General features: G+C 59.7%; 53 protein-coding genes (2 of these 53 cut by a window edge). 31 read left to right on the forward strand and 22 right to left on the reverse strand.

What is annotated here, in order from left to right:
* Positions 1-1,132, forward strand: the 3' portion of a protein-coding gene (locus M0412_RS00235; protein WP_269703356.1) for an ATP-binding protein. 227 nt of this gene lie to the left of the window's left edge; the window shows 1,132 of its 1,359 coding nt (coding positions 228-1,359); its start codon lies off the left edge, out of view; the stop codon is at positions 1,130-1,132.
* 31 nt (positions 1,133-1,163) lie between these two features.
* Here the strand turns inward: M0412_RS00235 and M0412_RS00240 are convergent, their stop codons facing one another.
* Positions 1,164-3,200: an NADH:flavin oxidoreductase gene (locus M0412_RS00240; RefSeq protein ID WP_269703358.1), complete on the reverse strand. Its 2,037-nt coding sequence runs from the start codon at positions 3,198-3,200 to the stop codon at positions 1,164-1,166.
* A 143-nt stretch (positions 3,201-3,343) separates the two neighbouring features.
* Between M0412_RS00240 and M0412_RS00245 the strand changes: the two genes are divergently transcribed.
* From M0412_RS00245 to M0412_RS00260, 4 genes are all read left to right on the forward strand, one after another.
* On the forward strand, positions 3,344-3,982 hold the full coding sequence (locus M0412_RS00245) for a TetR/AcrR family transcriptional regulator (RefSeq protein ID WP_269703360.1): 639 nt from the start codon (positions 3,344-3,346) through the stop codon (positions 3,980-3,982).
* Between the two features lie 193 nt (positions 3,983-4,175).
* Positions 4,176-4,850: a response regulator transcription factor gene (locus M0412_RS00250; RefSeq protein WP_110756374.1), complete on the forward strand. Its 675-nt coding sequence runs from the start codon at positions 4,176-4,178 to the stop codon at positions 4,848-4,850.
* A gap of 35 nt (positions 4,851-4,885) precedes the next feature.
* The gene (locus M0412_RS00255; RefSeq protein WP_269703363.1) at positions 4,886-6,283 is read left to right on the forward strand and encodes a HAMP domain-containing sensor histidine kinase; all 1,398 of its coding nucleotides are present in this window, start codon (positions 4,886-4,888) and stop codon (positions 6,281-6,283) included.
* Positions 6,284-6,548: 265 nt separating this feature from the next.
* On the forward strand, positions 6,549-7,175 hold the full coding sequence (locus tag M0412_RS00260) for an outer membrane protein (protein WP_142840606.1): 627 nt from the start codon (positions 6,549-6,551) through the stop codon (positions 7,173-7,175).
* A 130-nt stretch (positions 7,176-7,305) separates the two neighbouring features.
* Here the strand turns inward: M0412_RS00260 and M0412_RS00265 are convergent, their stop codons facing one another.
* Positions 7,306-7,695 (reverse strand): hypothetical protein, encoded by a 390-nt coding sequence (locus tag M0412_RS00265; protein ID WP_142840605.1) that lies wholly within the window; start codon positions 7,693-7,695, stop codon positions 7,306-7,308.
* Between the two features lie 99 nt (positions 7,696-7,794).
* Positions 7,795-8,226, reverse strand: a complete 432-nt coding sequence (locus M0412_RS00270; protein WP_142840604.1) for a MarR family winged helix-turn-helix transcriptional regulator — start codon at positions 8,224-8,226, stop codon at positions 7,795-7,797.
* Between the two features lie 206 nt (positions 8,227-8,432).
* Between M0412_RS00270 and graD the strand changes: the two genes are divergently transcribed.
* From graD to M0412_RS00305, 7 genes are all read left to right on the forward strand, one after another.
* Positions 8,433-8,972: an FADH(2)-dependent resorcinol hydroxylase reductase component gene (gene graD / locus M0412_RS00275; protein WP_142840603.1), complete on the forward strand. Its 540-nt coding sequence runs from the start codon at positions 8,433-8,435 to the stop codon at positions 8,970-8,972.
* Between the two features lie 52 nt (positions 8,973-9,024).
* Positions 9,025-10,254, forward strand: coding sequence for an FADH(2)-dependent resorcinol hydroxylase oxygenase component (graA, locus tag M0412_RS00280; protein WP_269703367.1), 1,230 nt, complete (start codon positions 9,025-9,027; stop codon positions 10,252-10,254).
* A gap of 45 nt (positions 10,255-10,299) precedes the next feature.
* A complete protein-coding gene (tsdA, locus tag M0412_RS00285) occupies positions 10,300-11,283 on the forward strand; it encodes a gamma-resorcylate decarboxylase (protein ID WP_269703369.1) in 984 nt (327 codons plus the stop codon).
* Between the two features lie 3 nt (positions 11,284-11,286).
* Complete coding sequence (locus M0412_RS00290; protein WP_269703371.1) at positions 11,287-12,342, forward strand: maleylacetate reductase; 1,056 nt, start codon at positions 11,287-11,289, stop codon at positions 12,340-12,342.
* 12 nt (positions 12,343-12,354) lie between these two features.
* On the forward strand, positions 12,355-13,245 hold the full coding sequence (gene graB, locus M0412_RS00295; protein WP_269703373.1) for a hydroxyquinol 1,2-dioxygenase: 891 nt from the start codon (positions 12,355-12,357) through the stop codon (positions 13,243-13,245).
* A complete protein-coding gene (locus tag M0412_RS00300) occupies positions 13,242-13,577 on the forward strand; it encodes a YciI family protein (protein WP_269703375.1) in 336 nt (111 codons plus the stop codon). The genes graB and M0412_RS00300 overlap by 4 nt, the downstream gene beginning before the upstream one ends.
* A 220-nt stretch (positions 13,578-13,797) precedes the next feature.
* The gene (locus M0412_RS00305) at positions 13,798-15,084 is read left to right on the forward strand and encodes an aromatic acid/H+ symport family MFS transporter (protein WP_269703377.1); all 1,287 of its coding nucleotides are present in this window, start codon (positions 13,798-13,800) and stop codon (positions 15,082-15,084) included.
* 45 nt (positions 15,085-15,129) lie between these two features.
* On the opposite strand, the gene M0412_RS00310 is transcribed toward M0412_RS00305, so the two are convergent.
* The 3 genes from M0412_RS00310 to mprF form a co-directional block, all read right to left on the reverse strand.
* Positions 15,130-16,458 carry a telomere resolvase gene (locus M0412_RS00310; protein WP_269703379.1) on the reverse strand — a complete coding sequence of 443 codons (1,329 nt, stop codon included), beginning with the start codon at positions 16,456-16,458 and terminating at the stop codon, positions 15,130-15,132.
* A gap of 286 nt (positions 16,459-16,744) precedes the next feature.
* The gene (locus M0412_RS00315; protein ID WP_269703382.1) at positions 16,745-18,115 is read right to left on the reverse strand and encodes a virulence factor; all 1,371 of its coding nucleotides are present in this window, start codon (positions 18,113-18,115) and stop codon (positions 16,745-16,747) included.
* Positions 18,112-20,712 carry a bifunctional lysylphosphatidylglycerol flippase/synthetase MprF gene (mprF, locus tag M0412_RS00320; protein WP_269703384.1) on the reverse strand — a complete coding sequence of 867 codons (2,601 nt, stop codon included), beginning with the start codon at positions 20,710-20,712 and terminating at the stop codon, positions 18,112-18,114. Before mprF ends, M0412_RS00315 begins: the two co-directional genes overlap by 4 nt.
* Before the next feature lie 277 nt (positions 20,713-20,989).
* On the opposite strand from mprF, the gene M0412_RS00325 reads away from it, so the two are divergent.
* Complete coding sequence (locus tag M0412_RS00325; RefSeq protein ID WP_142840594.1) at positions 20,990-21,283, forward strand: hypothetical protein; 294 nt, start codon at positions 20,990-20,992, stop codon at positions 21,281-21,283.
* A 59-nt stretch (positions 21,284-21,342) separates the two neighbouring features.
* On the opposite strand, the gene M0412_RS00330 is transcribed toward M0412_RS00325, so the two are convergent.
* Positions 21,343-22,383, reverse strand: coding sequence for a dipeptidase (locus tag M0412_RS00330; protein ID WP_269703387.1), 1,041 nt, complete (start codon positions 22,381-22,383; stop codon positions 21,343-21,345).
* A 235-nt stretch (positions 22,384-22,618) separates the two neighbouring features.
* On the opposite strand from M0412_RS00330, the gene M0412_RS00335 reads away from it, so the two are divergent.
* The 7 genes from M0412_RS00335 (at position 22,619) to M0412_RS00365 (ending at position 30,565) form a co-directional block, all read left to right on the forward strand.
* Positions 22,619-24,214, forward strand: a complete 1,596-nt coding sequence (locus M0412_RS00335; protein WP_269703389.1) for an ABC transporter substrate-binding protein — start codon at positions 22,619-22,621, stop codon at positions 24,212-24,214.
* Positions 24,215-24,216: 2 nt separating this feature from the next.
* Positions 24,217-25,230: an ABC transporter permease gene (locus M0412_RS00340; RefSeq protein ID WP_065114132.1), complete on the forward strand. Its 1,014-nt coding sequence runs from the start codon at positions 24,217-24,219 to the stop codon at positions 25,228-25,230.
* Entirely contained in the window at positions 25,227-26,129 is a 903-nt protein-coding gene (gene nikC / locus M0412_RS00345; protein WP_004433196.1) for a nickel transporter permease, read from the forward strand. The genes M0412_RS00340 and nikC overlap by 4 nt, the downstream gene beginning before the upstream one ends.
* Before the next feature lie 3 nt (positions 26,130-26,132).
* Positions 26,133-26,963, forward strand: a complete 831-nt coding sequence (locus M0412_RS00350) for an ABC transporter ATP-binding protein (RefSeq protein WP_004433197.1) — start codon at positions 26,133-26,135, stop codon at positions 26,961-26,963.
* On the forward strand, positions 26,960-27,700 hold the full coding sequence (locus tag M0412_RS00355) for an ABC transporter ATP-binding protein (protein WP_269703395.1): 741 nt from the start codon (positions 26,960-26,962) through the stop codon (positions 27,698-27,700). Before M0412_RS00350 ends, M0412_RS00355 begins: the two co-directional genes overlap by 4 nt.
* Positions 27,701-27,913: 213 nt before the next feature.
* On the forward strand, positions 27,914-29,425 hold the full coding sequence (locus tag M0412_RS00360) for a serine hydrolase (RefSeq protein ID WP_269703397.1): 1,512 nt from the start codon (positions 27,914-27,916) through the stop codon (positions 29,423-29,425).
* 243 nt (positions 29,426-29,668) lie between these two features.
* Positions 29,669-30,565 carry a LysR substrate-binding domain-containing protein gene (locus M0412_RS00365; RefSeq protein ID WP_142840590.1) on the forward strand — a complete coding sequence of 299 codons (897 nt, stop codon included), beginning with the start codon at positions 29,669-29,671 and terminating at the stop codon, positions 30,563-30,565.
* Positions 30,566-30,630: 65 nt separating this feature from the next.
* Here the strand turns inward: M0412_RS00365 and M0412_RS00370 are convergent, their stop codons facing one another.
* The 9 genes from M0412_RS00370 to M0412_RS00410 form a co-directional block, all read right to left on the reverse strand.
* Entirely contained in the window at positions 30,631-31,497 is an 867-nt protein-coding gene (locus M0412_RS00370; protein ID WP_174030358.1) for a D-amino-acid transaminase, read from the reverse strand.
* Positions 31,498-31,517: 20 nt separating this feature from the next.
* A complete protein-coding gene (locus tag M0412_RS00375; RefSeq protein ID WP_269703401.1) occupies positions 31,518-32,576 on the reverse strand; it encodes a P1 family peptidase in 1,059 nt (352 codons plus the stop codon).
* 143 nt (positions 32,577-32,719) lie between these two features.
* Entirely contained in the window at positions 32,720-33,679 is a 960-nt protein-coding gene (locus M0412_RS00380) for a sugar kinase (RefSeq protein WP_269703403.1), read from the reverse strand.
* Positions 33,680-33,699: 20 nt separating this feature from the next.
* Positions 33,700-34,758 (reverse strand): ABC transporter ATP-binding protein, encoded by a 1,059-nt coding sequence (locus tag M0412_RS00385; RefSeq protein WP_269703405.1) that lies wholly within the window; start codon positions 34,756-34,758, stop codon positions 33,700-33,702.
* A 101-nt stretch (positions 34,759-34,859) separates the two neighbouring features.
* On the reverse strand, positions 34,860-35,681 hold the full coding sequence (locus tag M0412_RS00390; RefSeq protein ID WP_170985890.1) for a carbohydrate ABC transporter permease: 822 nt from the start codon (positions 35,679-35,681) through the stop codon (positions 34,860-34,862).
* Positions 35,682-35,695: 14 nt separating this feature from the next.
* Positions 35,696-36,634 carry a carbohydrate ABC transporter permease gene (locus M0412_RS00395; protein WP_269703407.1) on the reverse strand — a complete coding sequence of 313 codons (939 nt, stop codon included), beginning with the start codon at positions 36,632-36,634 and terminating at the stop codon, positions 35,696-35,698.
* Entirely contained in the window at positions 36,634-37,965 is a 1,332-nt protein-coding gene (locus tag M0412_RS00400) for an ABC transporter substrate-binding protein (protein WP_269703409.1), read from the reverse strand. Before M0412_RS00400 ends, M0412_RS00395 begins: the two co-directional genes overlap by 1 nt.
* A gap of 104 nt (positions 37,966-38,069) precedes the next feature.
* Entirely contained in the window at positions 38,070-38,726 is a 657-nt protein-coding gene (locus M0412_RS00405) for a GntR family transcriptional regulator (RefSeq protein WP_110756346.1), read from the reverse strand.
* A 21-nt stretch (positions 38,727-38,747) separates the two neighbouring features.
* Positions 38,748-39,632 carry a dihydrodipicolinate synthase family protein gene (locus tag M0412_RS00410; protein ID WP_269703410.1) on the reverse strand — a complete coding sequence of 295 codons (885 nt, stop codon included), beginning with the start codon at positions 39,630-39,632 and terminating at the stop codon, positions 38,748-38,750.
* Positions 39,633-39,945: 313 nt separating this feature from the next.
* Between M0412_RS00410 and M0412_RS00415 the strand changes: the two genes are divergently transcribed.
* The 7 genes from M0412_RS00415 to rutF all read left to right on the forward strand — a co-directional run bounded on the left by M0412_RS00415 (position 39,946) and on the right by rutF (position 45,239).
* Positions 39,946-40,557 (forward strand): biliverdin-producing heme oxygenase, encoded by a 612-nt coding sequence (locus M0412_RS00415; protein WP_269703412.1) that lies wholly within the window; start codon positions 39,946-39,948, stop codon positions 40,555-40,557.
* Between the two features lie 460 nt (positions 40,558-41,017).
* Positions 41,018-42,109, forward strand: a complete 1,092-nt coding sequence (rutA, locus tag M0412_RS00420) for a pyrimidine utilization protein A (protein WP_046801552.1) — start codon at positions 41,018-41,020, stop codon at positions 42,107-42,109.
* Positions 42,106-42,846: a pyrimidine utilization protein B gene (gene rutB / locus M0412_RS00425; RefSeq protein WP_006312121.1), complete on the forward strand. Its 741-nt coding sequence runs from the start codon at positions 42,106-42,108 to the stop codon at positions 42,844-42,846. Before rutA ends, rutB begins: the two co-directional genes overlap by 4 nt.
* Before the next feature lie 24 nt (positions 42,847-42,870).
* The gene (gene rutC / locus M0412_RS00430) at positions 42,871-43,257 is read left to right on the forward strand and encodes a pyrimidine utilization protein C (RefSeq protein ID WP_269703416.1); all 387 of its coding nucleotides are present in this window, start codon (positions 42,871-42,873) and stop codon (positions 43,255-43,257) included.
* Between the two features lie 13 nt (positions 43,258-43,270).
* The gene (gene rutD / locus M0412_RS00435; RefSeq protein ID WP_269703418.1) at positions 43,271-44,062 is read left to right on the forward strand and encodes a pyrimidine utilization protein D; all 792 of its coding nucleotides are present in this window, start codon (positions 43,271-43,273) and stop codon (positions 44,060-44,062) included.
* Positions 44,063-44,079: 17 nt separating this feature from the next.
* Positions 44,080-44,688 carry a malonic semialdehyde reductase gene (locus M0412_RS00440; RefSeq protein WP_269703420.1) on the forward strand — a complete coding sequence of 203 codons (609 nt, stop codon included), beginning with the start codon at positions 44,080-44,082 and terminating at the stop codon, positions 44,686-44,688.
* A gap of 26 nt (positions 44,689-44,714) precedes the next feature.
* Positions 44,715-45,239, forward strand: coding sequence for an NADH-dependent FMN reductase RutF (gene rutF, locus M0412_RS00445; protein WP_269703422.1), 525 nt, complete (start codon positions 44,715-44,717; stop codon positions 45,237-45,239).
* A gap of 180 nt (positions 45,240-45,419) precedes the next feature.
* On the opposite strand, the gene M0412_RS00450 is transcribed toward rutF, so the two are convergent.
* From M0412_RS00450 to M0412_RS00460, 3 genes are all read right to left on the reverse strand, one after another.
* A complete protein-coding gene (locus tag M0412_RS00450) occupies positions 45,420-46,853 on the reverse strand; it encodes an NAD(P)(+) transhydrogenase (Re/Si-specific) subunit beta (RefSeq protein ID WP_142840581.1) in 1,434 nt (477 codons plus the stop codon).
* A 20-nt stretch (positions 46,854-46,873) separates the two neighbouring features.
* Positions 46,874-48,448 (reverse strand): Re/Si-specific NAD(P)(+) transhydrogenase subunit alpha, encoded by a 1,575-nt coding sequence (locus M0412_RS00455; protein WP_142840580.1) that lies wholly within the window; start codon positions 48,446-48,448, stop codon positions 46,874-46,876.
* 197 nt (positions 48,449-48,645) lie between these two features.
* Entirely contained in the window at positions 48,646-50,529 is a 1,884-nt protein-coding gene (locus M0412_RS00460) for an MFS transporter (RefSeq protein ID WP_161991268.1), read from the reverse strand.
* A gap of 510 nt (positions 50,530-51,039) precedes the next feature.
* Here M0412_RS00460 and M0412_RS00465 point away from each other — a divergent pair.
* Together M0412_RS00465 and M0412_RS00470 are read left to right on the forward strand one after the other, a co-directional pair.
* On the forward strand, positions 51,040-52,074 hold the full coding sequence (locus M0412_RS00465; RefSeq protein ID WP_142840579.1) for an aspartate-semialdehyde dehydrogenase: 1,035 nt from the start codon (positions 51,040-51,042) through the stop codon (positions 52,072-52,074).
* Between the two features lie 214 nt (positions 52,075-52,288).
* Positions 52,289-53,104 carry a lytic transglycosylase domain-containing protein gene (locus tag M0412_RS00470; RefSeq protein ID WP_142840578.1) on the forward strand — a complete coding sequence of 272 codons (816 nt, stop codon included), beginning with the start codon at positions 52,289-52,291 and terminating at the stop codon, positions 53,102-53,104.
* A 179-nt stretch (positions 53,105-53,283) separates the two neighbouring features.
* On the opposite strand, the gene M0412_RS00475 is transcribed toward M0412_RS00470, so the two are convergent.
* A complete protein-coding gene (locus M0412_RS00475; protein WP_035224474.1) occupies positions 53,284-53,925 on the reverse strand; it encodes a carbonic anhydrase in 642 nt (213 codons plus the stop codon).
* Positions 53,926-54,099: 174 nt separating this feature from the next.
* Positions 54,100-54,975 carry a pyridoxal kinase PdxY gene (gene pdxY, locus M0412_RS00480; protein WP_142840577.1) on the reverse strand — a complete coding sequence of 292 codons (876 nt, stop codon included), beginning with the start codon at positions 54,973-54,975 and terminating at the stop codon, positions 54,100-54,102.
* Positions 54,976-55,241: 266 nt separating this feature from the next.
* Between pdxY and M0412_RS00485 the strand changes: the two genes are divergently transcribed.
* Positions 55,242-56,702 carry a phosphatidylserine/phosphatidylglycerophosphate/cardiolipin synthase family protein gene (locus M0412_RS00485; protein WP_269703431.1) on the forward strand — a complete coding sequence of 487 codons (1,461 nt, stop codon included), beginning with the start codon at positions 55,242-55,244 and terminating at the stop codon, positions 56,700-56,702.
* A 28-nt stretch (positions 56,703-56,730) separates the two neighbouring features.
* A complete protein-coding gene (locus M0412_RS00490) occupies positions 56,731-57,576 on the forward strand; it encodes an endonuclease/exonuclease/phosphatase family protein (RefSeq protein WP_046801539.1) in 846 nt (281 codons plus the stop codon).
* A 49-nt stretch (positions 57,577-57,625) separates the two neighbouring features.
* Here M0412_RS00490 and M0412_RS00495 read toward each other — a convergent pair whose 3' ends face one another.
* Positions 57,626-57,671, reverse strand: partial view of a hypothetical protein gene (locus M0412_RS00495; RefSeq protein ID WP_269703434.1) — the 3' portion only. The gene runs 158 nt beyond the window's last position; only the last 46 of its 204 coding nucleotides appear in the window; its start codon lies off the right edge, out of view — the gene reads right to left on this strand; it ends in the stop codon at positions 57,626-57,628.

Consider the following 57,671-nt stretch of genomic DNA (forward strand, 5'->3'; position numbering starts at 1 on the left):
TGATGCGGCGGCGATACCCTCCTATGAGCGCCAACTCGCCTGCCAGATTTGGTCCATCAGCGGCCGTCTGCTCAGCAAATCGGACAGTGCCCCGGATGCTTCCCTTTCGGATCATGCCTCGGGCTTCCAGAATACGGTCATCAACGGCATCGAATGGCGCGTCTATGCGGTCGTGAAACCCGACCTCGGTGTCAGGGTTCTGGTGGGCGACAGTGTTGAGGTTCGCGACCGGCTGGTTGACGATGTTATCAAGGGGCTTCTTTATCCGGCGCTTTTCATCATGCCGCTGATGGCTGGCCTTATCTGGCTGTGTGTTTCCCGGGGGCTTGCGCCGTTGCAAAAGCTCGCAAACGGCATGAAAGCACGCGACGCGACTGAACTCCACGGCTTTGCCGACAAGGGAACGCCATCGGAGCTTCGGCCGATGATCCATGCGCTGAACAGCCTTCTGGCGCGTGTTCAGGCGACGCGGGAAAGGGAACGCGAGTTTACGACCTATGCCGCACATGAATTGAAGACGCCGCTTGCCGGGCTGAAGACGCAGGCGCAGGTGGCCATGCGCTCCACCGATCCTGAGGTGCAGCAACAGGCGCTGCGGCGCATCGAGCAAAGCGTCGACCGGACAAGCCGGATGGCGAAACAGCTTATCGACCTGGCTGCCGTCGATGCCACCGAAGCGCAGGCGACGAAAGCCGGCGTCGACATTCCCCGTCTGATCCTTGATGTCATACAGGAGCTGGAGCCGCTCAGGCGAGCGCGCGAGGTTGAAATTACCTGCCGGCTTTCGCAAGAGGCGGATACGATCCTCATTGAGGCTGATCGCTCCCTGCTTCGTCTTGCGATCCGCAACGTGATGGAAAACGCCGTGCAGCACTCGCCGAAGGGATCGACGGTGGAGTGCCGGGCGGAACTGGCAAACGGCAAGGTGAACGTCGTGGTTATCGACGAAGGGGCGGGGATCGCGGTGGAGGAACAGGAACGGGTGCTGCAGCGCTTTTACCGTTCGCCGCGATCGGAACCGGGTGGAAGCGGCCTTGGGCTTGCCATCGTCAAGATGGCAATCGACCGGCTGGGCGGGCGATTGCAGTTTTCGCAATTCGGTCAGCGGTTCGCGGTATCGCTTGAGTTATGAAGGAGGCTGCCACCGGGCAGCTCTCTCTCTCTCAGAGGTCCTTTGCGAGGCGCAGCGCGTCATAGATTGCCGCATGGGTGTTGCGCGCTGCGACTGCATCACCAATCCGGAACAGCCGGTAAGCGCCGGCAGGACTGCGCTCGACGGTCTGGGCCGCGCCCGCAATCAGCGCGTCATAGGATATTTCGCCGAGGTTCTTTGAGCCGGGCTTGAGCTCGAAATAAAGCTCGTCCAGCGGGATTGTGCCGTGATTGACGACGATCTGGTCGACAACGCGCTGTTTCGAAACGCCGCCATAATCGCTGCCGACATGGGCGATGATCTGGTTGCCGCTTCTTTCCGCCGCCTCCAGCCGGTAGGTGACGGTGAATGTCGTGTCGTATTTCTGCAGCGAACGCATATAGGGCACGAGATTCATGGCCATGACTTCCGGGGCGAAAGAGCGATCCGGCGTCATGATCTCGACCTTGCCGCCCGCCTTGGCGATGAATTCGGCGGCCTGAAGCCCGGTGTGGTCGCCTGCATCGTCATAGACGAGAACATTGGTGCCCGGCTTGACGTCGCCGGAAATGATATCCCATGCGGAGACGACCAGCTCGTTGCCCTTCGAAAGCACCTCGGTATGCGGCAGTCCGCCGGTAGCGATAATCACCACGTCGGGTTTTTCGGCGACAACCGTATCCGCCTCCGCCCAGCTGTTGAAATGGAAGATGACGCCGAGCTTCTCGCACTGGCTCATGCGCCAGTCGATGATGCCGATCATTTCGCGGCGGCGTTCGCTCTGTGCGGTCAGGCGGATCTGGCCGCCGGGGTCGCTTGCGGCTTCGAAGACCACGACCGCGTGGCCGCGCTCGGCGCAGACCCTTGCGGCTTCAAGGCCTGCCGGGCCAGCGCCGACAATCACCACCTTCAGGCTTTTCTCAGCCCGGGTGATTTCATGCGGCATGGTTTCCTCGCGGCCGGTTGCCGCATTGTGAATGCAGAAGGCGAGGCCGCCCTGATAGATGCGATCAAGACAATAATTGGCGCCGACGCAGGGGCGGATGTCCTCCTCCCGCTTTTCCATAATCTTGCGGACGATATGCGGATCGGTCATGTGGGCGCGGGTCATGCCGACCATGTCGACCTTGCCGGCGGCAATCGCATGCCGGGCGGTGGCGACATCCTGGATCTTGGCGGCATGGAAGATGGGGAAGCTGGTCGCCGCGCGGATTTCGCCTGCAAAATCAAGATGCGGCGCGCTGGCCATGCCCTGAATGGGGATGACGTCGGTAAGGCCGGGATCGGTGTCGATATGCCCCCTGATGACGTTGAGATAGTCGATCAGGCCGCTCTCCTTTAGCCGTCTGGAGATTTCGATGCCTTCCGCCTTGCCGGTGCCGTTCTCAAGACATTCATCGGCGGTGTAACGAACCCCGAGGATGAAATCGTCGCCGACGCGTTGGCGTATCGCCCTGAAGACGTCGAGACAAAAGCGCATGCGGTTTTCAAGCGAGCCGCCATAGGGGCCGTCAAGCTCGTTGGTCAGGGGTGAGACGAACTGGTCGATGAGGTGGCCATAGGCTTCCAGTTCCACCCCATCCATGCCGCCCGCCTTCATCCGTTCGGCAGCGTCGGCAAAATCCTTGATGATACGCTCGATATCCCAGTCCTCGATCTTCTTCGGAAAGGCGCGGTGTGCCGCTTCCCGCTGATGCGATGGCGCGAGGACCGGCAGCCAGTCGCCCTTGTCCCAGCGGGTGCGGCGGCCAAGATGCGTCAGCTGGATCATGATCGCCGAACCCGCCTCATGCACGGCGTCGGTCATTTCCCGGATCCACGGAACGATTTCATCCTTGTAGGCCAAGAGATTGTTGAAAACGGGCGGGCTGTCTTTCGACACGGCGGCAGAGCCCGCCGTCATCGTCAGCGCCACGCCGCCCCTGGCCCGCTCGACGGTATAGGCGCGGTAGCGTCCTTTCGGCATGCCGTCTTCGGGGTAGGCGGGTTCGTGGGAGGTGACGATGATGCGGTTGCGCAGCGTCAGATGCTTGAGCTGATAGGGCTGAAGAAGGGGATCGTTCGACATGTGCCTGCTCCAAAAACGGTTGTGGAACAAGGCTAAGAGAAAATGTACATATGTGTCAATTAAGAAAACACTGGTGTTTGTGAGTTCGACAAGAGTGTACGCTTTGCCTTGTCGCGCAGGGACTGATTTGCTACGCAATTGTCATGGAAGCGACATTGAATGAAACCGGTTGGCGTGGATCGCAGGAGGGGTGGCTTGAAGCCGCCTACGAGGCGCTGCTGGAATCCGGGGTGGATTCCGTCAAGATCCTGCCTCTGGCGAAAAAGCTCAATCTCTCGCGCACCAGCTTCTACTGGTTCTTCAAGGACCGGGAGGAATTGCTGGCGGCGCTGTTATCCCGCTGGCGCGAGAAGAACACGGGAAGCATCCTCAGGCAATCGGAGGCCTATGCGGAAACCCTGGCCGAGGCGATGCTGAATGTTTTCGATTGCTGGCTGGATTCCTCGCTTTTTGACAGCAAATTCGAATTCGCGGTTCGCAGTTGGGCGCTGCAGTCCGATGATATTCTTGCCGAGCTTCGCAAAGCCGACCAGGTGAGAATGGAGGCGCTTTCGCGCATGTTCATGCGTTTCGGCCACCCCGAAAATACGGCAGACGTGCGCGCCCGCACCACTTATCTCGTGCAGATCGGTTATATTTCCATGCAGGTCGAGGAAGATGTGGCGGTGCGGATGAGAAGGATTGCGGACTATATCGCGATCTATACCGGCGAGGTGCCGCAGCAGCGCGAGCTTGACCGCTTTTATGCCAGACACGGATACAGGCCCGCCCCCGAGGTCTGACGCCCGATCGCTGATCACGGCATGTCTGGACGATACAAGGACAGCAATTTGGTGTCGCCAAACGCCTGCGATGCCAGTCGGATTATGTTGGTTGCGGTGCTACAAGAAGAAGGGCCGGCCCGCCTGCAATCTACCTGCAACCTTCACCGAACAGTGGTGAGGATGGCAAGAGTTCGTCTTTGGGGGAAAGTCATTGCGAATCCTGCTTCTTGAAGATGAACCCGAAATGGCGCGTGCGCTGCTCGAGGCCCTGCGCCGGCGTGATGTGCTTGCCGATCATGTCAGCACCATCAGCGATGCCGATGCGCTTGCGCGGGATGGCTCCTACGATGTGCTGGTTCTGGATCGTCGCTTGCCGGATGGCGAGGGACTGAGCCTCGTATCCTCGCTTCGCCGCCGGAAACATTCCGTACCGATATTGGTTCTGACGGCGCTTGGAAGCGTCGATCACCGGGTCGATGGGCTGGATGCGGGGGCGGATGATTATCTCGCCAAGCCTTTCGCAATCGAGGAATTGCTTGCCCGCCTAAGGGCCCTTCACAGGCGCGGCCCTTCGATTTCCGATAAATATACCAGCTTCGGAAATCTCAGTATCGATCCGAAAAGCAATGAAGTCAGTGTTGCGGGTTCCGTCCTCGAGTTGCGACGTCGGGAATATCTGGCGCTCGAAGCGCTGATGCGGCGTCCGAACCGCATCGTGACACGGTCGAGCCTGATCGAAGCGGTTTATACGCTCGACGATGAGATCGAGTCCAATGCGCTCGATGCGCATATCTCACGCATCCGGAAGAAGCTGGCGCAGGCCGAAGCGACGGTGGAAATAAGAGCCGTGCGCAATATCGGTTATCTCATTCGGGCAAAGACATGAGACCGGAGCGCAACCGATCCCTGCGATGGGGGCTGATGAAGCGCCTTTTCGCCTTGCAGGCATTTTTTCTCGTTCTTTTCGTTATCCTCCTCGTCGGCTGGATCTGGATCATCGATCCGCGGCTGGAAGGCGCCAATGAAGAGGCCGCGCGCATCATTGCGGAAAGCGTGACAAAGGATGGGCAGGGCCGGCCACAGGTGTCGGCGACGCCCGATCTGGAGGCGCTGAAGCAGCGCTACCCCAATCTCTGGTTTGTCGTGCGGGACGCCGACGAAATCGTCCTGCAATATGGGGATGTCCCGGCACCTGCTCTGGAAGCGGTGTTTCCCCGGGGCATCGAAAGGGCGCGTCTGGAGGCCGGGGAAACAGTCCGGGCCACCATGGAAAACCGCGATACGCCGGCCGGGCGGCTGCAGTTCATTGCCGGGACGGAAAAAGGCTTCCCGAATGACGGCATCAGTCTGTGGATCAATGTGCAACTGGATCTCGAAAAGGATGCCGATGGTGCCATCCGCTGGCTGACCGTGCTGCCCGGTGTCGGTTTCATCATCCTTGTCGCCGTCGTGCCCATGCTGCTCTTGACGGGTATTGCGACATTGCTGGTGACGCCCCGTGCGGTTGGCCGTTCGCTGAGCGGTCTCATGGAAACGGTAGCCGAGGCACAATCGATCAATTTCGAAAACCGCTCCGCGCGGATCGATCGTTCGAAGGTGCCGAATGAAATCATTCCGCTGGTGGATGCTTTCAATGTTGCGCTGTCGAAACTGGACGAAGGCTATAATCGCCGCAACCGCTTTTTGGCCGATGCCGCCCATGAACTGAGGACGCCGATTGCGATTGCGCGCGTCCGGGCCGATCTTCTCCCCGATGACGAGCTGAGTCGGCAGCTGCGGGCAGATATCGACCGCCTCACCCGCGTCGCGCACCAGCTTCTTGAAATGCAGGCGGTGGGCGCGGTGGAACTGCCTGCCGAAGAGCAGGATCTGAACGTTCTCGTCGAACGCATCGCGACCGATCTTGCGCCGATTGCGATGGATGCCGGTTATGAGTTCGATTTCGAACCCAGCGAAGGAAAGGCTCTCTTCACGGTCCAGACCTCGATCATCGAGATGGCGGTCGTCAACCTCATTCGCAATGCCATCGATCATGGTGGCGGCAAAGGCGCAATCGTCATCCGGATTGGCGCAGCGGGAACCATAGATGTCTTTGACGAGGGACCGGGCATACCCGTTGCGGAACGCGAGCAGGTATTTGAACCGTTCCATCGCATCAATACGAACTCTTCCGGTGCCGGTCTGGGTCTCAACCTGGTCCAGAAGGCGGCGGAGCTTCATCGCGGCCGGGTTAAGTTCCTCGACCTTGATCCCGGCTTCGGCGTTCGGCTGGAAATTCGATCGATAATTTTGCGAGATAAGGCTGTTACCGTCGTCTAAAAATATCAGGCATCAGGCTGCGCCGGCATGGGGAAATTTCTTACAATTTAGTTAAGGAATTTCATTTAACTATATTAAATTACTGGATTATTTTTCAATAAATTCGTTTCATGCAATCCAGACGTAATTCTCGTGGGGAAAATGACCGTATCTGCTGAGCCATCTGCACAGGAGATCAACGGGAGCCGGTTTCCGGTTCTTCAACGCGAACGGAAACCCTGCAGCCGTCAGAGCATGGCGCATCGGTTTCGTCTGGAGTCATTTAATGTCGTTCATCGCAAAATCGCTTGTCACCGTAACGGCTGCCGTCATGGTCGCAACCAGTGCCTATTCGGCTGATCTTACCAACTATAATGCGCAGCAATTCGACTATGCAAATCCGCCGGCCTTTTCCTGGGGCGGGGCTTATGTCGGTGCCCATGGCGGCATCGCCTCCCCAAAATTTAATCCGCTAGCCAGCGGCCGGGGTCTGACGGGTGGCGTACAGGCCGGCTATAACTTCCAGTTCGGCTCCGGCGTTGTCGGCGCGGAACTCGAAGGATCCTATCTTGGAAACGAAGCACGCGTGCCGAACGGTCGGTTGAGAGAGCGCTTCCGGGGTGCGGCCAAGCTGAAGGCCGGTGTTGCGCTTGACCGCACGCTCGTTTACGGCACCGCCGGCCTGACCACGACGAAATTCAAGGATACGAATGGCGTTAACGGTCCTGATGGCTGGAAACAGGGCTATCTGCTGGGAGCAGGTCTGGAACAGAGCTTTGGTGGCGGTCTGTCGGCCAAGTTTGAATATAATTATGTGAGCACCGGAAATGTCACCACGACGACCTCGAGCGGGCGGTCAAAAACCGATGTGACCGATCATGTCATCAAGGCCGGCCTGAACTATCGTTTCTGAGCGGCCGATCCGATGACAGATTCCAGGGAGAGTTCAAAAGAATATCGCCGCTTTCAACATGGAAGCGGCGGTAAAACAGCGCATGGCACGAAACGGGCGGGGCCGGGGGAGATCTGAAATCCCCAAACTATCATTCGCATTCAAGCGAAGGCTGCCGGAAGCTCGTCACATACCACTCGCTCCCCGAATTGCGGGTGTAGAATGTATAGAAACAATCGATGCGTTCGACATAACCCGGCGTCTCCGACACTTCGTAACGTTCGCCATGCCGGGTCGACCGCACTTCACCGCTGGATGATCCGGCAACCACCTGTGTCTTGTTCTTGCGCCACTGGTAAGCCTGCTGGCCGGGACCCATGCTGTAAATATTGTCCGGCGGTCCGTAGTCCAGCATCACGCTGGTAATAGGCGCGCCAATATAGCTTTTCATGACCGTCGAGGCGCAGGCGGTGAGCACGGCCGATACGGCGGCGATGAGAATGATCGCTGCCGGGACTGCAAGTGACGATCTGTCGGACATGGGAATTCCTTTCAGCTGCGGTGGATTTCCGCAGGGATAGGAACCGGTCATTGCAAGTACATTGCACGTAAAGATCGCAAGGCGGGCGGGGTGCCGGTGTCAGAGGCCGGCAATATTGCGGCCGATATGCCGCAGGATGCTTTTGAAAAGCTTTACCTCATTGGGATCGAGACCTTCGATCGCGGTTTTTTCGAACATCGCCGCGATGGGCATCAGTTCGTCGGCCAATTCCTTGCCTTTTGTCGTCAGCGTGATGCGCACGATGCGGGCATTGTCGGCCGGTCGTTCGCGGCTGACGAGGTTGCGCCGGACCATCAGCCCCACCAGCCGGGACAGTGTGGAAATCTCCACCGACACCATGTCCGAAAGCTCGGTCAGTGTCTTGCTCTCCTGCTGTCTCAGTGTCGCCAGCACGCGATACATCGGCAAAGTGATGTCATAGGAGGCCAGTCTCAGCGAAAAACGCTCGCCAAGCCGAACGCCCACCCAGTTGAGCAGGTAGGGTACCGAGTCGGTGAACTGATAAGACACGAAGCAAATCCCCGTTTGAGAACCATCTGCGCAGATGCTGATGTGCGCCTATCGGCTGTACCGGTACAATCCATCCGTTTCAATAGCTTCGCTCCAGAAGACCGGGGAATGCGCGACTGCATCGCTGCCTGAAATGACAAACAACATTTGCATTGACAAATGTTGCAAACGCAAATAAATAAGAATGCAGGATTTGGGAGGATCTCATGACATCAGCACTGTTCGGCCTGAGCAACCTTGCACCGGAAGGCGTCGGCCAGACTTTTCGCACGACGATGCGCCGTTTTCCGGCAACCGTGACGGTTATCACTGCCTGTGCTTCCGGCGATCAGCGTGATCATGGCATGACCGTGACGGCCGTCACATCAGTCTCGATGGAGCCGCCCTCTCTTCTTGTTTGTCTGAACAATCGCACCTTGCTGCATGAATTGCTGCTGTGCCGGCCGGATTTCATCGTCAACGTGCTGACCCAGGATCAGATCGCGCTTTCGGATGCGTTCAGCGGCAAGGTCTCGCCGGAGGAGCGCTTCGGCAATGGTGACTGGCAGCGCCACGAAAACGGCGTCCTCTATTTGCCAACCGCCCATGCGGCCATCGCCTGCCGTCGGGTGGCTGCTATGCCCTATGGAACGCATACCGTGTTCATAGGGCAGGTGGTTTCGGCCGATGTCAGCGAGACGACACGACCGCTGCTTTACGAAAACGCCCAATATTGCGCCGCAAGTCCGGCAAGTCTGCCAGCCTGATATTTCCCGGCCTGTCAGCCACCGGCCAAGTACCTTTCCGAAGGAGACAATCATGAACGATATGAGCCATGCGCCGCAGCCGGCGCAAACGACCCCGTATGTCCGCCTCACCGGCCGTGTTGCAGACATAGCCGATCTTTTCCGGGCGAGCGCCCGCCAGACGGAAGAGGCGCGACGCGTGCCCGCCAGCCATATCGAGGCACTGCGCGGCATCGGGTATTTCGATATCGTCAAGCCCCGCGCCTTTGGCGGAAAGGGCGGTGAATTCGCTGAACTGGTCGAGGCCAATATCGAGCTTTCGGCTGCCTGTGCGTCGACTGGCTGGGTGGCCGGCCTGCTTTCCGCCCATCAATGGCTGCTGGCGATGTTTCCGGAAGAGGCGCAGGCCGACGTCTGGGGTGAAAACCCTGACGCGCTGCTGTGTGGTTCCTACGCACCGGTGAAAATGGCTGACGTCGCCGAGGGCGGTTATCGCCTCAGCGGCAAATGGGCCTTCGCTTCGGGTTGCGAAAATGCGCAATGGTCGCTCTGCGCCGCCATTCTGCCGCCGGTGGGTGAGGGCAGGCCGGTTCCCGCCTTCCTGCTCGTTCCCGCCAGCCAATATGCCATTGAAGATACCTGGCATGTGGTGGGGCTGGCCGGCACGGGCTCCAAGACGCTGGTTCTCGATGATGTCTTCGTTCCCAAACATCGGGTTCTGACCTTCCCGGACGCCATCAGCGGCAAGACGCCCGGCGGGCAATATTATGCCGGGGAAGGCCTGTTCAACATGCCGCTTCTGACCGGCATTCCTTCCTGTCTCGCGGCCGCCGGTGTTGGTGCGGCCAAGGGGGCGCTTGTCGCTTATGTCGACCATGTCGGTGGCCGGGTGACGCGCGGTGCGGTGGCCGGTGGCAACAACCGCATGGCCGAATTTCCGACCATTCAGCTGCGTGTTGCCGAAGCGGCGGCAAGCGTGGATGCCGCCTGCGAAATCCTGCTGCGCGACGTGGCGCGCGCACAGGTGCTGGCGCAGGCCCGGATCGAAGGCCGGGCGGAATTCACCGTGGATGACCGTCTTTTGAGCCGTCGTGGCCAGGCTTTTGCGGTGTCGCTGGCGCTGCGCGCCGTGCAGGCGCTGAACGATTCCACCGGCGGCGTCGGGCTCGATCTTGCCAACCCCGTGCAGCGGGCCTGGCGCGATGCCAACGCGGTTGGCCGCCACATCAGCATGAACTGGGATGCCGTGGGCACGATGATCGGCCAGAGCATGCTCGGGCTGGAACCCAAGGGCCAGTATTGACCGCGCATCTGGCGGCACATGAACAGCAATTTCGGAGGAAACAACATGCAAGGCAAGGTCGCTCTCGAGGAGCATTTCGCAATCCCGGAAACCCTTCAGGATTCGGCCGGTTTCGTACCCGGCGACTACTGGAAGGAGCTGCAGCACCGCCTGCTCGACATTCAGGATACGCGCCTGAAGCTGATGGATGCGCATGGCATCGAAACCATGATCCTGTCGCTGAATGCGCCGGCGGTGCAGGCTATTCCGGACAAGAAGAAGGCGATTGAGATTGCGCGGCGCGCCAATGACGTGCTTGCCGAAGAATGCGCCAGGCGGCCGGATCGTTTCCTTGCCTTTGCCGCCCTGCCTTTGCAGGACCCGGATGCGGCGACCGAGGAACTTCAGCGCTGTGTCAACGATCTCGGTTTCGTCGGTGCGCTCGTCAATGGTTTCAGCCAGGAGGGCGACGGCCAGACGCCGCTTTATTACGACCTGCCGCAATATCGCCCCTTCTGGGGAGCGGTCGAGAAGCTCGATGTGCCGTTTTACCTGCATCCGCGCAACCCGCTGCCGCAGGATTCGCGCATCTATGACGGCCATCCCTGGCTGCTCGGCCCCACCTGGGCCTTTGCGCAGGAAACGGCTGTTCATGCGCTGCGTCTCATGGCGTCGGGCCTGTTTGACGAACATCCGCGCCTCAACATCATTCTCGGCCACATGGGTGAGGGGCTGCCCTACATGATGTGGCGTATCGACCACCGCAATGCCTGGGTGAAGCTGCCACCGCGTTATCCGGCCAAGCGCCGTTTCGTGGATTATTTCAACGAGAATTTCCACATCACGACGTCGGGCAATTTCCGCACCCAGACGCTGATCGACGCCATTCTGGAAATCGGCGCTGACCGCATCCTGTTTTCCACCGATTGGCCGTTCGAGAATATCGATCATGCCTCCGACTGGTTCAATGCGACGAGTATTGCGGAAGCCGATCGGGTGAAGATCGGCCGCACCAATGCCCGCCGCCTGTTCAAGCTCGACGGGGCCTGAGCCATGCAGCCCTTCGTCTACATGGCAGCTCCTGCCCGCATCGTCTTCGGAGCGGGCAGCTCGACGGGGGTGGCGGAGGAAATCCGCCGCCTTGGCCTGTCGCGCGCGCTGGTGCTTTCCACGCCACAGCAGAAGGGCGATGCGGAAGCGCTCGCCACCCGGCTCGGTCGTCTCGCGGTCGGTGTCTTTTCCGAGGCTACCATGCACACGCCGGTCGAGGTGACGAAGAGGGCGGTCGAAGACTATCGCGCCGCCAATGCGGATTGTGTCGTGGCGCTCGGCGGTGGTTCGACCACCGGTCTCGGCAAGGCGATTGCGCTGCGCACCGATGCGGCGCAGATCGTCATTCCAACCACCTATGCCGGTTCCGAGGTGACGCCCATTCTTGGCCAGACGGAAAACGGGGTGAAGACCACCATGCGCGGCCCGGAAATCCTGCCTGAGGTCGTGATCTACGATGCGGAACTGACGCTCGGGCTGCCCGTGGCCATCAGCATGACAAGCGGACTGAACGCCATGGCCCATGCGGCTGAGGCGCTCTATGCTCGAGATCGCAATCCCATCGCCAGCCTGATGGCGGTGGAGGGATTGCGGGCAATGGTCGAGGCGCTTCCCGGCGTGAAGGCTGAGCCGCAGGATATTACGGCGCGCGAGACGGCACTTTATGGCGCTTGGCTGTGCGGCACGGTGCTCGGCGCCGTCGGCATGTCGTTGCATCACAAGCTTTGCCACACGCTGGGCGGCAGTCTCGATCTGCCGCATGCCGAAACCCACGCGGTGCTCTTGCCGCACACCGTTGCCTATGTGGAACAGGCAGTGCCCGATCTGCTCGCGCCGCTCGCCGCACTTGTCGGCGGCAGGGCCGGGGCTGGGCTTCACGGCTTTGCCGCCCGACTTGGCGCGCCAGTGAGCCTTGCAGCGCTTGGTGTGCAGCAGGGTGATCTCGACCCCATGGCCGAGCTTGCGACGGCCAATCCTTATTGGTGCCCGCGGCCAATCGAAAAAGCCGCGATCCGCGACCTGTTGCAGCGCGCCCTTGACGGCGCGCGGCCGGAGTGATGGGAGGAAGACATGACGGATACGAAGATGACCAGCGATGATGGCTATTTCGTTGAGGAGCGTTCGGCGGAGACGGTTATTGCCCGCATGCACGACTGTGACGATCCGCGCTTGAAGGAGATCATGGCCGTCGTCACCCGCAAGCTGCATGAGGCGGTGAAGGAAATCGAGCCGACCGAGGAGGAGTGGATGAAAGCTATCCATTTTCTCACCGAGGTCGGCCAGATCTGCAATGAATGGCGGCAGGAGTGGATCCTGTTTTCCGATATTCTCGGCGTTTCCATGCTGGTTGACGCCATCAATCACCGTAAGCCGAGCGGCGCGTCGGAATCCACCGTTCTCGGCCCTTTCCATGTGGCTGATGCGCCGGAAATGCCGATGGGCGCCAATATCTGCCTCGATGGCAAGGGCGAGGATATGGTGGTGACCGGCCGTATTCTCGATACCGAAGGCGCACCGGTTGCCGGCGCGCGCATCGATGTCTGGCAGGCCAATGATGAAGGTTTCTACGACGTGCAGCAGAAGGGTATTCAGCCGGACTTCAATCTGCGCGGTGTTTTCGTTACCGGTAAGGACGGGCGCTACTGGTTCCGGGCGACGAAGCCGAAATATTATCCGATCCCGGATGATGGCCCGGTCGGGCGATTGCTGCGGGCCATGGGGCGTCATCCCTACCGGCCGGCGCATCTGCATTATATCGTTTCGGCAGAAGGCTTTACTACGCTCGTCACGCATATTTTCGATCCGGATGATCCCTATATCCGTTCGGATGCGGTGTTCGGTGTGAAAGAGAGCCTGCTGGCCGATTTCCAGCGGGTGGAGGATGCGGAAAAGGCCCGGCAACTGGATTTCATCGGCGAGTGGTTCTGGTCGGTGAACCATGATTTCGTGCTTGCCCGATGAGCACCGGCAACCGGACAGGTCTCTATGTTCGCTTTGCCGAAAGCGACCCCGCCGCCGGGGAGCAGCGGACGGCGCAGATGGACGCGCACAAGGCCTATTTGCGCAGTGAGGAGACCATGCCGCTGGGATTTAGAATTCTGGCATCCGGCCCCATGCAGGCGGAAAGCGCCGGGTCATCTGCCGCACTCGTCATTGCCGAAGCCCGTTGCATAGAAGATATGATTGCCTTCAGCGCTGCCGATCCGTTTGTCGTTCACGGCGTCTATAAATGCGTTCGTATTCTGCGCTGGACGCCAACACTATCGAGGATTTCCGGGCTGAAGCCTGACTGACATTTCTGTCGGGTCCTAAGGCCTGACAATCATCAATATTGCATTTGCAATTTTTGCAAATGCAATATTTAATCGGAGACGGGTGATATCGGCGATATGTGTCTTGACAGGAGCGGGGCACATATCAGGGTGGAGCAGGCCGGGCACTCGCGGAGCTATCGCCGGGAACGGGAGACGCAATCCATTCCGGATAGCGCGTTCAGGCGTGAAAGGGAGGAAGATGTCCACGAATTATATGAGCGCCGCCTCGGTGCGGACGAAAAACCCGGCTGGCGTCATCGCGACATGTGGTCTGATGATCATGTTCGACGGATACGATCTGGTCGTTTACGGCGCGGTTGCGCCGGCGCTGCTGAAAGAGGGCGCTTGGGCGCTCAACCCTGCCATGGTCGGTCGCGCTGCGGCGCTGACGCTGGTGGGCATGCTGCTCGGCGCGCTGTTTGCCGGCACCATGGCGGACCGTATCGGCCGCCGCAAGGTCGTGCTCATCAGCCTTGCCGGGTTTTCATCGATGATGATTGCTTCGGCCATGACGCCGAACTTTCTGGCTTTTGAAATCACGCGCTTCCTTGCCGGTCTCGGCCTGGGCGCGCTTTTGCCGACAGTGACCGCGCTGGTACTGGAATTCTCGCCGCCGCACCGCAGGGCGCAGGCCAATTCCCTGTCTTTCCTCGGCTATCTCATCGGCGGCATCATTTCCGGTCTGATGGGTATTCTCCTGCTGGAGAGCTATGGCTGGCGACCTTTGATGCTGATCGGTGGTCTGCCCCTTATTCTTCTGCCGATATTCATGCGGTTCCTGCCGGAATCGCCGGAATGGCTGGCAAGCAAGGGCCGGCAGGCGGAGGCAGACGGCATTTGCGACAGCTACGGTCTGCAACGCATCGTGCCCCATGCGAAAATTCAAAAGGGTGGCGTCGGCGCGCTGTTTTCGGAAGGCCGGCTGCTTTCGACGCTGAATGCATGGGGCATTCACTTCTGCTCGCTGCTTCTGACCTTCGGCATGGTCAACTGGCTGCCGACCATCATGAACAAGATGGGTTATGATATCAGCTCGGCGCTCAGCTTCTCGATCATGCTCAATGTCGGAGCCGCGATCGGCATCCTCATTGGCGGGCGGTTTGCCGATAAGGGCAACGTCAAGGTGGTCGTCGCGGTGCTATTTGCCATCGGTGCCGCCTCTATCTGGGCTTTGACGGTGAACAAGGGGCCGCTGCTCTATGTCTTCGTCGCGCTTGCCGGTGCCGGAACGATCGGAACCCAGATCCTTGCCAATGTTCTGGTCGGCCGGCTTTACCCTGTTCATATTCGCGGCACGGGCCTCGGCTTTTCGCTGGCGGTCGGCCGGCTCGGCGGCATCGCTGGCCCGATGATCGGCGGCCTCGTTTTGCAACGCGGTCTCGCGCCGGAATGGAATTTCTACATTTTCGGCTCGGTCGCGTTGACCGGCTTGTTGCTGACCGTGTTGACCCTGCTTTACCGCACATCGGGTGATGAGCGGGTTTGATGGTAGAAACGGCGAGCCGCGGGACTGAAATCCGCGGCTCGCGCACTATGCCTTACGGGAAACCGGCGCAATGCTTTCCATTTGCTGCAATGTCCGCTCATTCGTGCGCTTGGCGCGGGCCAGCGCATCGTCGCGATCTTCGGGCAGCGTGTAGGTCATATAGGACAACGAGGTTTCGAGGTCGTTGTTGTTATGTCCGAGAATGGCAGCGAAATAGCTGTTCTTGGTGACGTGGGGCGGTGCGAAATTGTGATACGCCACCTCGGCATAGAGGTGCCGCAGGCCATAGGGCTTGGGAAGCTCTTCCTTCGGCCAGAAATCCTCGAACAGGTTAAAAACCGTGTCCCGGAGCAGCAGACGGGTTTCTGACGAAAAATCGTCAATCGACATGCCGTGCCACAGTTTTCCCTGGCCGCTTGCGCGCAGACGTTCATAGGCGGAGAGAATGGTGGCGGAGCGGGCAAGAACCGGGATTTCGTAGGTGATCCCGAATTTCGTTCCTTCGCCCTGTTTCGTCTTGGCCTGGCCGTTGAACAGGATGCTCCATTTGGAAACGCCCTTGCCATAGGGGGCGGGGGAAAATTCGGCCTGGGTAAAGACCTCGTAAGGACGCCGTCCCGTCATGCCGATCAGGCCTATGCCGATCATCAGCGGATCGGCTGACTGCAGGCAATCGGCGCAGATCTTCAGAACCTGCCGGTAGTTTTCGAATGTGATCAGGGCGCCATGCTTGTTGGCGATCTTTTCCATCTTGACCTTGCGGGCGTCGTCATACATCGCGGCATCGCCGGTCGCGATCTTCAGCATCGGGTGATCATCACCGAAGGCTTCGCGGATCGCATTGCGGTATTTGGTGATGTAGGAGATGATCGTCGTCTGCGCCCTGTCCTTCATGATGCTGAGTTCAGCATTCCAGAGTGCCTGCATTTCCTCTTTTTTGGCCACGCCGTTCATTGCTGCAATGAAGTCCGCGATGCGCAGAAGAACCGTGGGCTTGCGGCCGGCAGTGTTGAATTCCGCCCGCTCGATTTTTTCGACGATGGATGTCGCCACGCCGGTTTTCGGATAGTCGGCCCGCTCGATATAGGTATTCAGCCGTTCACGCAGTTTTTTCATGTTGCAGATGGCAAGCGGTGTGCTCTTTGGGCCGAACTCGGCCTTCAGCGCATACCGATATTTCATGATGTAAAGTTCGAGCGTCTTTTCAGTGCGGCCATTGTCGAAATGGTAGCGGACTTCAGCATCCCACAGATCGCGGATTTTCTTGTTCCGCACAGCGTCGCTGCTTTTCATCGCTTCTCTGACGCCGGCGACGAACTGGTCGATGCGTTCCACGAGGACGGGTGTTTTTGTCTTGCGCTTTAAGGCGGGCATGCGGCGGCTCCCTGAACCGGTCCGAAAATATAAAATCCATGGTTGGCAATCAACAGAAGCATGGTTGAGGAAACGCCATGAACATTCGCCGCCGGCCGGGTTCTTTTGAATAATAATTTAATCGATTCCGCAAGCGTGGGTGGCGATCGAAGACGGGTTTCGAACTGCCGCCGGTCATTCAACCGGGGCTGAAGGCTGCGGGAGATGATGTTTTCCGGGGAGGGAGCCTGCAAATTCATGTTAGGAGCTTCGGAAATTCTCCCGAAGCCCCTCAGGTGAAGATACTCTATTTGGGCAGCCGCGTCTTCAGCGATGTCACAATCCGCTTTGCGAGTGCCTCATAGTCTTCGTCGAAATGGTGGCCGCCTTCAATGGCGATCGTTTCCACACCCTTCGCCTTCAGGCCGGGGCAGGGGTCTTCATCCTCCTCCTCCATGCCGTATACGCACTGCACCAGCTTCGGATCGATCTTGGCGATGTCATCCACCGTCTTGCCGCCCTTGCCTTCGCCAGCCACGCCAAGCCAGCCCTGAACGGAAATTTCGAAATCCACTTCCGTCGACAGGCCCAGCAGCGAGAGCTGCACGACGTGGGATTTCGCGCGTTCCGGCAGAAGATTGTAGGTTGCAGGAATGATGTCGGCACCGAAGGAATAGCCAATCAGCACGACGTTGCGAACCTTCCACTGCTTGCGATAGGTGTCGATGATGCGGCCAAGGTCGCTTGCCACTTCCTGTGGCTGCTTTTCTTTCCAGAAATACCGCAGGGCATCCACGCCGATCACGGGAATACCCTGTTTTTGCAGTGCACCGCCCACTTCCTCGTCGAGATCGCGCCAGCCGCCGTCGCCGGAATAGATCACCGCCATGGTATCCATGACAGGGCTCGTTTCGAGAACCTTGATCGGCAGGCCGAGCGGGCTGTCGGTGTCGCCGGCGGCGTCGATCTGGTCGGACAGGGTCTGTGTCAGAATTTCGTCCGCCTTGTCATCCACGTCAGTCACGTCGATGTCGGGATGCAGCTTGACGAGCGCGTTGACGTGGTCGCGGCCCTTCTGGTCCGCAGCGGGCGTAAACAGCACGCTGACGGGCGCAGGCAGCGGACCGTCGGTCAGGCCATAGACCGTTTCGCCATCCACCTTGTCCTTGGTGGCGGGCGTGCAGAGTATCTTCTCGAGCGGCAGGCCCGCCTTGGGGTCGACGGCAATGGCGTCGCGGACGGTGGAGACCGGGCTTTGCGCGATCATCGCCAGCGCCAGCGTTCCGCCCTTGCCGATGCCGGTGAGAATGGGCTGGCGATAGCTGCTGGTGCCGGCGGTGCGCTGGATCTGCTGCGACAGCGACTCGACGTCCGAGATCATGTAGATACACTCGTCGTCATCGGCTTCGAGCGCCTTGAGATATTCCTTGAAGTCGATGCCGACCACGGCGGCACCCTTTGCAACCAGCGCCTTGGCGCGCTCTTCGTCGGCGGCTGTCCAGCCGTCTGCGTCCGAAATCAGGAAGACGCTGGCGAGAATATCGCCGTCTGGTACCATGATGTGCTCGGCCGGGATCATGCCGGTCTCATAGGCTGGCTTGTCCTGCGCAAAAACGGAGGTAGAGGCGAACAGGGCGGAAGCGGCGATGACCGCCTTCATCATGGTGGATTTTCTCATTTTCCGATCACTCCTCTGACGCCGCCGCTGATCAGAACCGTTGCGTCCATCAGCGCCAGCGCGGCGTCTGCGCCGTTCTGAACGGCAAGGTAACGCGGTTCCCATTTCGGGTGGAACTTCGTCTTGAACGCACGAAGGCCCTTGAAGTTGTAGAAACGTTCGCCGTGTTCGAACAGCGTGCTGCCAATGCGATCCCAGACGGGTGCCGCATCGCGCTTCGACATGCCGGACATGGGCGCCATGCCGAGATTGAAGCTCTCATAGCCCGCCTCACGCAGATATTGCATGATACTGACGAAGAGGAAATCCATCGCGCCGCGCGGCGCATCCGCCGAAAAGCGCATGAGATCGACGGTGGCTTCCTTTTTCGTTTCCGTCACCATCAGATTGGCAAAGGCGGTGATCTTTCCATCTTTGCGAAGAATGGCAACCGGCTGGGACAGGATGTAATCCGGTTCGAAAGCACCGAGCGAGAAGCGTTTTTCCCGCGTGTTGTGATGCGCAAGCCAGCCATCGGAGACCTGTTTCAATTCATCGAGAATATCCGGCACCTGCGATTGTTCGACAACCTCGAAGGTCAGCCCGTCGCGTGCGCCGCGGCTCAAGGACTGGCGGAGGGTGGCGAGCTTGCCGCCCTTCAGTTCGAATGCGGTGAGGTCGACCAGCGCCAGTTCGCCGAGCTTGAAGGCGCGCAGACCGGCATCGGCGCAATGGGAGAGCAGGAAAGGCGAAATCTGATAAAAGGCGGCGCGTGCGCCCGCCGAACGGGCGGCTTCCACAAATTGCCAGACGAGATCGGGAAAATCCTCCTCGTCGCCAACCGGATCGGCAAAAGCGATCCAGGAACGGCCCTGAATGCCGTACATGATGAAGGCGTTGCCGCTCTCGGAGAACATCACGTGTTTGTCGCCCATGCGCACAAGGTTTGCGTCGGCGGCGTCCTGTTTCATGACGATGTCGGTTGCGTTTACCACGTCTTCGGGCTCGATCGCATCCGGCCTGTAGGCCACCGGCCGCATGAGGCTGAAGATGGCGATGGTGGATGAGGCGAGCACGAGACCGAGAAGGGCGCGCAAACCGCGTGGCGCTTCTTCGGAGAATTCGAACTGCCACCACAGGGTCTGACTGTAATCCGTATCGCGATAGACAAAGAGCAGGATGGTTGCCGCGCCGGCGACGATGACGGCCATGGCAGCGAGCCAGCTTGGCCCCAATGCCTGCTTCACCAATGAGGCATGGCGGTTGAAGCTGCGCATATTGGCGGCGAGTGCGACGATGAAGACGCCGAGGATCGCGGCTTCAAAGACGGCGATGGCCTTGAGGATGGAGAGAACCAGCGCCAGCGAGGCGGCGACCAGCGCAATCCACCAGGCTCCATCAAGCCGCTGGCCGAGGCCACGTGAGGCGACGACGAGCACAAGGCCTAGAATGCTGGTGAGAAAATGCGCGGCTTCGATGATCGGCAGCGGCACGAAATTGGAAAGGAAATCCAGATTGCTGTCGGGCGTCGGCGTCACGCTCGAGAAGATCAGCATGGTACCGAGGATCATCGCGAAGGTGGATAGCAGCGGCGGCGCGAGCCGCACGGCAAGCTGGCTGATATCGGAAACAACAGGCTTTGCGGCGAACTGCTTCATCTCCGAGACCAGCATCACCAGAATGGCGACCACCAGCGGCAGGACGTGATAGATCACGCGGTATAGAACAAGGCTACCGAGGAGCTGGTCGACGCTGATGGCGTTGCCAAGCCCCGCGACCATCACGGTTTCAAAGACGCCAAGACCGGCCGGCACATGGCTGAGCACGCCGAGGCCGACGGCGGTAGCGTAGATGGCGAAAAATGTCGGCCAGCCGAGATGCGTGTCGGGCAACAGCACGTAAAGCACGGAAGCGGAGGCGGCGATATCGAAAGCCGAGACGAGGAACTGGCGCGACGATGTGCGGCTGTCGGGAAGGCGAAGACGCCATGCGCCGAGACGGATCGTGTGGCCGTTGCGCCCGATATAGGCGGCCACCACGAGGACGGCGATGACGGCGAGCGCCGCCCCTCTGAGGATCAGCGCGTCAACGCCGATGATGGCGGCGATGCGTGGTGCGACGATGAAGGTGGAGATGGCACTGACCGAAAGCAGGCCAAGCCCGAAGGACAGCGTGACAAAGGCGATGACGCGGGCAATTTCACCGGGCGACAGCCCAAGCCGCGAATAGGCGCGAAAGCGGATGGCGCCACCGCTCAAGGGGCCGAAACCGGCGGTATTGCCGATGGCATAAGCGGCAAAAGCTGTCGCTGCCATGGGCGGAAGCGGCAATTTGCGGCCGATATATTCGATCGCATTGGCGTCGTAGAGTATCAGCGCCAGAAAGCTGAGCGCTGTGAAGAAAATGGCAAGCAGAACTGCCGAAGCCGAGGTCTGCGTCAGCGCGTCGATGACGTCGTCATAACGCACTTCGGAGGTCAGGTGATAGATGGCGAAGGTCATCATCACGAAGACGAGCGTGATGGCGATCGCGGTCAGATAGGGGCGGTTTCGGGCAATAAAGCTTTCAACCGCGGATTCCGCGACATCGGTTTGTGTGATTTCGCTCTTGTCTGCCATTTGCCTTATCCAGCGCCCGTTCCCAAGCTTGGCGAACCACAGGAATGTGTCGCTAATTCGTTTCGATTGAGGAAATGTGATTAGCAGAAAAGCATGAAGTGTCGATGTAGAGTTTGGCCCGCTCGTTGATGAATTTCGCCAATTCTAAAGGCAAAAATGCAACTATGAAATGCATGATTTGCCGGATTGTTCCGAAAGATATCAAATTGACCGCTACGGTTGCTTGGTGGTGGCATTTGATGCCATTACACGCTCCTTTTGATTGAAGGAGATGCAGATGAACACGCCCACAAGAATAGCGCTTTCGCTCGTCGTCGCCCTCGTGGCGGGCGGCGGATACATGGCGGTGGACAAGATGCGCGGTGCCGAATGGGTCGTTTCGCCGCAGCAGATTGCGGAGGCCAAGGCAAAAGGGCAGATGGGTTATGAATCCCGCCCGGGCACAGTGACCGTGTTGCCGATCCGCAGTGAAACGGCGGATGTATTGCCGATGAAATGGGCGATGATCGGTGTGGTTGCCGGGCTTCTGGCCTTCCGGGCGAGCGGCAAGAAAAAAGCGGCAAAGGCTTAAGGGGCTCGCCGCTTCATATCTCCGGCGTTCCGCGCCGGAGATGGATTTTACGCTGAGCCTTACGCGCCCCAGGTCTTTTCCAGTACGCGGACCCAGTTGCCGTGGCAGATCTTGGCAAGCGCCTCGTTGTCGTAACCGCCCTTGCGCAGGGCTTCGACCAGCAATTGCAGATCGCCCGCATCCTTCATGGCGGCGGGAATGGTCGTGCCGTCGAAATCCGAACCGAGGGCGACGTGATCGATGCCGATGCGGTTGACGATATAGTCCACATGGCGGACGAGTTCGCCAAGATCGGTATTCGGGTTCTTCACGCCGTCCTGGCGCAGGAACAAAACGCCGAAATTGATGCCGGCAAGACCACCCGTGTCGCGGATGGCATCCAGCTGGCGATCCGTCAGGTTGCGGCTGTGGTTACACAGCGCATAGGCGTTGGAATGCGAGGCGACGAGCGGTGCGTCTGAAATCCTGGCGATGTCCCAGAAACCCTGCTCGTTCATGTGCGACAGGTCGACCATGATCTTCAGTTCGTTGCAGGTCTTCACCAGCCGCTTGCCGGCATCGGTGAGGCCGGGGCCGATATCCGGCGTCGAGGGGAACCGGAAGGGAACGCCATAGGCGAAAATGTTCGGGCGGCTCCAGACCGGTCCGAGCGTGCGAAGGCCTGCCTCGTAGAGCACGTGCAGCGCATCCAGATCAGCGCCGATCGCTTCCGCGCCCTCGATATGGAAGACGGAGGCAAAAGCGCCCTCTGCCATGGCGCTGCTGATATCGGCGGCGGTGCGGCAAACCTTCAGTGCGCCGGCGGATTGTTTCTCGGCGCGGAACAGCAGGCCGGCCATGGCGAGCGTCGCCTTCAGCGCGTCGGCTTCTGCCGGTGTCGAAAAATCGCCGTTGGCGTCCTTCTCCATGCTTGGCGACGGCACGTAGATGGCGCAGAGGCCGCCGGCCAGCCCACCCTTCCTGGCGCGTGGGAGGTCGATGTGGCCAACCGTGTCACCTTCGATGAGCAGGGTCTCAGGAGAGGCATTGCCCGACCGCCATAACCGCAGAAGCACATCGTTGTGGCCGTCGAAGACGGGTACGGTTTTTTCATCGGTCATGGTCATTCACCTTCGGATAGGGGGAGGGCGCGGATGCGCGCCTATTCAGACTTTTGAGAATTGGTAGAGGAAAGGTCAAGGCGGGAGCAAATGCAATCCGTGCATAAGCTCTGCCAAATTTGGAATTGGTCGGGCCTCGTTTGCTCGTGTTAATCGCGGGAAAACATAAAAAAAATGACTGGATTGGGGCAAACCCACCGTTTTCCGAAAAATAAGGTCCGAAAGGGGATTTTCGATGATTTCAAGACGCAACCTGTTGATTGCCGGCGCTGCCGTTCCGTTCCTGTCCTATGCGCGCATTCCGGCATTTGCCGCGACACCGAAGGACATTCTTGTCGTCGCGCAGCAGCTGGACAATATGACGAGCCTTGACCCGCATGAAGGTTTCGAAGCCGTCGGCGGTGAAATCATCTCCAACATGTATCAGAAGCTGGTGCGCGCCAACCGCGAGGATTCCACCAAGGTTGATCCGGTTATCGCGAAATCCTGGGAAGCCGATGCGGACAGCAAGGTCTTCACCTTCGTGATCGGTGACGAAGCGACCTTCGCGAGCGGTGAGAAAGTGACCGCGGAAGACGTCGCCTTCTCGCTGCAGCGCGCCATCAAGATGAACAAGAGCCCGGCCTTCATCATCAGCCAGTTCGGTTTCACGCCTGAGAATGCCGAAACGACCATCGTTGCCGCCGACGACAAGACGGTGAAGCTGACGACGGCAAAGCCGACCGCCATCTCCTTCCTGCTTTATTGCCTCTCCGCCAATATCGGTGCGATCGTCGAAAAGAAGGCGGTTCTTGCCAATGCGTCGGGCGAAGACCTCGGCAATGGCTGGCTGCAGAAGAACAGCGCCGGTTCCGGCGATTTCATGCTGCAGGCCTGGAAGCCGAGCGAAAGCGTCGCACTCACCGTCAACCCGAACGGTCCTTACAAGGGCAATATCAAGCGTATCGTGCTGCGCCATGTCACCGATCCGTCTTCCCAGCTGCTGATGCTGCAGAAGGGCGATATCGACATTGCCCGCGACCTGACCTCGGAGCAGCTGCGTACCGTCAAGGACGACGCCAATATCGAGCTGGAGCGCAAGTCCATCGCCTCGCTGGTGCTGATCTCGCTCAACCAGGGCAATGAGAACCTTGCCAAGCCGCAGGTCTGGCAGGCGATCAAGTGGGCGCTGGACTATAAGGGCATGCAGGAAAACCTGGTGTCGCTGACGCACGAGATCCACCAGAGCTTTGAGCCGAAGGGTTTCCCCGGCGCCGTTAACGACATTCCGTTCCAGCGCGATGTCGAAAAGGCGAAGGCGCTGATGGCCGAAGCCGGCCTTGCCGACGGTTTCGAGATCAGCATGGACCACTATTCCGCCCAGCCTTATCCGGATCTGGCGCAGGCCATTCAGGCCAACCTTGCCGATATCGGCATCAAGGTGCGTCTGCAATCGGCTGAAAACCGTCAGGTTCTGACCAAGATGCGCGCCCGCGAACACCAGATGGCGCTTTCCGCATGGGGCACGGATTATTTCGATCCGCATTCCAACGCCGATGTCTTCAACATCAACAAGGACAATGGCGACGACGCCAAGTCGAAGCCCTTCCTGTGGCGTTCGCGTTTCAAGAACGACGACTTCGCCGCCAAGGCGGAAGCCGCCCGTGACGAGAAGGACCCGGCAAAGCGCGTGGAGCTTTATGAAGCCCTGCAGCGCGAGCACATGGAAAACAGCCCGTTCGTGTTCATGTTCCAGACCACGAAGACGGCAGCCTTCCGCAAGGGTGTTTCCGGTTTCGAACTCGGCGTTCTCTCCGAGGGCAATTCCTACCACGATGCGAAGAAAGCGTGACATTGAACAAGCGCGTTAAAAGCATATCGTCGATACTGAGCAGCGTCCTCTTGACGCTGTTCGGTTTGATGGTCATCACCTTCATGATCGGGCGCGTCATGCCCGTCGATCCCGTCATCGCGGCGGTCGGCGACAACGCGCCCGAAGACGTCATCGTGCGGGTGCGGGCCGAAATGGGCCTCGACCAGCCGCTGGTCGTGCAGTTCTTCCACTATGTCACGCAGGTCCTGCATGGCGATTTCGGCAATTCGATCCTGACCCGCAATCCGGTCTGGATCGATATCAAGCGCGTTTTCCCCGCCACGTTCGAACTTGCCACCGCAGCCCTCATTCTGGCCGCGCTGATTGGCATTCCGCTGGGCGTCTGGGCCGCCGTGAAGCAGGGCAAGCTGACGGATCAGGTGATCCGCGTCGTCTGCCTTGCCGGTCACTCCGTGCCCGTCTTCATGCTGGCGCTGATTTCGCTGCTGGTGTTCTATGCCACGCTCGGCGTCGCACCGGGACCGGGCCGGCAGGACATCATCTATGACGGCATGATCACGCAGGTCACTGGCCTGATGACGGTTGACACGCTGCTAGCCGGCGACTGGGACGCCTTTTACGACGCCATCGCCCATATGGTGCAGCCCGTCTGCATTCTCGCCTATTTCAGCATGGCCTATATCACCCGCATGACGCGCGCCTTCATGATTGACGCGCTGAAGGGTGAATATGTCATCACCGCCCGCGCCAAGGGGCTTTCGGCCATGACCGTGATCTGGGGCCACGCCTTCCCGACGGTCGCCGTGCAGCTCGTCACGGTTCTGGCGCTCACCTATGCCGGCCTTCTCGAAGGTGCCGTGGTGACGGAAACCGTCTTCAGCTGGCCGGGCCTTGGTCAATACCTCACCGTCTCGCTCATGAACGCGGACATGAACCCGGTCGTCGGAGCAACCCTGTTGATCGGCTTCATCTATGTCGCCCTCAACCTGCTCGCAGACGTGCTTTACAGAGTTATGGATCCTCGCGTTCGATGATGTTAGCTAATTTCAGAAACTGGGCTCTGGATGAGACGCCGCATTCCCGCACACAGGCTGCCTGGGGAAACCGGTATCGCATCTGGCTCAACCTCAAGTCCAATCCGCTGGCGGTGATCGGTCTGACCATCATCGTCCTGTTCATCGCGCTGTCGCTTCTGGCGCCGCTGCTCGCGCCCTATGATCCGGCAACGCAGAATCTCGGCAACCGCCTGGCATTCCCCAGCGCCGAACACTGGTTCGGCACGGATGAGCTGGGCCGCGACATTCTCTCGCGGATTCTTTACGGCGGCCGCGTCACGCTCGGCATGGTCATTGCCGTCGTCGTTCTCGTGGCACCCATCGGCCTCGCCATCGGCTGCATCGCCGGTTATTTCGGTGGCATTGTCGATACGGTGCTGATGCGGGTGACGGATGTGTTTCTGGCTTTCCCGCGCCTCATTCTGGCGCTTGCCTTCGTCGCGGCACTGAAGCCCGGCGTTGAAAGCGCCATTCTCGCCATCGCGCTCACCGCATGGCCGCCCTATGCGCGTCTGGCGCGCGCCGAGACCATGACGGTGCGCGGCAGCGACTTCGTCGCGGCTTATAGGCTGACCGGCGCTTCTGCCTGGCGCATCATTGCGCGTCACATTGCGCCGCTCTGCGTGCCGAGCCTTATCGTGCGTATCACGCTCGACATGAGCTCGATCATCATCACCGCCGCAAGCCTCGGCTTCCTCGGCATGGGTGCGCAGCCGCCTTCGCCGGAATGGGGTGCGATGATTGCAACGGCCAAGCGCTTCATCTTCGAACAATGGTGGGTCGCCACCATTCCCGGCATCGCCATCTTCCTCGTTTCGCTCGCCTTCAACTTCCTTGGCGATGGTCTGCGCGACGTTCTCGACCCGAAGGGACATTGAGCCATGCTGGTCGAAATCGAAAATCTGAAGATCGCTTTCCAGACCCGCACCAGCCGTTTCGAGGCGGTGCGCGGTGTCTCCATGAAGCTTGGCACTGAAAAGCTCGGTATTGTCGGCGAATCCGGTTCGGGCAAGAGCCTGACGGCGCGGGCGCTGATGAAGCTTCTGCCCTCCAATGCGGATATCCGCGCCGACAAGCTTGCCTTCGACGGCATCGACGTGCTGTCCGCAAGCGAAAGGCAGATGCGCCAGATCCGCGGCAAGCGGGCGGGTTTCATTCTGCAGGATCCGAAATATTCGCTGAACCCGGTGAAGACCATGGGTGCGCAGATCGCCGAAGCCTGGCGCGCCCATAAGGGCGGCAGCAAGCGTGCCGCCATGGAAGCGGCAATCGGCCTGCTCGATCAGGTGAAGATCCGCAATCCGCGTCAGGTCGCCTCGTCCTATGCGCATGAGGTTTCCGGCGGCATGGGCCAGCGCGTGATGATCGCCATGATGCTGGCGCCCGATCCGGAATTGCTGATCGCCGACGAGCCGACCAGCGCGCTCGACGCCACGGTGCAGGCGGAAATCCTGCGGCTGATCGAGGAACTGGTGTCGGAACGCGGCATGGGCCTTATCCTCATCAGCCACGACCTGCCGCTCGTTTCGCATTTCTGCGACCGCGTGGCCGTGATGTATTCCGGCCGGGTGATGGAGGAGCTGAAGGCGTCCGAACTCCTGAAAGCCGAACATCCCTATACAAAGGGACTTCTGAACTGCATTCCCTCGCTGACGCATCCGCGCGAGCGTCTTCCCGTTCTCAACCGTGATGCAGCGTGGTCCAGCCAATGATCGACGTCGATAATCTCCGTATCAAGTTCGGCGACCGCGAAGTGGTGAAGGGCGTGTCCTTTTCGGTGGAAAAGGGCGGCAGCTTTGGCATCGTCGGCGAAAGCGGATCGGGCAAGTCCACCATCCTGCGCGCCATGGCGGGCCTTAATGAAAGCTGGGAAGGCCGCATTGCCTTTGCCGGCAAGGACGCACCGCTGAAGCGCACGCCTGATTTCTTCCGGCAGGTGCAGATGGTGTTTCAGGACCCCTATGGGTCGCTGCATCCACGCCAGACCATCGACCGCATCCTCAGCGAGTTGCCGCTGGTGCATGGCATGGACAATATCGAAAAACGCATCCAGCAGGCTTTGTCTGATGTGGCGCTGCCGCAGGCGGTGCGGTTCCGTTTTCCGCACCAGCTTTCCGGTGGCCAGCGCCAGCGCGTGGCGATTGCCCGCGCGCTGATTGCCGATCCGCAGGTGCTGCTGCTCGATGAACCGACTTCAGCGCTCGATGTCTCGGTGCAGGCGGAAATCCTGAACCTGTTGCAGGACCTGCGCGCGGCGCGCAACCTCACCTATATTCTCGTCAGCCACAATCTGGCGGTCATTGCGCATCTGTGCCCGCAGGTTGGCGTGATGCTGAACGGGGATATGGTGGAGCAACTGAGTGCCGGCGATCTGCGAGATGGCCGGACCAAACATCCGCATACGGAAGAGTTGCGTAGCCTGAGTATCCGGCTGGAGGAACCGGCCTGAGTCTACGTTGCCAATAAATCGAGCGGGTGCCACGAGTTTCTTCTCCCCGAGGGGGAGAAGTCCGCGGCAGCGGGATGAGGGGGCAAGCTTCCCGTAAATCTCTACCGTTGCCCCCTCATCCGACCCTTCGGGCTACCTTCTCCCCCTCGGGGAGAAGAAACAAGCGGCGATGCCGAGGCTTTCTGTAGAGACGACAAGACAAGAGACCGAGCCATGCCAAAAGAATTCGACTGGAACGCCGCTTCAACCCTTTCGCAAAGCTTCGTCTCGCAATGGGCGGACAATGAGCCGGGCGGGGCGGTCATTGGTTTTGATCTCGATGGCATCCGTTTCGCCCATGCCGGCGGTGTCGAAAGCCTCTCGACCTTCACACCCTTTACGCCGCAGAGCGTGGTCCGGTACGCCTCGGTTACCAAACATGCCTTCTGTGCCATGGTGCTTGCGCATTCCGATCTGATCGGCCTTGACGATCCACTCGGCAAACATCTGCCGGAGTTGCAGCCGCCGCTCCGCGACGTCACGGTGGGGCAGGCGCTGGATATGAGCGGTGGCCTGCCGGATACGCGTGAATGCCTCTCGCTGCTTGGTCTTTCCGTTTATACCGAAACGAAGGCAGGACCGCTTCTCGAGTATCTGTCGCGGCTCACCCGCCTGAATTTCCCGGCCGGCAGTGAGGTGTCCTATTCCAATACGGGTTATCGGCTGGTGGAAGCGGTGCTGGAGCGTGGCGGTTTCCGTTTCGATGATTTCGTGCAGGAACAGATTGCCGATCCCTTTGGTGTGTTTCTGAAGGCGCCGGATGTCTGGAACGATCCGGTCGACGGGCTGGTGCCGGGTTACTGGAAGTCCGAGGACAACTGGCAGCTTTCGGCCGCCGGCCTGCATATTTCCGCTTCGGGTAGCCTTGCGGGCAGCGCCGAAGCACTTACCCGTTGGTTGCAGGGTCTGATGCGGGGCGAGGGAGGCTTCGCGGGTGTTCTTGACGCGCTTTCGGCTGAACGACCGCTCGTCGATGGGCGGATGGGCGAATATGGCCTCGGCCTGCGCTGGTCGCATCTCGGTGACAGGCGTTTCGTCGGTCACGGCGGTTCGCATCCGGGTTACAAGACTTACTTTCTGCTTGATCCGGAAAACGGCACTGGCTTCGTTGTGGTGTCGAACCGCGAGGATACCAATGGTTTCAAGATCGCGCTGGAAGGCATGGCGGCTTTGACCGGCCTGCTTTTGCCCAAACCCGCCGCCAGCCTGCCGGAAGGCCTCTATGTCACCGAAAGCGGGCCGTGGTGGCTGGAGATCAGGGGCAGCACATCCACCTTCATCGATGGCGACGACACGCTTTATGAAGATGTCTATGGCTGGGTGTCTTCCCGTTCCGCATCCTCGCCGATGCGTCTCAGGCTGGATGGTACCGCGATTGTCGGCGAGGCCGGTCACGCCGCCCGCTGCTTCCTGCCGGTCGGCCAGCATGTCGTGCCGGACGATCTTTCGGGCTTGTGGCGCTCGGATGAGGGCGCGGAATTTTCGATCAACGGTTCGTCGCTGACGATGGGCATCGGCCCCACACGCCGCAGCATGCCCTTGAAGGCGCTCGGCAATGGCCGCTTTCTGTTCACGCTCATCGATGGGCCGTGGACGAAGCGCGTCTGCCTCAACCGGCTGGGTGACGACCGGATCGAGCTGGTGTCCAGCCGGGCGCGGATGATCGAATACTCCAGAAACCGCTAACGACTGAGGCCGATCCCGGTGCGCCCCACAAACTCGATGTCATCCTCGGGCTTGACCCGAGGATCCATTGTCGCACTTGGTTGTGGATCCTCGGGTCAAGCCCGAGGATGACGCAAGCGGGCTCTTGTTAGTTTGCTAAACGACCCGAAGCTTTCTAAAGGGTTTCAATCGGCTTCCATTGCTCCTAATAAAGACCCGTGTTCCCGGCAGGCCGGGACAACATCTTTGTGGGAGAATAGGCCCTTGGAAGTCAAATGGCTTGAGGATTTCCTGGCGCTGGCCGGAACGCTCAATTTCTCGAAGGCGGCGGATGAGCGGCATGTGACGCAATCCGCCTTCAGCCGGCGCATCAAGCAGCTGGAAGCCTGGGTGGGTGCGACGCTGGTCGACCGCGCTTCCTATCCCTCCCGGCTCACCGAGGCCGGGGTGAAATTCGTGCCGGTGGCGCAGGAGACGCTGAAGCAGCTTTACCATGCGCGGCGTACCCTGCTGCAGGAAGAAGGGGCCGACGCCAGAACCGTTCGGCTGACGGCGCTTCATACCCTGTCCTTCACCTTCTTTCCCGACTGGCTGAAACGGGTGAACGAGACGGCCGGACCGCTGTTTTCAGTTCTGCGACCGGATTCCGGCAGCATGGAGGAAAACCTCAATTCGCTGGTGGACGGACAGAGTGATTTCCTTCTGACCTATGCCCATCCCGAAGTGCCGATGCTGCTCGATGCGCAGACCTTCGAGTTCCGCGTGCTGGGTGCAGAAAACATCATTCCGGTTTCCGCGCCGGCGAAAGATGGTTCACCGCTGCATGCGCTGGTGGAAAATGCGCGAAAACCCTTTGCCTATCTGGATTATGAAAAGGCCTCGTTCTTCGGGCCGTTGCTGCGCGATCTCCTGAGCGCGCGGCTGCCGCAATTCGAGCGGGTGCATGAGGGCAGCATGTCGGTGGGGCTGAAAGCCATGGCGATGGCCGGCTGGGGTGTCGCCTGGGTGCCGGAAAGCCTGATGCGGCACGAACTGGATAGCGGCGCTCTGGTGCGCGCCGCTGATTCAAGTTTCGATATTGCCGTCGATATCAGGCTTTATCGTTCCAAGGAGAACCGCCGGCCCGTGGTTGAGCGCATCTGGGCGGTTCTCGAAAGTTAGAGCATTTCCGGGAAAAGTGGACCCCGGTTTTCCATCCGGAAATGCGACAAACAAAACGTTTTCGATCAGATGGCGGTGCGGCGGGCGTTTTCGAGGTAGAGCGCGCGCAGGCGGCTCACCATCGGGCCGGGCTTGCCGTTACCCACCGGCTTGCCGTCGATCTTCGTGACCGAAACCACGAAGTTGGAGGCGCTGGTCAGGCAGGCCTCGTCGGCATTCAGCGCCTCTTCCAGCGTGAAAGGCCGCTCTTCCAGCGTGAAGCCGGCTTCCCTGGCCAGTTGCAGGGCGGCAAGACGGGTGCAGCCGGGCAGGGTCTTGTTGCTGTTGCCGCGGGTGATGATCTTCTTGTCGGCGGTGACGATGTAGGCGGTCGAGGATGCGCCTTCGGTGACGAAACCATCCTCGATCATCCAGGCTTCGTCGCAGCCTTCAGCCTTGGCGATGCGTTTGGCCATGACCTGCGGCAAAAGGCAGACGGTCTTGATATCGCGACGTTCCCAACGCTGGTCGGGAACCGATTTGACGGCGATGCCGGCTTCTTCGACGGGGGTGCCGATCAGCTTCTTGGCTTGGGTGAACATGACAAGCGTCGGCTTCAGATCGGCGGAGAACAGGAAATTGCGGTCTTCGGCACCACGCGTCAGCTGCAGGTAGATCATGCCTTCGACGAGGTTGTTGTCGGCAATCAGGCGGCGCTCTGCCTCGACGATCTCTTTCGTGGTGACCGGCAGCGGCACGTCGATTTCGCGGGCGCTGCGCTCCAGCCGGGCCATGTGCAGGTCACTGTCGATCAGCTTGCCTTCCAGAACGGAGGTAACTTCATAAATGCCGTCGCCAAACAGGAAACCGCGGTCGAAGATGGAGAGGCGGGCGTCCGCTTCGGGCAGGAATTCGCCGTTGACGTAAACGATGCGACCGGATGGGCTAGTCATGAAAACTCCGTCTGGAAAAGTCAGGCTGAAAGAAGGGTTTTAAGGGCGTCGATGGAAATGGACTCGACCGTGGAGGCCTTGCCGGTGCCGGCATTGAAGCCCGTCGTCGTTGTTGCTGCGCAGAGCGAATTGAGGATCGCTTCCTCCGTCGCCTCAATCGCTGCTTCGAAGAGCGGCGAAATCGCATCATTGGAAAGTTCTGGATAGTCTGCGACGGCCTTGCGGCGCGCAGGCGTGCGGCGCAGCCGCTCATCGGTGGAAAAGGCCAGAGCGTAATCGCCGGAGCCATTGCTGAGTGCTGCACCCGTGCGCGCCAGCCCGCCGAAGCTTCTGGTTGCCAGACGCTTCAGGTTGCGGGCGGAGAGTGGCGCGTCGGTGGCGACAATGATGACGATCGAGCCGTCCTTGTCCTTATGGTCAGGGCTGGCATAAGGCGTGCCGCAGACCAGCAGATGGCCGCCGTAATTGGACTGGACAAGAATGCCGATCGTATAGGTCGTTCCGGCGATGGTGACGATGCGGGATGCGGTGCCGATGCCGCCTTTCATGCCGAAGGCCACCGTACCGGTTCCGGCACCAATGCCGCCCTCGGCCACCGGGCCTGTGGCCGCGTTTTTGAGCGCAGCTGATATCTCATCGACCGTCGGGCGGCCGGCGCGAATGTCGTTCAGGCGGGAATCGTTGGTTTCGCCGACGACGGCGTTGATCGAGACGACTTTCTCATTGCCCGGCTGTGCCAGCGTATGGCGGTTGATCGCTTCGATGGCCCGACCGGTTGCCAGCGTATTGGTGAGGATAACAGGTGTTTCGAGCTCGCCTAGTTCCTCGATCTGGGTGGAGCCGGCAAATTTGCCGAAGCCGTTATAGACGGCGAAGGCGGCGGGCACCTTGTCCTGAAAGAGATTGCCGCCATGCGGCAGGATCGCGGTTGCGCCGGTGCGGATCGTGTCGCCTTCGATGACGGTCGAATGGCCGATGGTCACGCCTTCGACATCGGTGATGGCGTTAAGCGGGCCGGTTTCGAAATGGCCGGGCCGGAAACCGATATCGCGCAGTCTCGGGCGGGTCGTCTGATGCATCGGGCGATCACTTTTGCGGAATGCAGGCTCAAGGTGGAACAGGCGCGGCTTGCGAAAAGCTTTGCTCTGACTTGACGTTAGACTACTTCGCCGGGAAACGGCATCGCAAAAATGGAATAGTTTTATGCGGGCAATGGATGCGCTCAGGAGGCGCGCAGCGCGGCTTCGCCTTCACGCTCCAGCCATTGCCGCATCGCGTCTTCCGTCTCTTCGCGCGTCGGTGCGCCGATGCGGCCGCCGAAGACGGTGCATTTCAGCGCGGCGGCAACGGAGGAGAGCCGGATGGCCGCGCGGCTTTGCATGCCTTCAGCCATCGCCAGCGCAAATGTGCCGTGGAAGATATCGCCCGCCGCCAGCGTATCCACTGCCTCAACCTGCATGGTCGTCTGGAAATGCACTGTGGGATCACCGGCCTCCGTCCACCAGCAGCCATGCGGACCGGCGGTGACGGCGATGAAGGTCTGCGGATAGCGCGAATGCAGCACCGGCAGCATGTCCTTCACCGTTTCAAGTCCGGTCAGCCGGGCGGCGGCGGGTTCGGAAAAGACGATATGGGTTGCGGCGGGCGCAAGCTTCTCCAGCGTTTCCACCGGCGCCACATCGCCATCCAGAATGGCGGGTTTGCCAAGCGCACGCGCCACGGTGAGCACATCGAGTGCCAGTTCCGGCCAGCGCACATCCACCAGAACGGCATCGAACGGGGCAATATCTGCCGGCGTGCAGGAGCGTTTTTTCTCGTGCAGGCGATGGTCGTAAAAAGGCACGATCAGCCGTTCTCCCCGGTCATCGATGATGATCGTCGACAGAGCCGAGCGCGCGCCGGCGGCGATGGTCATGCCCGCAACATCGATGCCGCTTTCGGCGAGATCGCGCAGGATGCGGGTGCCGGTTTCGTCGTCGCCCACCGCACCCCAGAGGCTGGCGCGGCCGCCCATGCGATGCACGGCATAAGCAGCGCTCGACGCCATGCCTTCGGCGATCTGCAGCATCTCATAGGGCAGGACCTTGCCTTCGCCCTTCGGCATGTCATGCACACGAAACAGGGTGTCCAGCACGGCGGCGCCCACGCAGAGCACATGCTTGCCGCCCGCTTCCTTTACCATTCTCTTCGCTCCTGCCGTGTTCAGATGCGCTTGCCGCTGTCCTTGTCGAACAGATGCACCGTTGCCGGATCGATGGCAATGTGGATCGTATCGCCGAAGCGGACATTGAGGCGCTCGCGGAACAGGCAGGCGATCTCGTCGCCCTTGCAGTTGAGCTTGGCGTAGATTTCCGAGCCGGTGCCTTCGACCAGTTCTACCCGGCCTTCAATGCCGGTCTCGGCGGCCCGGATGTGTTCCGGCCGTACGCCGTAGACGAGGTCGCGGCCGCCCAGTTTGCCGATCTCGGCATTGGCGGGCAGCGGCAGGCTGAGGCCCTTTGTGGTGCGGAAGACGCCTTCCTCCACCCGGCCGCGAATGAAGTTCATGGCCGGCGAACCGATGAAACCGGCAACAAAAAGATTGGCGGGATTATCGTAAAGCTCGAGCGGCGCGCCGATCTGCTCGATCACGCCATCATGCAGCACCACGATCTTGTCTGCCATGGTCATGGCTTCCACCTGGTCGTGGGTGACATAAATGGTGGTCGTGCCGATGCGCTGGTGCATGGCCTTGATCTCGCCGCGCATCTGCACGCGCAGCTTGGCATCGAGGTTGGAAAGCGGCTCGTCGAACAGGAAAACCTGCGGATCGCGCACCAGCGCGCGGCCCATGGCGACACGCTGGCGCTGGCCGCCGGAAAGCTGCCGCGGATAACGGTCCAGCAGCTTTTCCAGTCCCAGAATGGCGGCGGCCCTGTCGACCTTGGCCCTGGTTTCCTCGGCGCTGACCTTCTTCAGCTTCAGAGCGAAGCCCATATTGTCCTTGACCGTCATGTGCGGATAAAGCGCGTAGTTCTGGAAGACCATGGCGATATCGCGGTCACGGGCGGGCAGGTGGCTGACCTCGCGCGCGCCGATGTGGATCTCGCCGTCGCTCAGTTCCTCCAGCCCAGCGATCATGCGTAGCAGGGTGGACTTGCCGCAGCCGGAAGGGCCGACGAGGACGACGAATTCTCCGTCCTTGATGTCGATATCGATACCGTGGATGACGTTGACCGAGCCGAAGCGCTTCTGGACATTTTGAATATTGACCGGTGCCATGTTTTTGGTTCCCGTTATGAGCAATTCCAGCAAAAGTGTGTCGCGGTTTTGCTTCCGGAATTGCGTTTAAAAAGCAAGGGCATGGAATGCCCTTTGTTGGTTCAGCCGCCCTTGACGGCGCCGGCGGTGAGACCCGCCACGATCTGTTTCTGTGCGAACATGGTGAGCAGCAGCACCGGCAGCGTCACGATCAGCGCGGCTGCGGCCAGCGGCCCCCAGCTGACCTGTTCGAAGGACAGCATGTTGTAGACCGCGACCGGCAGGGTGCGCGTTTCACGGCTGGCCAGCACGATGCCGAAGACGAAGTTGTTCCACGAGAAGATGACCGCGAGGATGAAGGAGACGACGATGCCGGGCTTGGCAATCGGCAGCGCCACCAGCCGGAACACCTGCCAGGAGGATGCGCCATCGATGCTTGCCGCCTCTTCCAGTTCCTTCGGCGTGGTCTCGAAATAACCGATCATGATCCAGACGACGATCGGCACCGTCACCACAAGATGGATGATGATCTGCGGCCAGAGCGTGCCCAAGAGGTTCAGCCATTGGAACAGCAGGAACAGCGGAATGAGGAAGGAAAGGCCAGGCGTCATGCGGGCGATCATGATGACGACGGCGGATTTTTCGGCCTTCAGCCGGGCGATGCCGTAACCGGCGGGTACGCCGATGACGAGCGCCAGAATGGTTGCCGCACCGGTGACGAGCACCGAGTTCCAGAAATAGAGGAAGAAATTGTTCTCCTCGAACACCTTCACATAGTTCGACCAGGCGAAACGTTCGGGAATGAGGATCGGCGGATAGGCGCCGTTGTCGATCTCATATTTCAGCGATAGCGAGATCATCCAGATGAAGAACAGGATGACCGGCGAGATCATCACCAGTGCCACGAAGAACAGGCCGATGCGATCGAGGTTTTTGCGTTTCAGGATTTTTCCAGACATCAGCGATCCTCCATCTCGTTCCATTGCGAGCGCTGGCGCACCATCAAAAGCACGAAGGACAGCACCACGATGATGATGAAAAAGACGACGGCCATGGCCGAGCCGTAACCGATGTCGTAATAGGAAAACGCCGTATTATAGAGATAGATGTTGATGGTTTCAGACGCCGTGCCAGGCCCGCCTTGAGTCATCGCATAGATGATGTCGAAGCTTTTGACGGCATCGATGGAGCGGATGATGACGGCGATCATCAGAAACGGCGCAATCATCGGCATGGTCAGGTAACGGAATTTCTGCCAGGCGTTGGCACCGTCGATTTCAGCACTTTCATAGGGTTCGCGCGGCACTGCGGCCAGCCCGCCGAGCACGATCAGCATGACGAGCGGCGTCCACTGCCAGGTTTCCACTAGCACCAGCGAGGGAATGACGGTCGACTGGTTGTAGATCCATTCCAGCGGCCCGATGCCGATGAGCGATAGCAGATAGTTCAGGACGCCGAGCTGCGGGTGGAACATCATGGTCCAGACGAGCGCGATGGCGACCGGGGTCGCCATCATCGGCATGACGAAAACGCCGCGCAGAAAACCGCGCAGCGGAAACTGCGCATCGAAAACCAGTGCCGCCAATGTTCCGAGGAACAGCGGGGCGACCACCGACAGCACGGTATAAATGAGCGTATGCCAGAGCGATTCCCAGAACCTGATATCACCGGCGAGCCGGATATAGTTCTCGAAACCGATAAAGCTCTGCTCCTGTCCGAGCGTCCAGCGGTGCACGCTCATCCACAGGGTAAACACCCATGGAAAAACGATGACAGCCAGAATGACGATAAGTGCCGGCATGACGAAGGGCCAGTAGTTGGGAGCAAGCCTTGCCGGCCTGCTCCCTTCTCTACGACTGACGCCTGTCTTGGTGTTTTCGATGCTCACGGAGGCCATTATCCCTCGCTACGTGCCAGAACGGGTGCGAACTGTTCCGTCGCCTTTTTCAGTTCAGCCGCCGGGTCCGCGCCGCCGATCATGTTGGTGAGGCCGACGCCGTAGATGTCGCGGAACTCCGTCACCGGAATGATGACGGGAAGCGCAAGCTGCGAGACCTTGCCGGAACCGACAACGGCATCCAGCCAGGCGGCCGGCATCTTCACGCCTTCGCGGACCTTCTGGTCTTCGAGGATGGACTGGCGGAATGGAACGCCGGCGCCGGCCTGCAACAGACGCGCGCCCATTTCATGCGAGATCGCCCATTGGCAGAAGAGGTAAGCGGCTTCCTTCTTGCTGCTGGCTTCGACGACGCCGAGACCATCGCCAAACGTGCCGGCGGCCTGAACTGCCGGGCCTTTCGGCATGACGCCGTAACCGACCTTGCCGACGACGCGGGATTTTTCCGGGTTCTCGATCGGCGGCGCAAAACCGACGCCATCGAACCACATGCCGATCTTGCCCTGCAGGAAGGCCGACTGCGCTTCCGCCCAGTTGAAGCCGGAGACGCCGGGAGGTGCTGCCTTGGTCATCAGGCGTTGGTAAAGCGCTGCCGCTTCCACCGCTTCCTTGGATTCGGTGTCGATCTTTCCGTCCGCACCGATCGGCTTTGCGCCATAACCCAGCATCAGCGAGGTCCAGACCGGGGTATTGGCGTTCTTCAGGCCACGGGCGACGAAACCATAGGTGTTGGTTGCGGGATCGGTGATCTTTTCCGCCGCCGTTACCAGTTCCTCGAAGGTTTCAGGGTATTTCAGGCCCTTGGCCTCGAAGAGTTCCTTGTTCCAGTAGACGATCCAGTAATCCACCGAGAAGGGCAGCGAGCGCAGCACGCCGTCGCTATCCTTGGCAAACAACATGCCGGCTTCGGCGAAATCCTTTTCGACGAGCGACGGATCGGTAAGCGACGGATCCTTCAGGAAGCCGCTGATATCGGCCAGCCACTTGCCCTTTTCGAACTGGCGCTTCTGGACGTGATAGCTCAGATGCACGACGTCGAAGCTCGGCTTGCCGGAGGAAAGCTCGATGACGACCTTCTGGCGCTGCTGCTGTTCCGGGGTTGCCTCGGCATTGACCTTGATGCCGGTCAGTTCTTCGAATTCGCCGAGATATTTGATCAGCGTTTCGCTGCGCGGGCTTTTGACGAGATTGACCTCAAGCGTGGTGCCGGCGTGTTTTTTCCAGTTCACCGCCGCCGATGCCGGGCGAATGCCGAGCATCGCGCTGCCGCCAAGCGCCGCCGTGCCTGCCAGAAAGGCGCGACGCGTGGGGTTGAGCAATGAATGCGTCATGTCAGTTCTCCTCCAGATTAGCCGGAAATTCTCCTCACCCCGGCTTGTTGCTTATTTTCCTGCAATCCCGGCGCAGGACCGTTTTTTACCCTGCCGGAATTGCCTTACACCGCCAGCGCCCTGTCCCTTGCGTTGCGGATATGGGCGGTCAGCCGTTCCACGGCGTCTTCCACGGATCGTTTCTCGATGGCTTCGAGAATGGCGAGATGTTCCTTCATCACCGACTTCACATGGCCGGCGATGCGAAACCGCTCCTGGTTGATGAGGCGCATCTTGATGGAATTGACGCGGTAGGCATTCGAGATGATCGAATTGCCGAGACTATCGATGAAGGCATCGTGCATGCCCCAGTCCACCTGCTGGGCATGCTGATCGAGCTCCGGCGATTCTCCGCTATTTTCAGCTGCTTCGGCAATATCGCGATGCTGTTTCAAAAGCTTGGCGATGGCCTCATCGGAAGCCGAGCGGGTAAACAGCGCCACGGCCTCCTTTTCAAGGAAGATGCGGAACTGGAATGCTTCACGGATAAGGTTGATGTCGATATGGGCGACCTGCAAACCCCGCTGCGGCACGGTCTTGATCAGCCCTTCCGCCTCCAGCCGCGGAATTGCCTCCCGGATCGCCCCCAGCGGCAGACCCGTCAATTCCACGAGGCGGCGTTGCGAGATGAATTGCCCCGGGCGAACATCACGCGAGAGGAGGTGATGCGTAAAGCTTTCATACGCCCGTTCCCGCAATGTCTGTTCGCCGGTATCGTCCATGCTCAACCTTTCAAGGTCTGTTCAAGCGGCCTGTTTGCGAAACAGCGCGTCGAAAGCGCCTTCGATCTGCCGTTGATCCTCAGGTGAAATGGCGACGAGCGGCGCGCGCACATCCGCCCAGATATTTTCGCCTGTCGTGTGTGATACCAGCACCTTGACGGCAGGCGTAACCGGAAATTTCAGAAGTTCCACAACAAGATCGACGATGCGCTTGTCGTCCTTGCCGTCAACGGCCATGGCGCGGACTTCCTGCGTCAGGAAATTGGCGACACCGGAGATGGCGCCCTGGCCGCCAAGGCGAACGCCCCTGGCGAGATCACGCTCATCGCCGATCAGGATGGCGAGATCGCCATGCTCTTTCAGCAGGCGCTCGGTATGGCTCCAGTTGCCTGAGGAATCCTTGACGCCGGTAACGATGCCCGGAAACGCCGCCTTCAGCCGTCCTACCAGTTCGACGGACAATGTCACCATGGTCACGGAGGGGATATTGTAGACGAGGATGTCGCGTGCATCCTTGCCGATCTTTGCGAAAACCGCCGAGAACCAGGCAAAAAGCCCGTCATCGCTGACATTCTTGAAATAGGACGGCGGAGCGAGAAGAATATTGCGGGCGCCCGCTTTCAGGGCCTCGGCTGACTGGTCCGCCGCATCCTCGATGGAGTCCACCAGAACGCCGGTGACGATGCGCGATGGCGCAATACCGGCCTCAATGAAGCGGGACAGGATGACCTGTCGTTCACGGCTGCCGACGGAGCATCCTTCACCGGTGGTGCCGAACAGCGTCACGCTATCACAGCCGTTTGACAGGCAGCGGCGGGCATGCGCGATCATCGCATCGATATCGACGGTTCCGTCTGTCTTGAACGGTGTCGTCAGGGCTGCCGAAAGGCCGAATTTCTGGGTCAATTAAGATGCTCCTCCAAGGTGACCGCGGATTGATGGCATACTGACATGTTAGTTGTAAAGCAGTAATTGCAGCGTGATTGTTTGAGGCCTTCAGGACGGGGCAGGAATTCGGTTTTCGACGCGGCGAGCGCCTTGTCTGTGCGGGGTCGGGGATGGGCGATTATGGATGATCGGCGCGGATGCCGTTTGCCGCGCATTTTGCCCGCTTGTTTGCTTTGCCGGTGGTCACGAAAAAATGCGAAAATAAAATTTGACTGTTGGAGTAAAGATTTTTATCAGGCAGTCTGAATATAGGGATAAAGGGACCATCACCATGACCATTGCGGAGCAGACAGCGCCTGTGGCAGAGATCGAACAGAGCCGCGTCAAGCGCCTGAAAGCGGCGACGCGTGGCGCCCATGGCGACCTCGATACTTTCATCATGGCCGCAAAGCCGTTCGAGAGCCGCGAAAACTTCGGCAAATTCGTCGAGACGCAATATCTTTTCCATCGCGACCTCGACGTTTTCTTTTCCAACGCCACGCTTGATGGCCTGCTTCCCGATCTCAAAGGCCGTCGCCGTCTCGCCATGATCGAGCAGGACCTTGCCGATCTTGGTCTCGCTATTCCGGAAGCCAAGGCTGCGCGTTTCACCGGCGAAACGCCCTTCGATCTGCCGGAGGCGATGGGCTGGCTTTATGTGGTCGAAGGTTCCAATCTCGGTGCGGCTTTCCTGCTGAAAGATGCAGCCAAGCTCGGTCTTGGCGAAGAATTCGGCGCGCGCCATCTGGCCGGCGCACCGGAAGGGCGCGGCCTGCATTGGCGCACGTTCACCGCAGCGCTTGATGAAATTGCGCTGACGGTTGAAGAGGAAGAGCGGGTTGTCGCGGGTGCCGAGGCTGCGTTCCGGGCCGTCCATGCCTATGCGCAGCATCGGCTGGGTTGAGGTTTTGGCATAGCTGCGCGATTGTTGTCCTCATCGCGCAGAAGTGCCCCGTCGCGTGTGCGATTTTGATTGAGTCTCAGCACCCCAGCGCCGTTACCCCGGACTTGATCCGGGGTCCAGCGCGATCAAGTCCTTGATCGCGAAAGACTCTATTCACGGCGCAGACGCGCCGTGGCTGGATGCCGGATCGGGTCCGGCATGACGGAGGAGCGCCTTCGAATTTCTTACATCGGTCTGTGAGTGTGGTGAGGGCCGCTCACCTTTGACGTATCGCTCTCAACATTTGCCAAATAAACAGGCAAATATTTTGACCAAATGATAAATTTTTTGTCTTTTGGTCAAAGCTCCGCCCGCCCCAAAATTTTATCCATTTGATAAAATTATTTTATTTGGTCTGGCACGGAACCTGCTACTCTTTTGTCAAGTCAGGAGACACCTGACGTAAAAAGGGAACAGCAAAATGGAAGTTGGTGTTTTTATCCCGATCGGGAACAATGGGTGGCTTCTTTCTGAAAACGCGCCGCAATACAAGCCGAGCTTCGACCTGAACAAGGCAATCACGCTGAAGGCGGAGCAATATGGCTTCGACTTTGCGCTGTCGATGATCAAGCTGCGCGGCTTTGGCGGCAAGACAGAGTTCTGGGATTATAATCTGGAATCCTTCACGCTGATGGCGGGCCTTGCCGCCGTCACCTCCAAGATCAAGCTTTTCGGCACGGCCGCCACGCTGGTCATGCCGCCGGCCATTGTTGCGCGTATGGCAACGACGATCGATTCCATTTCCGGCGGCCGTTTCGGCATCAACCTGATTACCGGCTGGCAGCGTCCGGAATACAGCCAGATGGGGCTTTGGCCGGGCGACGATTATTTCGGTGATCGCTACGAATATCTCGGCGAATACACCACCGTTCTGAAAGAGTTGCTGACGGACGGGCAATCGGATTTCAACGGCAAGTTCTTCAAGATGGAGGATTGCCGCATGAAGCCGGTGCCGCAGGGTGATGTGAAGCTCATCTGCGCTGGATCCTCCAATTCCGGCATGGCGTTTTCTGCCAAGTTTGCCGATTACAGCTTCTGCTTCGGTGTTGGCGTCAATACACCGAAGGCCTTCGCGCCCACCAATGAACGGCTTTTGGCCGCAACGGAAAAGTCCGGCCGCGAGGTCAAGTCCGTTGTGCTGACGATGGTGCTTGCCGAGGAAAAATCCGAAGACGCCTGGGCGAAGTGGGAGCATTACAAGGCGGGTGCGGATGAGGATGCGATCAAGTGGCTCGGCCTGCAAAGCGCCGTCGACACCAAATCCGGCTCCGACACCAATGTGCGGCACATGTCCAATCCCGTCTCGGCGGTCAACATCAACATGGGAACGCTGATCGGCTCCTATGAGGAAGTGGCGGCGATGCTGGACGAGATGAGCGAAGTGCCGGGAACGGGCGGCGTGATGCTGACTTTCGACGACTTCCTCGAGGGCGTCGAAAAATTCGGCAAATATGTGCAGCCGCTGATGAAGAGCCGGGCGCATGTTCAGGCCGGACTGGAGGCTGCGGAATGAGTGAAGCCGTCGTGGCGGGTTACAAGGGGCCGGAAAGCCGTTCGGAAAGCGTCACGCTTCCCGCAAGGCCGGAGCCGATTACCCTGAAACCCAGCGAGACTGCCGTTGTCGTGGTCGACATGCAGAATGCCTATTCGACCGAAGGCGGTTATGTCGATCTGGCCGGGTTCGATATATCAGGGGCCAAGGGCACCATCGCCAACATCAAGAAAACGCTGGATGCGGCACGCGCGGCGGGCGTGCAGGTCATCTATTTCCAGAATGGCTGGGACAAGGATTATGTCGAGGCGGGTGGGCCGGGCTCACCCAACTGGCATAAATCCAACGCGCTGAAGACCATGCGCAAACGTCCGGAATTGCAGGGCCAGCTCCTGGCCAAGGGCACATGGGATTATGCCATCGTCGACGAATTGCAGCCGCAGCCTGGCGATATTCTGGTGCCGAAGACGCGTTACAGCGGTTTCTTCAACACCAATATGGACAGCGTTTTGCGCGCCCGCGGCATCCGTAATCTGGTGTTCGTCGGCATTGCCACCAATGTCTGCGTCGAAAGCTCGCTGCGCGATGCCTTCCATCTCGAATATTTCGGGGTGATGCTGGAGGATGCCACCCATCATCTGGGCCCGGACTTTATCCAGCAGGCGACGGTCTACAATGTTGAGAAGTTTTTCGGCTGGGTCGCCACCGTCAATGATTTCTGCGGTGTCATCTCGCAGGCCGCACCCGTCAGCGCTTGATATTCAACACAAGAGGAGAACGAAATGCCGAAAAAGATTATCGTGCCTGCCGGTACCAGCAAACCCATCGCTCCCTTTTCGCCGGGAACCCTTGCCGATGGCGTGGTTTACGTTTCGGGCACGCTGCCCTTCGACAAGGACAATAATGTCGTGCATCTGGGCGATGCCAGCGCGCAGACCCGTCATGTTCTGGAAACCATCAAGTCCGTCATCGAAACCGCCGGCGGCACGATGGAGGACGTGACGATGAACCACATCTTCATCACCGACTGGGCGAACTACCAGGCCGTCAACACGGTCTATGCCGAATATTTTCCCGGCGACAAGCCGGCGCGTTATTGCATCCAGTGCGGTCTGGTAAAACCCGACGCGCTGGTGGAAATCGCCACCGTCGCCCATATCGGCAAATAGGACGAAACGGCAGATGATGCATTTCGAGGTTCATGGCCGGACTGATCCTGAGGCGGCAACCATATTGCTGTCTTCGGGGCTGGGTGGATCGGGCACTTACTGGACGCCGCAGATCGATGCCCTTTCCGATCATTTCCGCATCGTCACCTATGACCATCGCGGAACCGGCAGGACCGGCGGCGAGGTGCCGGCAGAGGGCGGCATATCGGCGATGGCGGATGACGTGCTGGAGATTGCCTCGGCGCTGAACCTCGAAACATTCCACTTCATGGGCCATGCGCTCGGCGGCCTGATCGGTCTCGATATCGCGCTGCGCAAGCCTGATCTGATCGACCGGCTTGTGCTCATCAATGCCTGGAGCAAGGCCGATCCGCATTCCGGGCGCTGCTTCGATGTGCGGATCGAGCTTCTGGAAAAATCCGGCGTCGAGGCGTTCGTGAAAGCCCAGCCGCTGTTTCTTTATCCGGCCGCATGGATGTCGGAACATCAGGAGCGTCTGGCGCGGGACGATGCCCATGGCGTCGCGCATTTTCAGGGCAAGGCGAATGTGCTGCGGCGCATCGCGGCGCTTCGGGCTTTCGATATCGATAGCCGGCTGGGCGAGATCGGCAATCCGGTGCTGGTGTTGGCGACGAAGGACGATCTTCTGGTGCCCTATACACGTTCGCAGCGGCTTGCCGATAGCTTGCAGCAAAGCGAGCTTTGTCTTCTCGATTTCGGCGCGCATGCGGTCAATATCACCGAGCCCGAGCTTTTCAACACAAGGCTTCTGCAGTTTCTGCTGCCGAGCACCCAGACATTCTGACAGGATTTTAAAGTAACATGACGAAAGCACTTGATGACACGGCTCCTCTGGACAGCAAGGCACTGGCAACGCTTTTCACCGAGGCGCGCACCCATAATGGCTGGACGGACCAGCCGGTCAGTGACGAGACGCTGAAGGCGCTTTACGATCTGACGAAGATGGGGCCGACCTCGGCCAATTGCTCGCCCGGCCGTTTCGTGTTCGTGCGCAGCCCGGAAGCCAAGGAAAAGCTTCGGCCCGCGCTGTCTTCCGGCAATCTCGAAAAGACCATGGCGGCTCCGGTCACGGTCATCGCCGCAATCGACAGCGAATTTTACGAGAAGCTGCCGGTGCTGTTTCCCCATGCCGATGCCCGTTCGTGGTTCACCTCCAGCGCGGCCATGGCCGAGGAGACGGCCTTCCGCAATGGCACGCTGCAGGCGGGTTATCTCATTCTCGCGGCCCGGGCTTTGGGGCTGGATACCGGGGCCATGTCCGGTTTCGACAAGGGCAAGGTGGATGCGGCATTTTTCGCCGGCACGACGTGGAAATCCAATTTCCTGATCAATCTCGGCCATGGTGATCCGTCGAAGCTCTTCGGCCGCCTGCCGCGGCTTGGCTTTGAAGACGCCTGCGTGCTGGCTTGATGGCCTGTTAAGGAAGGATGGGTTAGATGCAGATGATGTCTCTTGAAAAGGAAGCGGAAATGGAGACGAAGACTGCAGAGCAACGCAGCCTCGATTATAGAAACGCCATGGCGCGGCTCGGTGCGGCGGTCAACATCGTCACTACCAATGGTGCAGCTGGTCGTGCCGGCTTTGCAGCAACCGCCGTCTGCAGCGTTTCCGACAATCCGCCCACGCTTCTTGTCTGCCTCAACCGCAATGCTTCAGCCTATAAGGTGGTGAAGGCAAACGGTGTCATCTGCGTCAACACGCTCGCCGCACATCACGAGGTGCTGAGCACGCTTTTCGGTGGCAAGACGCCGGCCGATGAGCGTTTTGCTGCCGGCAGCTGGGGTGTGCTTGAAACCGGCGCGCCGGTTCTGGAAGACGCGCTCGTCTCTTTCGACTGCCGCATCCGCGAGGCCCATGACGGCGGCACGCATGATATTCTGATCTGCAATGTCGTGGATATGAAGATCAATGGGGGCGATGAGGCGCTGATGTATTTCAACCGGCGTTATCGGATGCTTTGAAGGTGACTGTTTGGCTGAGCACCAGCTCGAACCTGACCGTCGTCATCCTCGGGCTTGACCCGAGGATCCACAAACTGACGCGCGATGGATCCTCGGGTCAAGCCCGAGGATGACGTTGAGGTGGAATAGCGTCTCAGAAATTCGAAGGGCGTTTCCGGTTTCCCGGAAACGCCCTTTTCGTTACTTGATCAGCGGCAGAAGATCGTTGATCGACTTCTTCGCATCACCGTAGAACATCCGCGTATTGTCCTTGTAGAACAGCGGGTTCTCGATGCCGGAGTAGCCCGTTCCCTGGCCTCGTTTGGAGACGATGACGAGCTTCGACTTCCACACTTCCAGCACCGGCATGCCCGCGATTGGCGAGTTCGGGTCGTCCTGCGCCGCCGGGTTGACGATGTCGTTGGAGCCGATGACGATGACGACGTCGGTATTGGGGAAATCGTCGTTGATTTCGTCCATTTCCAGCACGATGTCGTAAGGCACCTTGGCTTCGGCGAGCAGCACGTTCATGTGGCCGGGAAGACGGCCTGCGACGGGGTGGATGGCGAAGCGCACGGTCTTGCCGTCGGCGCGCAGCTTGCGGGTCAGTTCCGAAACCGCGCTTTGCGCCTGCGCTACCGCCATGCCGTAACCGGGCACGATGATGACGCTGTCGGCATCGTTCAATGCCGCTGCGACACCTTCGGCGTCGATCGCAACCTGCTCGCCCTCGATTTCCATCGCCGGACCCGTCGTGCCGCCGAAGCCGCCGAGGATGACCGAGACGAAGGAGCGGTTCATGGCCTTGCACATGATGTAGGACAGGATCGCACCCGAAGAGCCGACCAGCGCGCCGGTGACGATCAGCAGATCGTTGCCGAGCGTGAAGCCGATGGCAGCCGCCGCCCAGCCGGAATAGCTGTTCAGCATAGAGACGACGACCGGCATGTCGGCGCCGCCGATGCCCATGATCAGGTGGTAACCGATGAAGAAGGCCAGCAGCGTCATCAGCACCAGCGACCATGCGCCCGCGCCGTTGCAATACATGATGAGCAGCACGAGCGACAGGATCGCGGCGCCGGCATTAAGGACATGTCCACCCGGCAGTTTCTTCGCCTTGCCGTCCACCTTGCCGGCAAGCTTGCCGAAGGCGACAACGGAGCCGGTGAAGGTGACTGCGCCGATGAAGACGCCGAGGAAGACCTCGACCTTCATGATCGCCAGTTCGACAGGCGTCTTGTGGGCGAGGATGGCGGAAAAGCCTGTCAGCAGCGAGCGTGCCGTCTCATCGAGCGAGGCGACATGCGCTTCTTCGATATGGGCGTTGAAGCCGATGAAGACCGCGGCGAGGCCAACGAAGGAGTGAAGGGCTGCCACAAGCTGCGGCATTTCGGTCATCTGTACGCGGTTTGCGACGTAATAACCGAGGACGGAGCCACCCGCGATCATCAACAGGACGATGAAGCCTATGCCGACATCAGGTCCGAAGACCGTGGCGGCGGCGGCAAGGCCCATGCCCGTTATACCGTACCAGACGGCGCGTTTGGCGCTTTCCTGGCCGGAAAGGCCGCCAAGCGAAAGGATGAAAAGAACGGCTGCGGCAACATAGGCCGCGGAAACGATACCAATGGTCATTTATAAGATCCCCGCTTGGCTTACGACTTCTGGAACATGGCGAGCATGCGCCGTGTCACGAGGAAACCGCCGACGATGTTGATCGTTGCGATCAGGACGGAAAGCGAGGCAAGGATCACCACCAGCCAGTTGCCGGAGCCGATCTGCAGCAGCGCGCCCAGAATGACGATGCCGGAAATGGCATTCGTCACCGCCATCAGCGGCGTGTGCAGCGAATGGCTGACATTCCAGATGACCTGGAAACCGATGAAGCAGGCGAGCACGAAGACGATGAAGTGGCTCATGAAGCTTGCCGGTGCAAACAGACCGACGAGAAGCAGCAGTGCCGTGCCGATAACGAGCAGCCCGACCTGGTTTTTCGTCTGTGCCTTGAACTCGGCCCGTTCCTTCGCGTGTTTTTCCTCGGGCGAGAGCTCTTTGGCTCTTTCCTTCGGTTTCTGCGCGGCAATCGCCTGGATTTTCGGCGGCGGCGGCGGGAATGTTATTTCGCCCTGATAGGTGACGGTGGCGCCACGGATGACATCGTCTTCCATGTTGTGAACCGGCTTGCCGTCTTTTCCGGGCGTCAGATCGGTCATCATGTGACGGATGTTGGTGGCATAGAGCGTCGAGGCCTGCGCCGCCATGCGGCTCGGGAAATCCGTGTAGCCGATGACGATGACGCCATTGTCGGACACAACGCGCTGGTCGGGAACCGTCAGATCGCAATTGCCGCCGCGCTCGGCCGCAAGGTCTATGATGACAGAACCCGGCTTCATCATCGCCACCATGTCGGCCAGCCACAGCTTCGGGGCATCGCGACCCGGAATGAGCGCCGTGGTGATGACGATATCGATCTGCGGTGCGAGCTCGCGGAACTTCTCCAGCTGCTTCTCGCGGAATTCCGGCGAGGAGGGGGCGGCATAACCGCCGGTGGCGGCACCATCCTGCTGCTGATCGGCGAAATCGAGATAGACGAATTGCGCGCCCATGGATTCGATCTGCTCGGCCACCTCAGGGCGAACGTCGAATGCATAGGTGATGGCGCCGAGCGAGGTGGCCGTGCCGATCGCTGCAAGACCGGCAACGCCGGCACCGATGACCAGAACCTTGGCGGGCGGCACCTTGCCGGCGGCGGTGACCTGACCGGTGAAAAAGCGGCCGAAATTATTGCCGGCCTCGATGACCGCGCGATAACCGGCGATATTGGCCATGGAGGACAGCGCGTCCATCTTCTGGGCGCGGGAAATACGCGGCACCATGTCCATGGCGATGACGTTTGCGCCCTTTTCCTTGGCCTGCTCCAGAAGGTCCTTGTTCTGGGCGGGGTAGAAGAACGAGATCAGCGTCTTGTCCGAAGACAGGCGATCAATCTCCGACGTTTCCGGCGGTCGAACCTTGGCGATGATGTCGGATCCGGCGTAAAGCGCATCCGCGCTATCGACGACGGTAACCCCGGCTGCGCGATAGGCGTCGTCGGAAAATCCCGCCGCCTTGCCCGCACCGGCCTCAACGATGCAATCATATCCGAGTTTCTGCAATGCCTGGGCGCTGTCGGGCGTCATACCGACGCGCGCCTCGCCTTCATATAATTCCCTGGGCGTCCCGATCTTCAAAATGGCTCTCCCTGTGCCTGATAATATAGGGGGGTCATAACCTATTCAGGGGGGCTTTGTCTTCATATTGATTTTGTCTTGCCTGCGACGGAATGACAGCCCGCTGCGACAGGCTCTTTCGATATGCCGGCTTGCCACGCAATAAAAAAACCCGGTGCCTGCGCACCGGGTTCCGAAAGTGTCGATCAGGATGGTGATCAATCCATTGTGTGGATGTCGCGATCCTTGGTTTCCGGCAGGAACAGCAGGCCGATGACCAGCGTGATGCCTGCAAAGACGATCGGGTACCAGAGACCGTAATAGATGTCGCCCTTCGCCGCGCTCATCGCAAAGGCGGTGGCGGGCAGAAGACCACCGAACCAGCCGTTGCCGATGTGATAGGGCAGCGACATGCCGGAGTAGCGGATGCGGGTCGGAAACAGTTCGACCAGAAGCGCCGCGATCGGGCCATAGACCATCGTCACATAGATGACGAGGACGGTAAGGACCGCAATGATGACGACCCAGTTCACGGCTGCCGGATCGGCCACCATGGTGAAAGCGCCGCCGCCAGCAATGGTGTAGACGGCCATTTCCGCCGCACCACCGGTCTCGGCCGGTGTCAGCAGCTTGTCCGCCACCAGCTTGTCGGTTGCCACCATCTTCTTGTCGGTGGCGCGAACGGCTTCAGCATTGAGGCTGAGTTCCGGGTTTGCGGCGATGAAGGCGTCCAGTTTTGCGTCCGGAACCTGCGCTGCGCCGCGCACCAGCGGATAACCGCTGTCATGCAGTGCGATGTTGACCTGCTTCTGGAAGGCCTTGTCCTTGGCCGCCGCATCCGCACCGGCTGCGATCGCGTCGTAGCTGGCGATGGTGGCGTCGCCGAGCTTGACGCTCGCCGGCTGGCCGGCCGTTCCGGCAACCACGTCATAGGGAACGGAGTTGCGGGTCAGGAACGAGGTGGCGATATCGCAGGATGTGGTGAATTTCGCCGTGCCTGTCGGGTTGAACTGGAATTTGCAGTCGCCGGGGGCGGCGGTCACGGTGGCGCGAACGGTGGACTGTGCTTGCGCAAGTGCCGGATTGCCCGCCCAGGTGAGCGCTTTAAACAGCGGGAAGTAAGTCAGCATTGCAAGAACGAGGCCAGCCATGATGATCGGCTTGCGGCCGATCTTGTCGGAAAGCCAGCCAAAGAGCACGAAGAAACCCGTGCCGAGAATGAGGGCTGCTGCAACCATGATATTGGCTGACTGACCGTCCACCTTCAGAATGCTCTGCAGGAAGAACAGCGCGTAGAACTGGCCGGTGTACCAGACGACGGCCTGACCGATGACGGCGCCGACGAGGGCAAGCAGGGCGATCTTGGCGTTTTTCCACTGGCCGAAGGCTTCGCTGAGCGGTGCCTTGGAGGTCTTGCCCTCTTCCTTCATCTTCTTGAAGGCGGGGGATTCATTCATCTTCAGACGAATCCAGACCGATACGCCGAGCAGCAGAACCGAAACGAGGAAGGGAATGCGCCAGCCCCAGGCGGCGAAGGCTTCCTTGCCGAGCGCGAACTGCACGCCGAGAATGACAACCAGCGACAGGAACAGGCCGAGCGTCGCCGTCGTCTGAATCCACGAGGTGTAATAGCCTCTGCGGCCGTTCGGCGCGTGTTCGGCCACATAAGTTGCGGCACCGCCATATTCACCGCCGAGCGCCAGACCCTGCAGCATGCGCAGGATGATCAGGATGATCGGAGCGGCGATACCGATCTGTGATGCACTGGGCAGGACACCGACGAGGAAGGTGGAAACACCCATGATGAGAATGGTGATGAGGAAGGTGTATTTACGGCCGACGATATCGCCGAGGCGTCCAAACACCAGCGCGCCGAACGGGCGCACGAGGAAGCCGGCGGCAAAGGCCAGAAGCGCAAAGATGTTGCGCGTCGTTTCCGGATATTGGCTGAAGAAGTTCGCGCCGATATAGATCGCGAGCGAGCCGTATAGATAGAAATCGTACCATTCGAAAACCGTTCCGAGAGAAGAGGCGAAAATCACCTTCTTCTCCTCGCCCGTCATTGGACGGGCGGGGCTGCTCACGGCTGCAACATTTGCCATTGTCTGTCCTCCACAGATGTCCCAATCGGCGCAGTGCGGAGCCCGTCTCTCTCCTCCGGGCTCCCCTTTCGGTTGCAATGCGCATGACATCAGAGTGACAGAAAATTAACCCCAATAAGAGCGATGCTTTCGGATTATGACTTTAGTCTAATGTATAACGTGCAAAAATGTCGCAGAGCGGTTTTTGCCTGCCGGGAGCGGACGGACCGAAACATGCCTTTTTTCTTGACACAAACAAGAAACCTTCTAATAGCTTCTCGCGAAGAAGGAGCATCACCTTGCGCAGGCATGTTGCAGACATGATTGTCATGGAAGGACCGGCACAATCCGCCGGCGATGATCCGCGTCTTTCTTATTCCATCCGAATTACGGCCAAAACGACGATTAAAACCGTCTGACGTCTCTGGCCCGCCGCTCTCTCCCCGGTTTGGCTGGGGATCGAGGAAGCCGCGATGCGATGCGGTTTCCCCACCTCACCCAAAAGAGGAGAGACAGAAAGAGAGCTTGATCATGGGTTTCAAAGTTGCAATTGCAGGCGCCACCGGCAACGTCGGTCGCGAAATGCTCAATATCCTCGCCGAACGCGGCTTTCCGGCCGATGAGATCGTGCCGCTCGCTTCCGCCCGTTCGCAGGGCACGGAAGTCTCCTATGGCGATCGCACGCTGAAGGTTTCCAACCTCGAGAATTACGATTTTTCCGACACGGATATTTGCCTGATGTCGGCTGGCGGCGATGTGTCCAAGAAGTGGTCGCCGAAGATCGGCCAGCAGGGTTGCGTCGTCATCGATAACTCGTCTGCATGGCGCTACGATCAGGACGTTCCGCTGATCGTTCCGGAAGTCAATGCCGACGCGGTCGAGGGCTTTTCGCGCAAGAACATCATCGCCAACCCGAATTGCTCCACGGCCCAGCTCGTCGTCGCGCTGAAGCCGCTGCATGACTTCGCAAAGATCAAGCGCGTCGTCGTTTCCACCTACCAGTCGGTTTCCGGTGCCGGCAAGGAAGGCATGGACGAGCTGTTCCAGCAGACCCGCGCCGTGTTCGTCGCCGATCCGGTTGAAACCAAGAAGTTCACCAAGCGCATCGCCTTCAACGTCATTCCGCATATCGACGTCTTCATGGAAGACGGTTACACCAAGGAAGAGTGGAAGGTTCTGGCCGAAACCAAGAAGATGCTAGACCCGAAGATCAAGGTAACCTGCACGGCCGTGCGCGTTCCTGTCTTCATCGGCCATTCGGAATCGGTCAATATCGAATTCGAAAACGAGATCACCGCCGATCAGGCGCGTGACATCCTGCGCGAAGCGCCGGGTTGCCTCGTCATCGACAAGCATGAAAATGGCGGCTACATCACGCCGGTTGAATCCGCCGGTGAAGATGCGACCTATATTTCGCGTATCCGTGAAGATGCAACGGTTGAAAACGGCCTCAACATCTGGGTCGTCTCGGACAATCTGCGCAAGGGTGCTGCCCTTAACGCCATCCAGATCGCCGAACTCCTGGTCAATCGTGGTCTCATCAAGCCCCGCAAGGCGGCTGCGTGATACGATTTTTTAAGGTTCGTTAAGTATAACCCGTCTGTTCTGTGTGGGGCAGACGGGTTTTCCATTGGTGACGATCACGGCCAGTTTATTTGCAGGCCTTGCTGCCGAAAGGCAATTTAAGCCGCCAAAAGACAATTTGGCACCCGAACCCCTACAACGGCGACGTGTTGGTTCTCGGGATGAATTCCCCAAAGGATATCGAAGGCAGATTTTGATGCGGGCAATGAAGGCAATTCTGGCTGGTGTGGCCATGGTCTCGGTTTTGGCAGCGACGCCGGTTATGGCTGCGCAATGCGGCAACACTTCGGCAGGCTTCGATGCCTGGGTCGGCGCCTTCAAGCAGGAAGCGGCGGGCCGCGGCGTCAGCGCTTCGGTGCTCGACCGTGCCTTCTCCGGCGTCTCCTACAATCAGGCGACCATCCGCGCCGATCGCGGCCAGCACAGCTTCAAGCTGTCCTTCGAACAGTTCATGCAAAAGCGCGGCGGTCAGACGATCATTTCGCGCGGCAAGACCATGAAGAAGAACAACGCCTCTCTCTTTGCTTCGATCGAGAGAGCTTACGGCGTTCCTGCCGGCCCGCTTCTGGCTATCTGGGGCATGGAAACCGGCTTTGGCGGCTTCATGGGTAACCAGCACACGCTTTCCGCCGTTGCAACGCTCTCCTTCGACTGCCGCCGTTCGGATTATTTCACCGAGCAGCTTTATGCGGCGCTGAAGCTCGTCGGCAGCGGCTCGCTCAACGTCAACGCCAAGGGTGCTGCCCATGGTGAAATCGGCCAGACGCAGTTCCTGCCATTGAATGTCGTGCGCTACGGTGTGGATTTCGACCGCGATGGACGGGTCGATCTCGTCGGTTCGCGTGCCGATGCGCTGGCCTCTACGGCCAACTTCCTCGTCGGCCATGGCTGGCAGCGTGGTGCGGGTTACCAGCAGGGGCAGGCGAATTATGCCGCTATCCAGGGCTGGAACGCCGCAAGCGTCTATCAGCAGGCCATCGCCTTCATCGGCAAGGCGATCGACGGCCAATAAGGTCGCTTTCCAAGGACTAAAGGCCCATTTTCGTCATGCCGGACTAGATCCGGCATCCAGCCACGGCGCGTCTGCGCCGTGAAAGATCCTTACGCGATCAAAGACTTGATCGCACTGGACCCCGGACCAAGTCCGGGGTGACGAAGTTGAATATTATTGGCGGCGACTACGCGTCTAAATCACAGATCCGGGCGGCGAAAGTCGCCCGTTTTGCCGTCCATCACCCACAATTCGCCGGTCGAAATATCGAACCACGCGCCGTGCAGCTTGACCTTGCCGGCGGTCTCCTGCGCCTTGACGAAGGGGAAACCGCGCAGATTGGCGATGGAGTTACGGATGGAGACGCGTTCCAGCGCGGTCTGGCGCTCGGAGGCGGTCATGACGTCGTTGCTCTGGATTTGTTCGGCCGCAGATTTGACCATGTTCATCCATTTGCCGATGAAGTCACCGGGTGACAGCGGCTCGAGATTGGGGTCGAGGGCCGCCTGAATGCCGCCACAGCGGCCGTGGCCCATGACGACGATGTCTTTCACCTTCAGAACCTGCACGGCATATTCGATGGCCGCCGACGTGGCGTGGTATTGCCCGTCCGGCTCGAAAGGCGGCACCATGTTGGCAACGTTGCGGACGACGAAAAGCTCTCCCGGTCCGCAATCGAAAATGGTTTCCGGCGCTGAACGGGAGTCACAACAGGCAATGAACAGGGTCTGCGGTTTCTGTCCGGTATCGGCCAGAACGCGATATCTTTCGCGCTCATCGACATAGCGGCCGCTCATGAAGTTCTTGTAGCCGTTCAGAAGAGTTTCCGGAAAATCTTTCATCTATCGCAGTACCGTTATGCTTGGACCAAGATCACGGGGCGAACCTGGCGCGTTGAAGACCAATCCTTTAGAGCATTTTCGCTTTTCTTCGAACCGCGAAACCGCTCCAACTTCCTGTTGCCGCATTTCCGGATGGAAAACCGAGGGCCGCTTTTCCTGGAAATGCTCTAGCCGCTATTTGCGCTTGCTGCGTGAAGGATGCAAGAGATGACGCATCTGCACCATGGCCATGGGTGTGGAAAGACTTGAAGAATCGGTCTCCAGCGTCAGCTCGTTCATCTCGCGTTTTTTCGTGCGCGCCAGAATTTCGAACACGCTGGCGGTGGCCAGTTGCAGCGCCTTTTCATCATCCAGGCCTTCCAGCAGGCGGGCGAGGAACAGCGCCGACATCAGGTCGCCAAGTCCGTTCGGCGCATTCTCGATGGCGCGGTGTTCGGCCAGAAGGGCGTGCCGGCCGCTGAGGTAAAGATTGCCGGTACCGCCCGCCATCATCGGCACGGCCGAGGTGACCAGCATTTTCGGCGGGCCGAGTGCGAGCGCCGCATCCATGATGGCGTTGTTGGTTTCAAGCTCGGCGCCGCTCATCCACGCCAGTTCGTAGCGGTTCGGTGTCGCGACGGTCGCAAGGGGAATGAGGTGGTCGCGGATGGCTTCGGCGGTCTCAAGGGGAATGTAAAGCCCGCCCAGATCGCCCATGACCGGATCGCAGGCATAAATAAGCCCCGGGTTCTTTTCCTTCAGATTGCGGATCAGCCTTGCGACGGAGCGCACCTGTGACGCGCTTCCGAAATAACCGGTCAGTACAGCCTTGACCTCGCCGACCCATTTGGCGTTCTCAAGGTCGGTCATGGCCTTGTCGAAGTCATCGTCCTGAAAGCGCATCCGCGTGGACGGGCCATGGCCGGGATGCCAGGGCATGACGATGGTGGGCACTGCCCATACCGGATAACCAAGGGTTTCCAGCGCGAAGACCGCGGCGCGATTGCCGACCGATCCACGCATGACGTGGCTGGAAATGACGATGACGGCGCCCTGTGTATTTTCCTGCATCACGGCCTTCTTGCTTTCAAATGTCGCAGAAGCGCGCAAGTGCCCCTGCCTAGAGATCAAGATGCGCTCTCATGACATATCGCAAGGCCGGTTTCCACCGTTAATCCCGCAAGGGTCTGTCCCGCAAAAGGAAGGGCGGGGCCGGGCTTTCCTGCGCTGCCGGATTGCCTTCCCGTCATTGCGGGAGGCGAGGTGCCTTTTATTGGCGTGTCGGGTCCTCCGAAAAGCACGCTACACTTTTGGGTCTGATGCCCTATAGTTGTAATATGCTCGATCTCGTCATTGCCTATTGGCCTCATATCCTTGCCGTCCTTTCCATTTTGATGGGAACCGTGGCGGCCGTGCATGCCACGATGACGAAGGAGGAGGTCCGTTCCGCACTGGGCTGGGTTGGCGTCATCGTGCTGTCGCCCATCGTCGGCGCGGTCATCTATGCCATTGCCGGCATCAACCGCATTCGTCGGTCGAACATCACGCAGCAGCGGTCCTTCATGCAGGACGAGATCATGGATCGCGTGGCGCGTTTCGATGCGGACGCAGAACTGGTTGCCACGCGGTTTGGCCGTCGTTTTGAAGCGATGAAGACGCTGGGTGACCGGGTGACACGCCACGCGCTGACGACCGGCAACACCATCGAACCGCTGGTGACGGGTGACGTCGCCTATGCCGCCATGCTGGAGGCGATCGGGGAGGCGAAGCGCTCGATCATTCTCGAAACATATATTTTCGACAATGACAGGATCGGCGCCCGCTTCGTTTCGGCGCTCGAGCAGGCAAAACTGCGTGGCGTGGAAGTGAGGGTGCTCATCGATGCGGTGGGGGCGCGATATTCCGTGCCCAGCATCCTGCCGACGCTCCGGGACAGGGGCATCATCGCCGATGTCTTCAATGGCAATGTCATCATGGGGCTGCGGTTGCCCTATGCCAATCTGCGCACCCACCGCAAGATACTGGTGGTGGACGGACGCATCGCCTTTAGCGGCGGCATGAATATCCGCGAGGGTTTCACGCTGGAATTCGGTGGCGAGAAGCAGTCGCACGATACCCATTTCAAGATTACCGGGCCGGTGGTTTCGGATTTTTTCTCCATTGCGGCGGAGGACTGGCGTTTCACCACGAAAGAGCGTCTGGACACCCCGGTCTGGGATATTGCCATTCCCGACGGGGTGCCGGGTTCGCAGATCGTCGCCCGGGTTTCCTCCTCGGGGCCGGATAAGAGCATCGAGACCAGTCACAAGATGCTGATGGGTGCGTTTTCCGTCGCCCGTTCCTCCATTCTTATCATGTCGCCCTATTTTCTCCCCGATCGGGAGCTTATTTCGGCACTCATAACCGCAGCAAGGCGGGGAGTGGTGGTCGATATCATCGTGCCCAAAAGCAACAATCTGGTGCTTGTGGACAGGGCGATGACGGCGCAGTTCGACCAGATGCTGAAGAATTATTGCCGCATCTGGCGGGCGACGGGGGCTTTCAATCATTCCAAGCTTCTGGTGATCGACGAGCGCTGGACCTATATCGGCTCCTCCAATCTCGATCCACGCTCGCTGCGACTGAACTTCGAGATCGATCTCGAAGTTATGGATGAGGCGTTTGCCGGGGTGATCGGGGAGCGCATCCGGGATGCGCGTGCGACCGCCTTGCCGGTGCGGCTCAGCGAACTGAATGCGCGCCCATTCGTTGTTCGTTTCGTGGAGCGTGTCCTGTGGCTCGCTTCGCCCTATCTTTAGAGCCTTGGATGTGCGGAGACATTGACGCGTGAAGAAAAACGGTTTGCTGAACAGCGAAAAAACGGCCCTGGCGGCAAATAGCAGTTTGCCCGCCTTCGTCATGCAGTCGCTGCGCGACCATCGTCAGCGGCAGAAAGCGGTGCAGGCGGCGAAAGATCATTCCTTCCCCGTCATCGCTTCCTACAATGTGCATAAATGTGTCGGCCGCGATCGCAAGTTTGACCCTGATCGCACCAGCCGCGTCATTCAGGAAATCGGCGCTGATATCATTGCCCTTCAGGAGGCCGACAGTCGCTTTGGTGAGCGCACCGGCCTGCTCGATCTTGCCCGGCTGGAGCGGGAAAGCGGCCTCATTCCCGTGCCGGTGCAGGCAGGGGTGAAGGCGCATGGCTGGCATGGCAATGTCGTGCTGTTCAGGGAAGGTGCCGTCAGGGACGTGCATACGCTGAAACTGCCGGGGCTGGAGCCGCGCGGCGCGCTTGTCGTGGAGCTGGATCTGAAAAGCGGCGGCACGCTGCGGGTCATCGCCGCCCATTTCGGCCTGCTGCGCCATTCCCGCGCCCAGCAGGCGAAGGCGCTGATCGGGCTGCTGGAAGCGCGCAACGAATGCGCGACCGTCCTCATGGGAGACCTCAACGAATGGCGCCTCGGCAACGGCTCGTCGCTCAACACGTTTCGGGACGCTTTCGGCGCATTGCCGCCGGCGGTGCCGAGTTTTCCCTCCAACCTGCCGGTGCTGGCGCTCGACAGGATCATCGCCAATCGGGAAGGTCTGGTCGAGCAGGTGGAGGCGCATGACAGCGCGCTGGCGCGCGTCGCTTCCGATCACCTGCCGCTGAAAGCCGCGGTCCGGACCGATCTGCTTCAGGCCTGATCCCGCCACGACATGGCACGTCGCTGGCCGAGGCCCAGGCCGGGCCGGGTTAAAGCCGCTGCGTCGCCGCCATGTGGTTGCGCGAGCGCGCCTCC

The organism is Agrobacterium sp. O3.4, from assembly GCF_041414895.1.
GTDB lineage: Bacteria > Pseudomonadota > Alphaproteobacteria > Rhizobiales > Rhizobiaceae > Agrobacterium > Agrobacterium cucumeris.

Excerpts from the sequence above, each read along its gene's own strand:
- M0412_RS00300 (WP_269703375.1), top strand. The coding sequence starts at position 13,242 with ATGAGCACCGGCAACCGGACAGGTCTCTATGTTCGCTTTGCCGAAAGC.
- graA (WP_269703367.1), top strand. The coding sequence starts at position 9,025 with ATGAACGATATGAGCCATGCGCCGCAGCCGGCGCAAACGACCCCGTAT.
- M0412_RS00380 (WP_269703403.1), bottom strand. The coding sequence starts at position 33,679 with ATGGTAAAGGAAGCGGGCGGCAAGCATGTGCTCTGCGTGGGCGCCGCC.
- M0412_RS00265 (WP_142840605.1), bottom strand. The coding sequence starts at position 7,695 with ATGTCCGACAGATCGTCACTTGCAGTCCCGGCAGCGATCATTCTCATC.
- M0412_RS00310 (WP_269703379.1), bottom strand. The coding sequence starts at position 16,458 with ATGCCCGCCTTAAAGCGCAAGACAAAAACACCCGTCCTCGTGGAACGC.
- M0412_RS00350 (WP_004433197.1), top strand. The coding sequence starts at position 26,133 with ATGCTGGTCGAAATCGAAAATCTGAAGATCGCTTTCCAGACCCGCACC.
- M0412_RS00465 (WP_142840579.1), top strand. The coding sequence starts at position 51,040 with ATGGGTTTCAAAGTTGCAATTGCAGGCGCCACCGGCAACGTCGGTCGC.
- M0412_RS00385 (WP_269703405.1), bottom strand. The coding sequence starts at position 34,758 with ATGGCACCGGTCAATATTCAAAATGTCCAGAAGCGCTTCGGCTCGGTC.
- M0412_RS00395 (WP_269703407.1), bottom strand. The coding sequence starts at position 36,634 with ATGGCCTCCGTGAGCATCGAAAACACCAAGACAGGCGTCAGTCGTAGA.
- tsdA (WP_269703369.1), top strand. The coding sequence starts at position 10,300 with ATGCAAGGCAAGGTCGCTCTCGAGGAGCATTTCGCAATCCCGGAAACC.
- M0412_RS00355 (WP_269703395.1), top strand. The coding sequence starts at position 26,960 with ATGATCGACGTCGATAATCTCCGTATCAAGTTCGGCGACCGCGAAGTG.
- M0412_RS00405 (WP_110756346.1), bottom strand. The coding sequence starts at position 38,726 with ATGGACGATACCGGCGAACAGACATTGCGGGAACGGGCGTATGAAAGC.
- M0412_RS00290 (WP_269703371.1), top strand. The coding sequence starts at position 11,287 with ATGCAGCCCTTCGTCTACATGGCAGCTCCTGCCCGCATCGTCTTCGGA.
- M0412_RS00440 (WP_269703420.1), top strand. The coding sequence starts at position 44,080 with ATGACGAAAGCACTTGATGACACGGCTCCTCTGGACAGCAAGGCACTG.
- rutC (WP_269703416.1), top strand. The coding sequence starts at position 42,871 with ATGCCGAAAAAGATTATCGTGCCTGCCGGTACCAGCAAACCCATCGCT.
- M0412_RS00475 (WP_035224474.1), bottom strand. The coding sequence starts at position 53,925 with ATGAAAGATTTTCCGGAAACTCTTCTGAACGGCTACAAGAACTTCATG.
- graB (WP_269703373.1), top strand. The coding sequence starts at position 12,355 with ATGACGGATACGAAGATGACCAGCGATGATGGCTATTTCGTTGAGGAG.
- rutA (WP_046801552.1), top strand. The coding sequence starts at position 41,018 with ATGGAAGTTGGTGTTTTTATCCCGATCGGGAACAATGGGTGGCTTCTT.
- M0412_RS00335 (WP_269703389.1), top strand. The coding sequence starts at position 22,619 with ATGATTTCAAGACGCAACCTGTTGATTGCCGGCGCTGCCGTTCCGTTC.
- rutF (WP_269703422.1), top strand. The coding sequence starts at position 44,715 with ATGCAGATGATGTCTCTTGAAAAGGAAGCGGAAATGGAGACGAAGACT.
- M0412_RS00330 (WP_269703387.1), bottom strand. The coding sequence starts at position 22,383 with ATGACCGATGAAAAAACCGTACCCGTCTTCGACGGCCACAACGATGTG.
- rutD (WP_269703418.1), top strand. The coding sequence starts at position 43,271 with ATGATGCATTTCGAGGTTCATGGCCGGACTGATCCTGAGGCGGCAACC.
- M0412_RS00245 (WP_269703360.1), top strand. The coding sequence starts at position 3,344 with ATGGAAGCGACATTGAATGAAACCGGTTGGCGTGGATCGCAGGAGGGG.
- M0412_RS00460 (WP_161991268.1), bottom strand. The coding sequence starts at position 50,529 with ATGGCAAATGTTGCAGCCGTGAGCAGCCCCGCCCGTCCAATGACGGGC.
- M0412_RS00470 (WP_142840578.1), top strand. The coding sequence starts at position 52,289 with ATGCGGGCAATGAAGGCAATTCTGGCTGGTGTGGCCATGGTCTCGGTT.
- graD (WP_142840603.1), top strand. The coding sequence starts at position 8,433 with ATGACATCAGCACTGTTCGGCCTGAGCAACCTTGCACCGGAAGGCGTC.
- M0412_RS00315 (WP_269703382.1), bottom strand. The coding sequence starts at position 18,115 with ATGAGAAAATCCACCATGATGAAGGCGGTCATCGCCGCTTCCGCCCTG.
- M0412_RS00305 (WP_269703377.1), top strand. The coding sequence starts at position 13,798 with ATGTCCACGAATTATATGAGCGCCGCCTCGGTGCGGACGAAAAACCCG.
- M0412_RS00485 (WP_269703431.1), top strand. The coding sequence starts at position 55,242 with ATGCTCGATCTCGTCATTGCCTATTGGCCTCATATCCTTGCCGTCCTT.
- M0412_RS00375 (WP_269703401.1), bottom strand. The coding sequence starts at position 32,576 with ATGCATCAGACGACCCGCCCGAGACTGCGCGATATCGGTTTCCGGCCC.
- mprF (WP_269703384.1), bottom strand. The coding sequence starts at position 20,712 with ATGGCAGACAAGAGCGAAATCACACAAACCGATGTCGCGGAATCCGCG.
- M0412_RS00260 (WP_142840606.1), top strand. The coding sequence starts at position 6,549 with ATGTCGTTCATCGCAAAATCGCTTGTCACCGTAACGGCTGCCGTCATG.
- M0412_RS00325 (WP_142840594.1), top strand. The coding sequence starts at position 20,990 with ATGAACACGCCCACAAGAATAGCGCTTTCGCTCGTCGTCGCCCTCGTG.
- M0412_RS00240 (WP_269703358.1), bottom strand. The coding sequence starts at position 3,200 with ATGTCGAACGATCCCCTTCTTCAGCCCTATCAGCTCAAGCATCTGACG.
- M0412_RS00450 (WP_142840581.1), bottom strand. The coding sequence starts at position 46,853 with ATGACCATTGGTATCGTTTCCGCGGCCTATGTTGCCGCAGCCGTTCTT.
- nikC (WP_004433196.1), top strand. The coding sequence starts at position 25,227 with ATGATGTTAGCTAATTTCAGAAACTGGGCTCTGGATGAGACGCCGCAT.
- rutB (WP_006312121.1), top strand. The coding sequence starts at position 42,106 with ATGAGTGAAGCCGTCGTGGCGGGTTACAAGGGGCCGGAAAGCCGTTCG.
- pdxY (WP_142840577.1), bottom strand. The coding sequence starts at position 54,975 with ATGCAGGAAAATACACAGGGCGCCGTCATCGTCATTTCCAGCCACGTC.
- M0412_RS00370 (WP_174030358.1), bottom strand. The coding sequence starts at position 31,497 with ATGACTAGCCCATCCGGTCGCATCGTTTACGTCAACGGCGAATTCCTG.
- M0412_RS00255 (WP_269703363.1), top strand. The coding sequence starts at position 4,886 with ATGAAGCGCCTTTTCGCCTTGCAGGCATTTTTTCTCGTTCTTTTCGTT.
- M0412_RS00415 (WP_269703412.1), top strand. The coding sequence starts at position 39,946 with ATGACCATTGCGGAGCAGACAGCGCCTGTGGCAGAGATCGAACAGAGC.
- M0412_RS00360 (WP_269703397.1), top strand. The coding sequence starts at position 27,914 with ATGCCAAAAGAATTCGACTGGAACGCCGCTTCAACCCTTTCGCAAAGC.
- M0412_RS00400 (WP_269703409.1), bottom strand. The coding sequence starts at position 37,965 with ATGACGCATTCATTGCTCAACCCCACGCGTCGCGCCTTTCTGGCAGGC.